We start from the raw sequence: 56324 nt of genomic DNA, 5'->3' as shown, positions 1-56324 counted from the left end.
GCGAATGCCTCCGCCGCGTGCCACACCACGCGCTCGGCGTGGCGGAAGGGAACGGAAAGCGCGGCGTGCGGCGGCGAGTCCAGCGACGCGTCCAATTGCGCCAAGCAACAGAGGGCACAGGCACCGGCATGTGCGACCGGCGTACCCGCCGGATCGTTCAGGCCGCCCTGCTCGCTCGCGCTGTGGCAGATGACGGCGGCGGAAAGCGGATCGGCCACGGCCTGGCCGGCCGCCAGACAGGCGGCAATCGGCGCCAGCACCTGCATCACCAAGGCGAGCAGGACCAGGGGTAGGAATCTTTGCAGCCGCGCGCGCATCCGCCGAACCATTCGTTCGTCTACTAACTAAACACCGCGCTATGGCCGAGTCGAGCCCGGTTCCGCCGCCTTCTTGGTCCAGCGCAAATTTCCCGGAAACCGTGCTCCGGCCGCCCGCGGGAGGGGACCTCCGGCATTTGAGGCAGTTCCGCACCCCCGCCCCATCCACAGATTTCTTATATTTGTCATACACTTACCGAGCCAAACGCCCGATCATTTCGTCAATTGCTCGAATTTTGAACATTCGTTGCCGAAAATGATGACAAGTGAGAAAAGTTGATCTAGCATCCTCTTGCTCAGGCTGGCCGCGAGGTCGAAGTCTGGTGGTCCAAGTCTCGGGAGGAGCCCCTGACGCGCAAAATGCAGCGTCGCCCCGCCAATCAAGATCAAATCTTAGAATCGGGGATAATAGGGTCGACACAATTTTTGAGCGGGGCTAGGGCCCCGCTCTTTTTTTGTCTGCGGGGCTGAAGCGCGGATGAATACCTCCTCCAATCCGATCGAACAGAGCTTCGAACTTGCAGCCTCGCGCTGCACGGATCTCACGCCACACGTTTATCAGCGGCTGTTCGAACAGCATCCCGAAACGCGGGCGATGTTCCGCACGCAAGGCAGCGAGCTCGTCATGGGCTCGATGCTGGCACTCACCATCGAGGCAATTCGCGACTTCGCCGGCGATCGTCGCGGGCATTTCCGGCTGATCGCATGCGAGGTCGTATCGCACGATGGCTACGGCACGCCGCGCGAGCTGTTCACCGCCTTCTTCGCCGTCATCAGGGATACGCTGCGCGATCTGCTGCGCGATGAATGGTCGCCGGACATCGCACAGGCCTGGGACCGACTGCTCGTCGAGATCGACGCGTTCGCGGGCGTCCCGGCCTGACGCACTTTGCGCTGCACCAACGCGGCTTGCGGCAATCTCGCGTTGATTGCAGATTGAGTGGCACCAACTCTTGTGAGACACTTTCGGACATCGGTCGCGCAATCAATGACGCGCCGAAGATAAATTTGTATGGGAGCGAGCGATGTCCGGGACGAAAGATTTCTCGACGACGAGGCGCGATCTTCTTCAGGCGGCAGCAACCGCCGGCGCCGCAACTGCCATCCTCGGCAGCATGGGCATAAACCCCGCCCTTGCAGCCGAAGTCGGACGAAGCGAGAAGCCGCTGAAGGCGGCGTTCTCCAACGCAGGCCTGCAGGCAACCTGGTGCGCGCAGGGCAAACAGGCCGCGGAATTCTGGGGCAAGCTGTTCAATGTCGAGGTCACCTGGTTCGACGGCCAGCTCGATGCCGTGAAGCAGCGCGCAGCGATCGACAACATGGCCTCGCAGAAATGGGACTTCGTCGCGATCCAGGCTTTTGGCATCGGCACCCTCACCCAGCCGGTGCAGAAAATGATCGACGCCGGCACGCCCGTGATCGACATGGACACGCTGATCGCGCCGCTCGACCAGATCAACGTCCACTCCTTCCTCGCCCCGGACAACGAGTTCATGGGCGCCTCGGTGACGCAGGCGCTGTGCAACGCCATGGGCGGCAAGGGCAAGATCATCATGACGCAAGGAGCCCTCGGCCACACCGGCGCGCAGGGCCGCGCCAAGGGCTTCAACAATGTCGTGAAGCAGTTCCCCGGGATCGAGGTGCTGGACACCCAGCCGGCGGACTGGGATGTGTCGAAGACCGCGCGTCTCTGGGAAACCTACCTGACGAAGTATCCGCAGATCGACGCGGCGTTCTTCCACAATGACGACATGGCGCTCGCCGCCGCCAATATCATGAAGGCGCGGGGCCGCACCAACATCCTGATCGGCGGCGTGGATGCGATGCCGCCGGCGATCCAGGCCGTCAGTGAAGGCCGCATGTTCGCCACCGTGCGCAATCCGTCCTGCCGGATTCATGGCGGCGCCGTCATCGCGGGCGTCTCCGCCGTCGTCGGCGGCGAAAAGAGCGGACAGGGCATTCCCAAGAATGTCGTCACCGACGGTCCGGTCGTGACCAAGGCCAACGCCGCCGGGATGCAATGGATGCAGGATCACTTCCTGATCTGAGCCTCCATGCGAGAGGAACGGTCGCCCATCCTGGAACTTCAGGGCATCACGAAGAGCTTCGGCGGCGTCGAAGCACTTCGTGGTGTCGACTTCGCTCTCTTACCTGGCGAGATCCATGGTCTCGTCGGCGAGAACGGCGCGGGAAAAAGCACGCTGATGAAGATCATCGCCGGCGTGCACACCGAATTCTCGGGCCGCTTCCTGATCGACGGACAGGAGAGGCATTTCCGCTCGGCCCGCGACGCGCACAGCGCCGGCATCGCCATGGTGCACCAGGAGCTTTCCGTCGCGCCCGACCTCACGGTCGCGGAGAACGTGTTCCTGGGCAACCAGCCGACTAACCGGCTCGGTCTCGTACAATGGCGGCGGATGGCGCGCGAGGCCGGCGAGCAGCTCGCCCGCTTCGGTATCGACGTCGATCCGATGTCGAGGCTCGGCGACCTCCCGATCGGACTTCAGCAGCTGATCGAGATCGCGCGCGTGCTGTTCTCCGGCGCGCGCATCGTCATCCTGGACGAGCCGACGTCCGCCCTCTCGCCGCCCGAAGTCGCGCGGCTGTTCGCGACGCTGCGGCGGCTGCGCGAGGAAGGCACGGCGATCGTCTTCATCTCGCATTTCATCGAGGACATCTTGCGCGTGTCCGACACGGTGACCGTGTTCCGCAACGGGCGGAAGGTCGCGGAGACGGCAAGTGCTGCGACTAGCAAGGGCGCGCTGATCGAGGCCATGATCGGCCGCGGCGGCGAAGCGCTCGAGCACAGCTACAGCGACGATCTGATGCTGCCGCGGCCAAGCGACAGCTCGGTGGTCCTGAAGGTCGACCAGCTGTCGCTAGCCCGCAGCCTGAAGGACATCTCCTTCGAGGCGCGCGCCGGCGAAGTGCTTGGCATCTACGGCTTCATGGGCTGCGGCCAGCAGGAATTGTCGCGCATCTTGTTCGGCAAGCTGAAGCCGGACGGCGGCACGCTCGCGGTCGAGGGCAAGCCCAAAAGCTTCGCCAGCACGGCTGCGGCGCGGCGCGCCGGCGTGGCGCTGGTTCCGGAGAGCCGGCGCGACATGCTGTTTCACCAGGAGCCGGTCTACAAGAACATCTCGATCAGCATTCTCGATCGCATCTCGGCGCTGCTGCTCAAGCCGGCGCAGGAGCGCGACATCGCGAAGCGCCAGGTCGAGCAGCTCCAGATCAGGCCGCCGGTCGTCGGCCTTGATCTCGGCATGCTCTCCGGCGGCAATCAGCAGAAAGTCGCGCTGGCGAAATGGCTGACCTATCCGCCAAAACTGCTGGTGCTGTGCGAGCCCACCCGCGGCATGGATGTCGGCGCCAAGAACGACGTCATCAACATCGTCCGCGATCTCCGCGCCAAAGGGCTCGCGATCATCGTGCTGTCGACCGAGCCGGAAACGGTGCTGTCGCTGGCCGACCGCATCCTCGTGCTCAAGCGCGGCGCATTGGTGCGGGAGTTCACGAACGAGCCGGTCAGCAAGGACCGCCTGCTGGAAGCGGCGTGACGGAGAAGCATCATGGCGAGCAGTGACACGGCTTTGGCGGCGGGGCAGCGGACGCGAGGGCTTGCGCCGTTCCTGCGCTCGCAGATGCGCAACATCGCTCCGTTTCTGACGCTGATCTTCCTGTCCGGCTTCTTTGCGCTGGCCAGCCCCTCCTTCGCGACGCTGGACAATCTCGGCAATATCCTGACGCAGGTGTCAGTCACAGGGATCATCGCCGTCGGCCTCACCTTCGTGATCCTCTGCGCGGAGATCGACCTCTCGATCGCCAGCATCGCCAACGTTACGGGCATCGCGGTCGCCTACTTCACGCTCCAGGAATCCTACGTTAACATTCCCAACATTCCCCTGCCCGGCGCCGCCGCGATCCTGCTGGCCATTTTGCTCTGCGCGTTTCTCGGCCTCGTCAATGCGCTCGGCCTGACCGTGATCGGCATCCCCTCCTTCATCATGACCCTGGCGATGATGCAGATCGCAGCCGGCATCTCGGCACTGCTGGTGCGCGGCCAGATCGCCTACAAGGTGCCCGGCGTGATCACCACGCTCGGCTCGGGCTCGCTCGGCGGCATCCCATGGATGGTCATCGTCGCCGCGATCATGCTGCTCGGCGGACATCTGGTGCTGACCTACACGCGTTTCGGCCGCTACGTCTACATGGTCGGCGGCAACCGCGAGGCGGCCGAATATTCCGGCCTCAACGTCAAGCTCATCCTCGGCGCGGTCATGGTGATCTCGGCGGTCTGCTCCGGTATCGGCGGCATGCTCGGCGTCGCCCATTTCGGCAGCGCGCAGCAGAACGAGTTCGATACCTATTTGCTCGACTCCATCGCCGCCGTCGTCGTCGGCGGCACCAGCCTGTTCGGCGGCCGCGGCGGCATCGGCAACACCATCGTCGGGTTGTTCGTTCTCGGCGTTCTCAATAACGGCCTCGACCACGTCAACATCGACAGCTTCCTGAAGATCCTGATCCGCGGCCTGATCCTGCTGGCGGCGCTGGTGATCAATGTCTATGCGCAGCGGCTGAGGGAAAAGGCGGTGGAATAGCCGCCCCTCAAAACAAAAAGCGCGAAAACAACCCCATGCACAGTAGATAGCGTGAGGGAATTCAACGAGTTACAAAAACCCGAACTCATGTAGACGTCACCGTGGCGGCGTTTGACTCGTCGGGCAAAACAGGCGCAGGATGTCATCGTGGCGGTCTACGCGGGTCGGCTCCGGACAGCGCCCCAACCTCCGTCATTGCGAGCGCAGCGAAGCAATCCAGACTGCCGCCGCGGAACGATTCTGGATTGCTTCGCTGCGCTCGCAATGACGATGTGGTAACAGTGGGCGATCCGATCGCAGAGCACGATCAGGCGGCTTACCTCTCCGCCTACTCATCCAGAGCAAGCCGCGAGAACCGGAAATTGCAATGGCTCGCACCGCCCGCGAGTGTTTGAGTCCTCTCCAGGCGGATGCCTCGCGCTGCGTAGGCGACGAAATCGAGCCCGCAGATGTTCGGCAGAATGTCCTTGTCGCCATGGCGCGCCGCGAGTTTGCAGAAGCCACAAGCCTTGTAGTTGATCCCGAACTCGAACTTGTCGTCCGTATCAGGCTCGACGAAACCGTAGACGAAGTCTTCCGGAAATTCGGTCTGATGGCTCTCGGTCGCGCTTCTTGCTGCCTGCTCCCGTAGCAAGGCCTGGTTCTCCGGCGACATGAACTGACGACCCGAGGCGAGACGTTCCGCTTCCGATACGGTGAGCAATTGCGCCTTGTAGGTTTCCCGCTCGATCTCGCCTATCACAGGCAGCGGCACGCCGTGACGCCGCAGCACCCGGCTGATCGCCGTGAAGCCCATGAGACGCATGAAGAAATCGCTCATGCGGCTCGCCGCGCCGCCAACATAGGGCATCTGGGTGAGCACGATTTCGAATTCGTCCATCACCTCCTGCCTGATCCCGTCGATCCCGGAAAGTTGCGCGCGCTCGCGCAACATCGCTTCGGCCAGGTCGAGCCGCTCGCGCATGGCGGCCTCCATTGCACCGCGATGCGCTTCGTAAAACGGATGGATGATTTCAGCCATGGGACACCTGATATGATTGGTTCATTGCAAAGTCGGCTGGTTTCACTCCGCGGCGACCGCCTCGATCTCCAGCAGCCATTTGCTGTCGACGGTCTCGACGATCACGACCGTCAGCGCGGGCTGGTGCTCGCCCAGCATCGCGCGACGAATGGAGCGGTTGGCGACGAGCTGATTGCGGTCGGTCAGGAACGTGGTGACCTTGACCAGATGCGCGACGCCAAGGCCGGCGGCGGCGAGCACCTCGATCAAATTGCGCCAGGCCTGTTCGCACTGCGCCTCAAAACCGTCAGGAACGGCGCCGTCGGACCTCTCGGGCACCTGGCCGCTGATGAACAACAGGCGGCGATGCTGCGTCAGTTCAAGTCCCATGCAGTAACCGCCGGCGGGAGCGTGGACCGTTGCGGGATTGTGGCTGACGATGTGAGCTGGGGGCATAGGGTTTCTCCGGATTGCGGATCGACCGTATCCGGCGCCATCACCGCTACGCAAAGCATCATTGCTGCGGCTCAGCGCAAGAAAATCTATTGCAAGGCCATGGCCCATCAGTGTCAAAAGGAGCGATGACCTACATCCTTCCACCACTCAACGCGCTCCGCGCGTTCGAAGCCGCCGCGCGGCATCTCAGCTTCAAGCTGGCCGCACACGAGCTGCACGTGACCCCCGCCGCCGTGGGGCAGCAGGTCAAGGCGCTGGAGGCGCGCCTCGGCGTGCAGCTGTTCGAGCGGCTGCATAAGCAGCTCATCCTCACCGTCGCCGGTCAGGCTTATTTGCCCGGCGTATCCGAAGGCTTTCGCCACATTGCGGAGGCGACCTCGCAATTGAAACCGGCAGGTGCGGTGCTGCTGCAATTGGGCGTCCATGGCAGCTTCGACCTCCGCCGCCTCGATCTGGCAGCGTTTCGCAGCACGCATGCGGAGATCGGCTTGCGGGTGTTGCATCCGGCCGGCCTGCACGAGCTGATCGAGGGCAAGGTCGACCTGCTGATCGCCCGCGGACTGGGCCACCATCCGGGCTATCGCTGCGACCGGATCGATGAAGGATCGGGTTTGGGCGATTGGCTCGTTGCGCCCGAAGGCACCGCGGATTGCCCGGAGGTCGAAGGCTTCCGCGACTGGCTGCGCGCCTTGCCGGCCGAGAACGCAAACCGCCGCCCTCGTCTGGTCGGTGTCAGACGACAGGCTTGACCGGCAATCCATAGCCTTGCCGGGGCCCCGTTTGATGGGTCGGGGAAACAGGAGCACGATGTCATCATCGCGGTTGTGGTGTCAGTGGCAGTTAGCTGCCGTGACACCTCCAGCCATAACGCTGCTGCTCTCCACCTCCTTCACGTCCGATGCAATTGCTAAATCGGGTGCGAGCGTGGTCCATCACCATGGCAACAACGACTGGGTAACGGCGGCGGCGATTGGCACCCCCAACGGCAAGGACGACAGAGGCCGCTAAACATTTTTCGGCGGCACGGCAGTTGAAGCAGCTCGCCGGTTACCAATTTTTCCGACGCTCATCCCCAAGTGGGTAATGCAGTCCAGTCGGGCCCCAGCTCTTCCCCATTGCCCCCGGAGCTGGGGCTCATTTTTGTTCGGCTAGGAACGACTTGCCGATTGCCGATTTCTCCCGCGCCTCTCCCCAATCGGGCAGTCTGCTTCGCCAAGGCAGCTCAACAGCCCCAGCTTCACCGGTCCTGAAGCTGGGGTCCCTTTTGCTGTCTCAATTGCCTCCGCACTTGGCCGTATCTTCCTGAGCGCGTCGCGAAACGCGCTGGCCGAAGCCGCAACCCTGAAGCAGTGAGCCTGACGTATTGAAATCCGATGTGTACCTATGGTAGATTTCTACTTTTTCCCGATAGTTCTTTGTGCCAGGGAGAACATCCATGCGAAGCTCTCGCGCAATCCTTTATGCCCAACGTCTTAGCGCACTCACTTCTCAGCTCTCCGAATTGGAATATCTTCGAGATGTAGTCGAAGAAGCAGAGCGAAGCGCCCGCGGTGTGCCTCCATTACGCTTGACACATCCTGCTTCGCGCCGCCTTCGAAGTCGTGAACCAGGCGCCCTGTCTGTCCGCCTCCGTCGCCGCACGCCACCGAGCTGGAATGCAGGAGCTATCGGCCCCCCTGACAACGACAACCAAGTCGATCGGACTTTGCTGGAGCCATTCCCCGACGGATGGTGGGCTTCCCCCTAAAGCCTCTCCAAGCGCTAGCTTGACAAACAAATCGGATCAATGCCCGAGAGACGCTCCCTCATTCGGAGATTCGAAGCGGCCACTCAGGGTAACGGTGATGGAGCGAAGCTCGCCGCAGCAATCTCCTCGCTTCGCCAACACCTCACCGCGTGCCCGTCCACCCGCGTCTCCAGCACCGGCCCCGGCTCGCTCCGACACACAGCTTCCGCGTAACGGCACCGCGGACTGAACGCGCATCCGTTCGGCGGATTGAGCGGATTGGGAAGGTCGCCGCCTGTCGTCGCCAGCGGTGCATGGCGCAAGGGATCGGGGATGGCGGCGATCAGGGCTTGCGTGTAGGGGTGCGCGGGCCGCTCGAAGATCTCGCGCCAGTGGCCGTTCTCCACGATGCGGCCGAGATACATCACGGCGACCTTGTCGCTCATGTGCTCGACGACGCCGAGATCGTGGCTGATCATGATGTAGGAGAGACCGAGCGTTTCCTTCAATTCCAGCAGCAGATTGATGATCTGGGCGCGGATCGAGACATCGAGCGCCGAGACCGGTTCGTCGCAGATGACGATCCTGGGATTGAGGATCAGCGCACGCGCAATGCCGATGCGCTGGCGCTGGCCGCCGGAGAATTCATGCGGGTAGCGGTCGGCCTGCTCCGGCCGCAGGCCCACATGCCGCAGCATCTTCGCGACGCGGTCCTCGATCTCGCTTTTCGCTGTGACGCCATGCACGCGCAGGGGATCTTCCAGCGTGCGGCGGACCGTCTGGCGTGGATTGAGCGAGGCGTAGGGATCCTGAAACACGATTTGCACGATGCGGGCCAGCGCCTTCCGATCGCCGGATGGCCTGTTCGTCACGACCTGTCCGTCCAGCACGATGCGGCCGCGCGTCGGCGTCAAGAGGCCAAGGATCGACAATGCGACAGTCGACTTGCCGGAGCCGGACTCGCCGACGAGGCCGAGGCATTCGCCGCGCTTCAGGGTGAGATCGACGCCGTCGACGGCACGGAGCAGCCGACGGCCGCGCCCCAGCAGGCCACCTCCGAGCGGAAAATGGACCGCGAGATCCCTCACGCTGAGAATGACATCGTCGTCCGGCCGTGTCCCACCCAACCTGTCTTGCGGCTCATGCATGGTGATGACACCTGACCAGACCGCCGGCCTCCAGCAAATCCGCTCCCGGCGCGGTGGTCCGGCAAATCTCGGTTGCCTGAGCGCAACGCGGATTGAACCGGCAACCATCGGGAAAATTCGTGATGGCCGGGACCACCCCTGCGATCTCCGTCAGCCGGGTGCGGCCAAGCGCAGCGCGACTGCCGAGCCGCGGCAACGAGGCGACCAGGCCTCGCGTATAGGGGTGCGAGGGTGCCCGGAAAATATCGGCCGAGCCGCGCTCCTCGACGATGCGGCCGGCATACATCACGGCCACGCGGCGACAGACATTGGCGACCAGCCCGAGATCGTGGCTGATCATCAGGATTGCGGTTCCACGCTCGGCGCACAAATTCCGCATCAGCTCGATGATTTCGGCTTGCACGGTGACGTCGAGTGCCGTTGTCGGCTCGTCGGCGATCAGGAGATCCGGACCGCAGGCGAGCGCGATGGCAATCATCACGCGCTGGCGCATGCCGCCGGACAGCTGGTGCGGGTAGTCCTTCACGCGCCGCTCCGGCGCGGGAACGCGGACGCTCGCCAGCGCCTCGACCGCCAGTCTGTCGGCTTCCCGCCAGCTCTTGCCCTTGTGCAGCACGAACATTTCTGCGATCTGCCGGCCCACCGGCGAGACCGGGTTCAGCGCCGTCATCGGCTCCTGGAAGATCATAGCGATGCGATTGCCGCGCAGATCGCGTTGCCTGGCGGCTGAAAGGTGCTGGATCTCCCGCCCTTCAAACCGGATGACGCCGCCGCCGATCGACAAGGGCTGCCGCAACAGGCCAATCAAGGCGAGCGCCGTGATGCTCTTGCCGCAGCCGGATTCGCCGACCAAGCCGAAAGTCTCGCCGCGATCGATGCGGAATGAAATACCCTCGGCCGCCGCAACGCGCCTCGATCCATCGTCGAGATCGATGCGCAAATCCTCGACTTCGATCAGCGGCGCGCCCGTCATGTGCGCCGGCTCCGCGATTGCGGATCGAGAATGTCGCGCAGGCCGTCGCCGAGCAGATTGAGGCCGAGCACCGTCAGGAAGATCGCAAGGCCGGGAAACACCGAGAGCCACGGGGCCGTCGTGATCTGGTCGCGGGCATCCGACAACATGCTGCCCCAGCTCGGAAACGGCGGGCGGACGCCGAGGCCGAGGAACGACAATGCGGCTTCCGACAGCACCGCGCTGCCCATGCCGAGCGTGCCGATGACGACGATCGGCCCTAGCATGTTCGGCAGCAGTTGGGTGATCATGATGCGCAGATCGCCGTAGCCGAGCACGGTCGCGGCCTGCACATAGCCCTGGCTCCTCAGCGACAGCGCCGAGGCCCGCGCGATCCGGCACGTGAAGGACCAGTTGGTCAAGCCGAGTGCGATCAGCAGGCTGGTCAGGCCGGGGCCGAGCACCGCCATGATGGCCAGCGCGAAGATCAGCGACGGAATCGCGAGCATGAGATTGGTCAGGCCGTTGACGACATCGTCCCACCAGCCGCCCCAATAACCGGCGCTCAGGCCCAACGCGACGCCGATGACGCTGTTGATGAGCTGCGAGACGATGCCGACCGTCAGCGAAACGCGCGCGCCATAGACGACGCGGGAATAGATGTCGCGGCCCTGGTCGTCGGTGCCGAACCACCAGGTCCAGCTCGGCGGCTCTTCCGCGTTGAGCAGATTGGCGTCCAGGACAGGATCGGTATGCGCCAGCCAGGGCGCGAGGAGGCCGACCAGGATCGCAAGCGCGAACAGCGCGCCACCGATGATGAGATTGGCGCGGAGCTTCATGCGTATCTGATCCTGGGATCGATCACGCCGTAGAGCACGTCGATCAGCAGATTGATCGCGAGAAAGGACAGCACCACGACAAGGATGGAGCCCTGGACGGCCGGAATGTCGCGCTGCAGGACACTGTCGACCAGCAGCGAGCCGATGCCCGGCCAGGAGTACAGTTTCTCGACCACGACCGCCTGCCCCATCAGCGCGCCGAACTGCAAGCCGACCGTGGTGAGGATAATGACAAGCGCGTTGCGCATCACATGCCACTTCACGACTCGGGTCTCGCTCATGCCCTTGGAGCGCGCGGTGCGGACGAAATCCGCGGTCATGATCTCGAGGACAGCGGCGCGCGTCGTCCGGGCGAACAGCGCCATCGGCGAGACGCCGAGCGTCACGGCCGGAAGGATCAGATATTTCAGTCCGCCATCGCCATAGCCGAAACTCGGCAGCCAGCCGAGCTTCAACGCAAACAAGTACATCAGCAGTAGTCCCAGCCAAAATTTGGCGATCGAAAGTCCCGATACCGCCACAACCATGGCCAGCGTGTCGACGATGCCCCCCGGCTTCAGCGCGGCTATGAAACCCAGGGGAACACCGATCACGACGGAAAACGCCATGGCTGCGAAGATGAGCTGGAGCGTCGGCCATATCCGCTTGGCGATCATGAACGTCACCGGCTCGCGCGTCCGGAACGAGGTTCCGAAATCACCGGTCGCAAGCTTGGCAATGTAGATGCCGAAGCGGACATAGACGGGATCGTCGAGCCCGAGCTGCTTCTTCATGCGCAGCTCGACCTGCGGATCGGCATCGTCGCTCATGGACGAGACGATGCTGCCGGGAACGACGCTGAACAGCACGAACACCAGAGCCACCACGGCGAGCACGGTCGGAATGGTCTGCAGGAGGCGGCGGAACAGGAAGGAGAGCATCGGCACTTTTCCTCTCTCCCTCCGTCGTTCATGGCGACGGAGGGAGCGCGAGAGCGCGTGTCACTTCGCGGGCGAGGTCTCGTCGACCCAGAGGTCTTCGACGTTCTGATGGGTCAGCTCCGTCGCGTTCAGCTGAACTCCCTTGAGCCACGGCTGCACCGCCATGACCGCCTTGTTGTAGTTGAAGAACCAGACCGGCGCCTCTTCGTAGAGAACAGCATTGGCCTTCTGCAGCAGCTGGGTACGCTTTGCAGCGTCATCGGACTGCCCGGCCTCGTCGATCAGCTTGTCGAACTCGGGATTCTTGAAGTTCATATAGTTGCAGGCTGATTGCGGCGTCGCCGAGTGGAAGCATTTGAGGGCGGCTTGGGGATCGGGTCCGGTCGCCTGCGAATAGATGAACGCCTGGTAGTCGCCGCTGCGAACCACCTCCGCCAACACCGCGGTCTCGACCTGCTTCACCTTGGCCTTGATGCCCACCCTGTCCAGCATGGGGATCACGGCCGAGACGATCGGCAAGCCCCAGCTCTCGTTCTGGCTGGTGGTCCATTCGAATTCGAAGCCCGTGGGATAGCCGGCCTCAGCGAGCAGCTGCTTGGCCTTGGCGGGATCGAAGGCGTAGGGCTTCATGGCCTTGTCGTAGGCGGGAGAGGTCAGTGGCAGCCAGCTGGTGGCCCGGTAGGCCTTGCCCTTGACCAGCTTGTTGATGATCAGGTCGGTGTCGATCGCGTAGTTGATCGCCTGCCGGACCCGCTTGTCGGCGAACGGCTTGAACGCGGGATTCATCCCCATGTAGCGGGTGAAGACCTCGGCGACTTCGACCACGGTGCCCTTGAGGTCGGCGTCGTTCTGATAGGCGACATATTGCGCCGGTCCCAGTACCGAGGTGTCGATCTCCTTGTTGCGGAAGGCGACATCGCGTGCCGCGGCCTCACCCATGACCGACACGATGATCTTGTCGGCGTAGGGCTTGCCGGGCTTGTAGAACCGGTCCCACCGCTCCAGAACGATGCGCGATCCCGGCACGTGCTCGACGAATTTGAAGGGCCCAAGACCGATCGGCTTCTGGAGAAAGCTCTCCTTGGCGGCTTCGTCGGCGGGATAGATCGAGGTGATCGCGTTCCAGAAGTAGAAACCCGGATCGACTTTCTCGGTCAGCTTCATCTCGATCGTGAAGTCGTCGATTTTCTTCAGGCCGGAGATCTCCTTGGCCTGGCCCTTCTCGACCGCCGCCGCGCCCTCGATCACGCGGACATAGCGCGCGCCGGGATAAGCCTTGGTGCCGTCCATGATGCGGTTGTAGGTCCAGATGATGTCGTCGGCCGTCATCTTGCGGCCATTGTGGAAATAGGCGTCGTCGCGCAGCTTGAAGGTGTGAACGAGACCGCCGCCCGAGACGACGTCCTCCTTGGCGAGCTCCAGAACCGGCTTGCCTCCCGCGGAATTCCAGATGTAGAGCGACCGGTGCAGGGCCTTGGCGTAGATCTCGTCCTGGGCGCGCTGCGTCGTATGGATGTCCAGGCTTGTGAAGCTCGACCCATAAGGCGCGGTCATGCGGATGGTTCCGCCCTTGCGCGGGGTCTGGGCCTCCGCCGTGGCGGCCAGTGCCAGCCCCAGACCCGCGACGACCGCCACTATCCTGAACATCATGGTCCCTCCGACAACGCAAGCCGTGCTCCGGTCCGGGAGTTGACCATCCACGGCAGGTCGAGCGCAAGCGCCTTGAAGGGGTTGACGTATGCGAGCGTCGCGCGCGGGCACCGCCGATTTGTGCGGAAGCCGGCTAGAACTCCGGCTGCCAATCGCGCAATTTTCGCGCTGCAGCGGTGACGTCCGCCATGGTCGGAAACGCCCCCGTCTCCAGCATCATCGTCCTTGCCAGCCTCACGGCGCGTGCTTCGCTGATCGCGCGCCGGCGCGGATCCTCGATCAGCTCGAAATCGATGTTGTGAGCGAGGCCGAAGATGCGGCGGATGGTTTTTGCCGCGGCGAAGCCGACCGTGTCCGCGAACAGCCGTTGCATGTAGGCCTGCCGCTCGGCTTCCAGCCGTGCCGCGCCTGTCTCGCCGGCAAAGAGTGAGGCAGGATAGGCATCGCCTGCGGCGTCGGCGCGCCAGAGGTCGAGGAACTTGCGGGCGAACGCGTTCCAGACCTGCTCGACCGTCTCCAGCACCCAGCCCTCGAACGCACGCCGTTCGCCCGGCGAGCGATCGTGGCCGGCGGAGGCAAAATAGGCCATCAGGAGGTTGGCCAGCACAGCGCCGACATCGAAACCCATCGGGCCGTAGAACGCGAATTCGGGATCGATCACCCGCGTCTGGCCGTCCGTCACCATGATCGAGCCGGTGTGAAGGTCGCCGTGGAGCAGTGCCTCGGGGCTCGCCATGAATTTCAGCTTCAGCCGTGAGATCGCGACATGCAAATCCATGTCGTCGCGCAGGTCTGCGGCGAGCGCATCGAGATAGGGCGCGGTCCAGCGGTTCTGCTCGGCGATGCGGTAGGGATCGGTGAAGATCAGATCCTCGGTGATCTTGCACAGCGCATGGTTTCCGGCGAAGGCCGCGATGCCTTGCTTCTTCTCGGCCGCCGACAGCGCGAGGTCGGAGGTGAAGAACAAGGTCCGCGCCATGAAGGTGGTGATGTCATCAACAAAGCGCGGATATCGAGTGCCCGCGACCATCCCCTTGCGCATGATGATGTGGGGCTCGAGCAGCTCCATCACCGTCAGCGCCAAGGCCTCATTGTGATGCAGCAGCGCCGGCACGAGGCCGGGCGCGAGTTCGGCCTGCCGCGACAAAGCGAGATATTCGTAATGAGCCCGGGACAGCGGCAGCGGCCAGCTCTCGCCGACGAGGCGGACATAGGGCAGCGCCTGCTTCACGGCGACGCCGCCCTGGCCGCCTTTTACGATGAAGACGAGATTGAGATTGCCGTCGCCGACTTCGGTGATCGACCAGGAGGCCGGCTCGCTCCCGAGAAGCGCCTTGAGGTCTGCAACGCTTGCGAGATAATCCCGCAACGCCGCCTCATGCAGAATCCGGTAGTCCCCCTGCCCCTGCGCCATGACGATCCCATCCCATGCTTGGCATGGCCGGATCGTTACTCCCGCTCCAGGAAGCTCGAGCCGATCTCGGCCTTTCTTTTGATCGGATCGTAATCACAATAGACGCTGTCCGCCACCAGCGTGTAGCTGGCGGTGACGGTGTATTTGTCCGTTTTGACCGAGTTCAGGCCGATCACCGAGGTGCTCTTGCCGCCGTTCCACTTGAACGGCGTCGAGCTCTTGGCCTGCTCGCAGGCGATCACGGCCTCGTTGAAGACGTAGCCCTCGACGAACGCCTTCAGGGTGCGCACCTGCACGGCCATCTTCCACTCGAAATAGCCGATGGCACCGAGGCCGGCGACGATCAGCACCAGAAGCGCGACGACGATCCTCTGAAAAGTCATTGGTCCCCCAACAAAGCCAATCAAAAATTCTTAAAACGGCATGCCCATCAATTTCGACAGGCGCTCGATCGACAAATAGCCGGCGTGATAGGCGACCATGGCGATCCCATAGATGATCGCGGAGATGATGGTGGTCCAGATCAGCTTGCCCCTTATCCGTGTCAGGATCGGCGCGCCGGGGTCGCTGCCCGGCACTCCGACGCCGTCCTCGTGCTGGCTGCGCACCCCGAACGGCAGCGTCAGGAACAGCGCGACCCACCAGATGACGAAGTAGATCGCGATTGCGGTTGATATCTGGATGGCCATGGCTTCGGCCTATGCCTGCTCGATTTCGACCAGCGCGCCCGAAAAGTCCTTCGGGTGCAGGAATAGCACCGGCTTGCCGTGGGCGCCGATTTTCGGCACGCCGTCGCCGAGCACCCTTGCGCCCTCCTTCACCAGCGTATCGCGCGAGGCGATGATGTCGACCACCTCATAGCAGACGTGGTGGATGCCACCGTCGGCGTTGCGGTCGAGGAACTTCGCGATCGGCGAGGTCTCGCCGAGCGGCTCGATGAACTCGATCTTGGTGTTGGGCAGCGTCGCGAAGACGGTGGTGACGCCATGCTCGGGCAGCGCGACGGCCTCCGAGATCTCGGCGCCGAATGCGGCGCCATAGATTCTGGCGGCCTTGACGGCGTCCTTGGTCGCAATCGCGACATGGTTGAGCCGGCCCAGCATGTTTCTTCTCCCCTAGGGCATGATCCGGAAAAGTGTGAAGCGGTTCTCCGATCATGCCCAATTAGACTGTCAGTACGTGTACCAGACAGGGGGGCTTTTTGCCCCAATGTTCGTTGATCACGGCACGGACAGCGCGTCGCACCGACTCCGCCAGCGCATCCGCGTCGCGACGGCGCGCCTTCGGCAGGCCTTCGATGGTGGAGACCACGGCGTCGAAGACGATGTCGTCGAAGGGCTCGCCCGCCTTGTTCTTCTCGGGGATGCCGATCAGATCGACCTCGGGATCGTCGACGAGTTCGCCTTGCTGCGTCATGGCGATGGCGACGAAGGCGCAGCCGGAGAAGGCCATGCGGCGCCGCTCGACCACTGCGCGGGACTTGGAGTCCTCCAGAATCGTGCCGTCCTTGTAGAGGCGGCCCGCAGGCACCTGCCCAATGATGCCGGGATCGCCGGGGCCGAGCTTGATCAGGTCACCGTTGCGGCAGACCAGCACGCGCGGCACGCCGGCGGCACGCGCGAGCTTGGCGTGCTCATTGAGGTGCAGGGCCTCGCCATGGACCGGGATCAGGAGCTGCGGCCTGGTCCAGGCGATCATGTCGCGCAATTCGTCGCGGCGGGGATGGCCGGAGACATGGACCAGCTGGTCGCGGTCGGTGATGACCTCCACGCCCTGTAAAACCAGGCCATTAATGATCGCGCCGACCGCCTTCTCGTTGCCGGGAATGGTGCGCGAGGAAAAGATCACGCTGTCGCCGCGGTTGAGCGTGATCTCGGGATGATCGTCATTGGCGATGCGCGCCAGCGCGGCACGCGGCTCGCCCTGGCTGCCGGTGCAGAGCGCCAGCACCTTGTCCTGCGGCAGATGACCGTAGACGTCCGGGGAGCGGAAACTCTGCACGCCGTCGAGATAGCCGGTCTCGCGCGCGACCTGCACCACGCGTTCCATGGCGCGGCCGACCACGACGACCTCACGGTCGGCGGCCTTCGCAGCGATCGCGACGGCCTTGAGGCGCGCGACGTTGGAGGCAAAGGTCGTGACCGCGACGCGGCCCTTGGCGGCCTTGACGAGCTCGGTGATGGATCTGGCAACCTCGGCTTCCGAGGGCGAGCGGCCGTCGCGCACGGCGTTGGTGGAATCGCCGATCAGGGCGAGCAGGCCCGCATCGCCGAGCTCCCGCAGCCGCTTTTCGTCGGTGGGGCGGCCGATGATCGGAGTCGGATCGATCTTCCAGTCGCCGGTGTGCAGCACCGTGCCGACTTCGGTGTGAATCGCCAGCGCATGCGACTCCGGAATCGAATGCGCGACCGGGATGAACTCGACATTGAACGGACCGATATCGACGCGCCCGCCCGACGGCACCACCGTCACCGGGATCTTCGGCGCATTGCGCTCGGCGGCGCACTTGGCCTCGAACAGCGCCGCGCTGAACTGCGTCGCGTAGATCGGGCATTTCAGCTTCGGCCACAGGTCGATGATCGCACCGAAATGATCCTCATGGGCGTGGGTCAGCACCAGGCCCATCAGGTTCTTGCGTTCCTTCTCCAGGAAGCTGACGTCGGGCATGATCAGGTCGATGCCCGGCAGATGCTCCTCGTCGCCGAAGGAGACGCCGAGATCGATCGCCAGCCAGGCCCGCTGCTGGCGGTTGCCGAGGCCGTAGATCGACAAATTCATGCCGATCTCGCCGACGCCGCCGAGCGGTGCAAATACCAGTTCTTCAGGCTTCGCCATCACGCAGCTCCCACGGAGGCGGCCGTGCCGAAGAACACCTCACCCGCGGCCACCGGCACGCGCCGGCCCTCCGCGGTGCGGACGATCAGGCAGCCGGTGTCGTCGATCGTGTCAAAAATGCCTTCCAGCGTCATCACTCCCGTGTGGATCGCGACCCGCTCGCCGAGGCCGGCGGCGCGCTCCAGCCACAATTTGCGAATTTCGGCAAAGCCGCGACCATTGTCCCATATGCCGCGGAATTCCACCCAGGCGTCCGAGAGCGCCGAGAACAGCTCCTCCGCACTGATCTGGACGCCGAGCGCGGCGAGCGACACCGCCGGGGTTGGCGTGCCCTCGGGCGCGGCGACGACGTTGGTGCCGATGCCGACGACGATGGCAAGACAGTCGCCGATGGCTTCGGCCTCCAGGCCGATACCGACCAGCTTCTTGCCGCAGGCCAGCACGTCGTTCGGCCATTTCAGGACGTAGCGGGGACGGCCCTCGCCGAGGCGCAGTGCCGCCTCCAGGCTGACCTTCTCCAGGGCGGCCTCCTCGGCCAGCCCGGCCGCAAAGCCGATCGTCGCGGCGACGGAAGGAGCGACATCAAGGACTTCGAGCACGCTGGCGGCAAGGTTGCCCCTTGGCGCGATCCAGGCGCGCTGGCGGCGGCCGCGGCCGGCGGTCTGCTCCGATGTCACGAACCACATCGGGCCGCGTTCGCCGCGCCTCGCGTGCTCGATCGCCTCGGTGTTGGTCGAGCCGGTCCGTTCGAAAGCTGCGAGCTTGTAGCCCGCCGACGCCGCACGAGGACCGAGCGCGAATGCCATCCTAGAACAGCGACTTTGCCGCGGCGGAGGCGACGCTCACCACCGGGCCCGCGAACAGGGCGAACAGAATGTTGAACAGGCCCGCGACCGCCAGCACCGTCTTGACTTCGACGCGCACCGGATCGACCTGCCCGGCCGGTTCGTCAAAATACATGGTCTTGACGATGCTGAGATAGTAGTAGGCGCCGACCACGCTGGTCAGCACGCCGATGACGGCGAGCGTGAACAGGTTCGCCTTGATGGCGGCGACGAAGACGTACCATTTGGCGAAGAAGCCGGCGAGCGGCGGAATGCCGGCGAGCGAGAACAGCAGCATCGCGAACATGAAGGCGAGCAGCGGATTGGTCCGCGAGAGACCCGCGAAATCGCTGATCTGCTCGACCGGCTGGCCGTTGCGCTTCATCGCAAGGATGATGGCGAAGGAGCCCAGCGTCATCGCGACATAGATCACGATGTACATCAAGACGCCCTGCGCGCCCTCGACCGTGCCCGCCGCGAGGCCGACCAGGGCAAAGCCCATATGGCCGATCGAGGAATAGGCCATCAGGCGCTTGATGTTGCTCTGGCCGATCGCGGCGAACGAACCCAGCGCCATCGAGGCGATCGACACGAACACAAGGATCTGCTGCCACTGCGAGACGATGCCGGGGAATGCGGTCAGCGTGACGCGGGTGAAGACCGCGAGCGCGGCCACTTTCGGCGCCGAGGCGAAGAAGGCTGTCACGGGCGTCGGTGCGCCCTCGTAGACGTCAGGCGTCCACATGTGGAACGGCACGGCCGAGACCTTGAAGCAGAGGCCGGCGAGCAGGAACACGAGACCGAACACCAGGCCGACATTCGAGATCGTCGCGGCCGCCGCGATGCCGGTGAAGCTGACCGTACCGGTGAAGCCGTAGATCAGCGAGGAGCCGTAGAGCAGCATGCCCGACGACAGCGCGCCGAGCACGAAGTACTTCAGGCCGGCTTCGGTCGACTTGGCGTTGTCACGGTTCGAGGCCGCCACGACGTAGAGCGCGAGCGACATCAATTCGAGGCCGAGATAGAGCGAGATCAGATCGCCGGCCGAGATCAGCACCATCATGCCGAGGGTCGAGAGCAGCACCAGGATCGCGTATTCGAAGATACGGCGCGACGGATCCGAGAGGAACTCGGTCGACAGCACCAGCGTCACCGCCGAACCGATCAGGGCCAGGATCTTCATAAAGCGGGCAAAATCATCGACGATGAAGCTGCCGCCGAAGGTCACGTGCTTGCCCGCCGGCAGCATGTATTCGAGCACGCCGACCACGATCAGGAGCAGCACCGCAAGCGTCGTGACCGTCTTGGTGGTCTCCTGCCCGCGATAGGCGCCGAGCATCAGGAGTGCCATGGCCCCCACCGCGAGCACGAGCTCGGGCAGCACCGGCGCCAGTTGATAACCTGCAGTCTCAAAGCTCATGGCGATATCCTGACCTGCCCGCTCACTGGAGCAGTGCGGCGGCCTTCACGGCCGTCACAGCGGTGTTGTAATTGTTGACGAGTTGCTGGACCGACGCCGCCGACATGTCGAGCACCGGCTTCGGATAGATGCCGAACAGGATCGTCAGCGCGATCAGCGGGAACAGCGTCAGACCCTCCCGGAAGGTGAGATCCTTCATGCTCGCCAGCGACGGCTTGACCAGCGCCCCAAACACGACCTTGCGGTAGAGCCACAGCGCATAGCAGGCCGACAGGATCACGCCGAAGGTGGCGAAGAACGCGGTCGGGATCGAGACCTTGAAGGTGCCGAGCAGCGTCATGAACTCGCCGACGAAGCCGGAGGTGCCGGGCAGACCGACATTGGCCATGGTGAAGACCATGAAGGTCAGCGCGTAGAGCGGCATCCGGTTGACGAGACCGCCATAGGCCGCGATCTCGCGGGTGTGCATGCGGTCGTAGACGATGCCGACGCAGAGGAAGAGCGCGCCGGAGACGATGCCGTGCGAGATCATCTGGAACACGCCGCCGGCGACGCCCTGCATGGTGCCGGCAAAGATGCCCATGGTGACGAAGCCCATATGCGCCACCGAGGAATACGCGATCAGCTTCTTCATGTCCTCCTGCATCAGCGCCACCAGCGAGGTGTAGATGATGGCAATGGCGGAGAGCGTGAACATCAGCGGCGCGAAGTCGTGCGAGGCCAGCGGGAACATCGGCAGCGAGAACCGCAGGAAGCCGTAGCCGCCCATCTTCAGCATGATCGCCGCCAGGACCACCGAGCCGGCGGTCGGCGCCTCGACGTGGGCGTCGGGGAGCCAGGTGTGCACCGGCCACATCGGCATCTTCACCGCGAACGAGGCGAAGAAGGCAAGCCACGCCCACGTCTGCAGCGAGCGCGGCACGGCGGTGTGCATCAGGGTCGGAATGTCCGTGGTGCCGCCGTTCCAGTACAGCGCCATGATGGCGAGCAGCATCAGCACCGAGCCGAGCAGCGTGTAGAGGAAGAACTTGAAGGACGCATAGACCCGGCGCGGACCGCCCCAGACGCCGATGATCAGGAACATCGGGATCAGGCCGCCTTCGAAGAACAGGTAGAACAGCACGAGATCGAGCGCCGAAAAGGTACCGATCATCAGCGTTTCCAGGATCAGGAACGCCATCATGTATTCGCGAACGCGGTTGGTGATCGCCTTCCAGCTCGCGATGATGCAGAACGGCATGATGGCGGTGGTCAGGATCACCAGCGGCAGCGAAATGCCGTCCACGCCCATGTGGTAGGTGATGCCGGTGGCGAGCCAGTTCGCCTTCTCGACGAACTGGAAGTCGGGGTTCGACGCATCGAACCGCATGACCAGGATCACCGACACTGCGAAGGTGATCAGCGTGGTCCACAGCGCGATCCAGCGCGAGTTGCGCCGGGCCGCCTCGTCATCGCCGCGGCTGAGATAGACGATCAGCGCGCCGACCAGCGGCAGGAACGTCGTGACGGATAGAATTGGCCAGGTCGTCATTTACTGGCCTCCAAAGCCGAACATGAACCAGGTGATCAGGCCGGCGGCACCGATCAGCATGGCGAACGCGTAGTGGTAGAGATAGCCGGTCTGGATCTTCACGACGTTGCGGGTGACGTCCAGCACCCGGGCCGAGACGCCGTCGGGGCCGAGACCGTCGATGATGAAGCCGTCGCCCTTCTTCCAGAGCTGGTAGCCGATCCACTTCGCCGGACGGACGAAGATGATGTCGTAGAGCTCGTCGAAGTACCATTTGTTGAGCAGGAACTTGTACAGCATCGGCTGCGTGTTCGCGAGCTCGACCGGCAGATAGGGCCGGCGGATGTAGAACAGGTACGACACCAGGAAGCCCAGCACCATCATCACCGTCGGCAGGAAGGCGATGGTCTCGGGGATGTGGTGCATCTCCTCGATGATGTGCGGGTTCATCTTCACGGATTCGCGGAAGAACTCCTCGATGCCGTGACCGGCGAACAGCTCCTTGAACGGGAAGCCGGCCAGGATGGAGCCGACCGCGAGCACACCGATCGGGATCAGCATCCAGATCGGCGCTTCATGCGCGGCCTCGTAGTGGTGATCGTCATGCGGCTCGCCATGGAAGGTCTTGAAGATCAGGCGCCACGAGTAGAACGAGGTCAGGCCGGCCGCGATGACCGTCATCAGGAAGCCGTACATCGCGAACGGATTGTGCGAGGCGTAAGCGGACTCGATGATCGCGTCCTTGGAGAAATAGCCGGCGGTCAGCGGGAAGCCGGTGAGCGCGAGCGTGCCGACCACCATCACCGCATAGGTGTAGGGGATCTTGCGCCAGAGGCCGCCCATGTTGCGGATGTCCTGTTCGTGATGCATCGCGTAGATCACCGAGCCGGAGCCCAGGAACAACAGCGCCTTGAAGAAGGCGTGCGTGAACAAATGGAACATGCCGACCGAATAGGCTCCTGCTCCCATCGCCACGAACATGTAGCCGAGCTGCGAACAGGTCGAGTAAGCGACGATGCGCTTGATGTCGTTCTGGACGAGGCCGATGGTCGCCGCGAAGAACGCCGTGGTGGCGCCGAAGAACATCACGACGGCCTGCGCGTTCGGCGCCAGCTCGAACAGCGGTGACAGGCGCGCCACCATGAAGACGCCGGCCGTGACCATGGTCGCGGCGTGGATCAGCGCCGACACCGGGGTCGGGCCTTCCATCGCGTCCGGCAACCAGGTGTGCAGCAGGAACTGCGCCGATTTGCCCATCGCGCCCATGAACAGCAACAGGCAGGTCAGGGTCAGCGCGTCGGCGTGCCAGCCGAGGAAGTCAATGGTCTTGCCGGTGAGGCCGGGTGCAGCGTGGAAGATGGTCTCGAAATCGGTCGAGCCGGCCAGCAGGAAGATCGCGAAGATGCCGAGCGCGAAGCCGAAATCGCCGACGCGATTGACCACGAAGGCCTTGATGGCGGCGGCGTTCGCCGACGGCTTCTGGTACCAGAAACCGATCAAGAGGTAGCTCGCCAGACCCACGCCTTCCCAGCCGAAGAATAGCTGCACGAGGTTGTCCGCGGTCACCAGCATCAGCATGGCGAAGGTGAACAGCGAGAGATAGCCGAAGAAGCGCGGCCGGTTCGGGTCCTCGTCCATGTAGCCGATGGAATAGAGGTGCACGAGCGAGGACACGGTGGTCACCACCACCAGCATCACGGCGGTGAGCGTGTCGACCCGCAGCGTCCAATAGACCTGGAGATCGCCGGAGAGGATCCACGGCAGCAGCGGAATGCGCATGTCGTGGTGCATGAAGCCGACATCGACCAGCGTCATCCAGGACAGCGCCGCCGACACGAACAGCAACGCCGTGGTGATCAGCTCGGCGCCGCGCGAGCCCGCCGCGGGCGGCTCGGAGACGTGGTGGTCGTCGTGGCCGTCGCCCGGCTCGTGATGGGTCTCGTGGATGACCGACGCATCATCGTTGATGGTGTCGGACGCATGGGCTTGCGCGCCATGGCCGTGATCATCGTGATGCTCGACCGTGTCGCCCGAGGGGTTGCGGGCATGCGCGCCGAACAGCGCGATCAAGCCGGCCAGAATTGCGCCCAGCAGAGGCAGAAAGACGATTGCCTGGACCATGATTTAATCTTTCCGCATGATCTGGTCGGAAAACCGGTATCCACTTTTCCGGATCATGCGATCAGCCCTTCATCAGATTGACGTCCTCAACCGCGATCGAGCCGCGGTTGCGGAAATAGACCACCAGGATGGCGAGACCGATCGCGGCTTCAGCGGCCGCGACGGTGAGCACCAGGAGCGCGAAGACCTGCCCGACGATGTCGCCGAGGAAGGTCGAGAACGCCACGAGGTTGATGTTGACCGCGAGCAAGATCAGCTCGATCGACATCAGGATGACGATGATGTTCTTGCGGTTCAGGAAGATGCCGAGGATCCCGAGCGTGAACAGGATCGCGCCGACCGCAAGATAGTGTCCGAGCCCGATCGTCATTTCACCCACTCCGCCGCGTCAGAGTCCTGGAGCCCCTGCCCCGGCGTCACCTTGCGGATCGCCATCGCTATTTCGGGCGTGCGCGCGTTCTGAACGTTGATGTCCTGCCGCTTGACGCTCGCCTTGTGCCGCAGCGTCAGCACGATGGCGCCGATCATGGCGACCAGCAGCACCATGCCCGAGAGCTGGAAGTAGTGGATGTACTTGGTATAGAGCACCAGGCCCAGCGCCTCGGTATTGGAGACGTTGGTCGGGATCGCCGCCGTGATCGTCTTGGCGACGCCGGGGTTGATGACCCAGAAGCCGACGGTGAGCAACAGCTCGAACAGGAAGATGCCGCCGATCACGAGGCCGACCGGGAGGTACTCGATAAAGCCCTCGCGCAGCTCGAGGAAGTCGACGTCGAGCATCATGATCACGAACAGGAACAGCACCGCGACGGCGCCGACATAGACGACGATCAGGATCATCGCCAGGAACTCGGCGCCCATCAGCACGAACAGGCCGGAGGCGTTGACGAAGGCCAGGATCAGGTACAGCACGGAGTGCACGGGATTGCGCGAGACAATCACCATCACCGCCGAGGCGACGCAGACGCCGGCGAACAGATAGAAGAACAGCGCGGGAAGGATCATGCTCTCATCTCACCGGTACGGCGCGTCGAGTTCGATCGCTTTCGCGATCTCGCGTTCCCAGCGATCGCCGTTGGCGAGCAGCTTGGCCTTGTCATAGAACAGTTCCTCGCGGGTCTCGGTCGCGAACTCGAAGTTCGGACCTTCGACGATGGCATCGACCGGACAGGCTTCCTGGCAGAGGCCGCAATAGATGCACTTCACCATGTCGATGTCGTAGCGCACAGTGCGGCGGGTGCCGTCGTTGCGGCGCGGGCCGGCCTCGATGGTGATGGCCTGCGCCGGGCAAACCGCTTCGCACAGCTTGCAGGCGATGCAGCGCTCTTCGCCGTTCGGATAGCGGCGTAGCGCATGCTCGCCTCGGAACCGCGGCGAGATCGGGCCCTTTTCGAAGGGATAGTTCAGCGTCGGCTTCGGCTGGAAGAAATAGCGCATGGCGAGGAAGAACGCCGAGACGAATTCCGACAGCAGAAGCGAGCGTGCAGTGGCGTTGATGTTGATACCCATGACGGCCCTCACTTCGGCGCGATGCCGGCAAAGTGCAGCACACCGGCCACCACGATCACCATCGCCAGCGACAACGGCAGGAAGACTTTCCAGCCGAGGCGCATCAGTTGATCGTAGCGGTAGCGCGGCACGATCGCCTTGGCCATCGCGAACAGGAAGAACATGAAGAACAGTTTTAGCGAGAACCAGATGATCCCCGGCACCCAGTTGAAGGGTGGCAGGTCCACCGGCGGCAGCCAGCCTCCGAGGAACAGGATCGTCGCCATCGCGCACATCGTGGCAATCGCGACATACTCGCCGAGCATGAACAGAAGATACGGCGTCGAGCCGTACTCGACCATGAAGCCGGCGACGAGCTCGGATTCCGCTTCGACCAGGTCGAACGGCGGACGGTTGGTTTCCGCCAGCGCCGAGACGTAGAAGATCACGAACATCGGGAACAGCGGCCAGACGTACCAGTTCAGGATGGTGAGCTGCGGCAACCCGATCAGGCTGGCGAGACCCCGGACGTGCTGCGCCTCGACTACGGCCGAGAGGTTCAGCGTGCCGGCGCAGAGCAGCACCGTGATGATGACGAAGCCGATCGAGACCTCGTAGGACACCATCTGCGCCGCCGAGCGCAGTGCCGCCAGGAACGGATATTTCGAGTTCGACGACCAGCCGGCCATGATGATGCCGTAGATCGACAGCGACGAGATCGCGAAGATGAAGAGAACGCCGACATTGATGTCGGAGATCACCCAGCCGAGATTGGTCGGGATCACCGCCCAGGCGGCGAGCGCGAGCACGCACGAGACCAAGGGAGCCAGGAGGAACACGCCCTTGTTGGCGCCGGACGGGATGATCGGCTCCTTCAGCACGAACTTCAGGAGGTCGGCGAAGGATTGCAGCAGGCCCCAGGGGCCGACCACGTTCGGGCCGCGGCGGATCTGCACCGCCGCCCAGATCTTGCGGTCGGCGAGCAGGATGTAGGCGATCGCCACCAGCAGGACGACCAGCACCAGGACGCTCTCCGCGATCATGATGATCAGCGGCCAGAGGAACCCGGTCCAGAATGCGCTTTCGAAGAATTCCATCAGCTCACTCCGCTGCGGTCAGCATCTGCCCGGAGGCAAGCCGCGAACACTCCGCCATCACGGCGGACGCACGCGCGATTGGGTTGGTCAAATAGAAGTCCTCGACGAGCGGCTTGAACGGAGCCTTCTCCGTCGTGCCGCCCTTCCCCGCGAGCTTCTTGACCTGGTCGGCCGAGCCGGCCTCGATCTGGTCAAGACGGATCAGATGCGGCACCGCCTTGAAGATCGCCTGGCGCAGGGCCGATAGCGAGTCATAGCCGAGCTTCTTGCCGAGCGCTTCCGACAGCGCGCGGACGATCGCCCAGTCCTCGCGGGCCTCGCCCGGCGGGAATGCGGCCCGTCCGGCCATCTGCACGCGGCCTTCGGTGTTGACGTAGATCGCGGACTTCTCGGTATAGGCGGCTGCCGGCAGGATCACGTCGGCGCGGTGAGCGCCGCGGTCGCCGTGGGTGCCGATATACACGACGAAGGTGCCGTCCGATGGCTTGATCTCATCCGCGCCGAGCAGGAACAGCAGATCGAGCGTCCCGAACGTCGTCATCTGCGCTGCGTTCAGCCCGCCCTGACCGGCGACAAAGCCGATGTCGAGCGCGCCGACGCGCGAGGCGCTCTCATGCAGCACGCCAAACCCGTTCCAGCCGTCCTTCACCGCGCCGACATCGAGCGCGAGCTTGGCGGCGGCTGCGAGAATCGCAGCGCCGTCGTGGCGCGAGGCCGCGCCCGCACCAACCAGGATGATGGGGTTCTTGGCGTTCTTCAGCACGTCCATGAAGGAGTGCTTGCCGGCCGCGAGCTCACCGAGCGTATCGGTGCCTGCGCCGAGATGGTCGTAATCGTAGGTCAGGTCGGGCTTGGCGCCGACCACGCCGACCTTGAAGCCGCCGCCGCGCCAGCGCTTGCGGATGCGGGCGTTGAACACGGCCGCCTCTTTCCGCGGATTGGCGCCGATGATGAGCAGCGCATCGGCCTGCTCGACGCCGGCGAGCGTCGGATTGAAGATGTAGGAGCCGCGGCCGAGCGCGGGATCGAAGGCATCGCCGCCCTGCACGGCCAGATTGGCGGAGCCGTATTTGGCCAGCAAATCCTTCAGCGCGAACATCTCTTCAACGCCGGCGAGGTCGCCTGCGATCGCGCCGATCCGCTTGCCGTCGGTGCGCGCCGCCTTGGAGGCGATCGCGGCAAAGGCCTCGGGCCAGCTCGCCGCGCGCAGCTTGCCGGCTTCGCGAATATAGGGCCGGTCGAGGCGCTGGGTGCGCAGGCCGTCGACGACGTGACGGGTCTTGTCGGAGATCCACTCCTCGTTCACGGCCTCGTTGATGCGCGGCAGGATACGCATCACTTCGCGGCCGCGGGTGTCGACGCGGATCGCAGATCCCACGCCGTCCATCACGTCGATCGACTGGGTCTTGCCGAGCTCCCACGGGCGCGCGGCGAAGGCATAAGGCTTCGAGGTCAGCGCGCCGACCGGGCAGATATCGACGAGATTGCCCTGGAGTTCCGACGTCAGCGCGTGCTCGAGATAGGTCGTGATCTCCATGTCCTCGCCGCGGCCGGTCGCGCCCATTTCGGGGGCGCCGGCCACTTCCGCCGAGAAGCGGACGCAGCGGGTGCACTGGATGCAGCGGTTCATCGAGGTCTTGACCAGCGCGCCGAGATATTTGTCCTCGACCGCGCGCTTGTTCTCGGCGAAGCGGCTGGTGTCGACACCATAGCCCATCGCCTGGTCCTGCAGGTCGCACTCGCCGCCCTGATCGCAGATCGGGCAATCCAGCGGATGGTTGATGAGAAGGAATTCCATCACGCCTTCGCGCGCCTTCTTCACCATCGGCGAACGGGTGGAGATTTCCGGCGGCTCGCCCTTGGGACCCGGACGGCAATCGCGCACGCCCCAGGCGCAGCTCGCGACCGGCTTCGGGCCGCCCTTCACCTCGACGAGACACATCCGGCAATTGCCGGCGATCGACAGCCGCTCGTGATAGCAGAAGCGCGGAATCTCGGCGCCGGCCGCCTCGCACGCCTGGAGCAGCGTGTATTCGGCGGGGACATCGATCTCTTTACCGTCGATGATGAGCTTGGTCATTGTCTCTACTCCGCCGCGACCATGTTCACGGGATCGCGGACGCCGATATCGTCGATGTCGGACTTGTGCGAATATTGGTCGATGCGCGCTTCGATCTCATGACGGAAATGCGCGATCAGGCCCTGGATCGGCCACGCCGCGGCGTCGCCCAGCGCGCAGATGGTGTGGCCTTCGACCTGCTTGGTGACTTCCAGCAGCATGTCGATCTCGCGCTTGTGGGCGCGGCCTTCGGCCATGCGGGTCAAGACGCGCCACATCCAGCCGGTGCCTTCGCGGCACGGCGTGCACTGGCCGCAGCTCTCGTGCTTGTAGAAATAGGAGATGCGGGCGATGGCGCGGATCAAATCGGTCGATTTGTCCATCACGATCACGGCCGCAGTGCCGAGACCCGAACGCAGCTTGCTTAAGCTGTCGAAGTCCATCGGCGTGTCGATGATCTGCTCGGCCGGCACCATGCGCACGGAGGAGCCGCCGGGAATCACTGCCTTGAGATTGTCCCAGCCGCCGCGGATACCGCCGCAATGCTTCTCGATCAGCTCACGGAACGGAATGCCCATGGCTTCTTCGACGTTGCAGGGCCGCTCGACATGGCCGGAAATGCAGAACAGCTTGGTGCCGACATTGTTGGGACGGCCGATGCCGGCGAACCACGCCGCGCCACGGCGCAGAATGTCCGGCGCAACCGCGATCGACTCGACGTTGTTGACGGTGGTCGGGCAGCCGTACAGGCCGACGTTGGCCGGGAACGGCGGCTTCAGACGGGGCTGGCCCTTCTTGCCTTCGAGGCTCTCGAGCAGCGCGGTTTCCTCGCCGCAGATATAAGCGCCGGCGCCGTGGGCGACGTAGATGTCGAACGGCCAACCGTTGACGTTGTCCTTGCCGACCAGCTTGGCCTCGTAGGCCTGGTCGATCGCCGCCTGGAGATGCTCGCGCTCGCGGATGAACTCGCCGCGGACATAGATGTAGCAGGCATGCGCGTTCATCGCGCAGCTCGCGATCAGGCAGCCCTCGATCAGGAGATGCGGATCGTGCCGCATGATCTCGCGATCCTTGCAGGTCCCGGGCTCGGACTCGTCGGCGTTGACGACGAGATAGCTCGGCCGGCCGTCGGTCGATTCCTTCGGCATGAACGACCATTTCAGACCGGTCGGGAAGCCGGCGCCACCGCGGCCGCGCAGCCCCGAGGCCTTCATCTCGTTGATGATCCAGTCACGGCCCTTGTCGATGATGTTCTTCGTACCATCCCAGGCGCCGCGGCGCCGCGCGCCCTCGAGCCCCCAATCGTGGAGGCCGTAGAGGTTCTTGAAGATGCGGTCCTTGTCCTCGAGCATGTCAGTGCTTTCCGATCAACGGTTGGCTTGCTTGTAGGCAAGCCCGGCGGCGCAGACGGCGAAGGTCAGCGCCCAGAGCAGACTGGATTCCAGCGACGCGTTCAGGGCGAAGCGCTGAAGCAGGAAAATGAACGTGGCCGCCACGGCGGAATGCATTGCGACGAAGCCCCACTTCTTCACAACACTGCTCCCTTCAGCTGGCGGCGACGAGAGATCACGCATCAGGTGATCTCCTTCAGTGTGGTCGGCCCACCGGTCGGCGCCGAGAACTGGCGGCCGTTCTGCGGACCGGGCTTGGGCGGATTGCCAGACGCAAAGCCGTCTAGCACCTTGCCGAAGCTTTCCTTGGTCAAATCCTCATAGGTGTCCTTGCCGATCAGCACCATCGGCGCATTCACGCAGGCACCGAGGCACTCCACCTCTTCCCAGCTGAAATTGCCGTCCTTGGAGAGATGGAAGGGCTCGTGATGGATGCGGTGCTCGCAGACGTGGATCAGATCCTCGGCGCCGCGCAGGCGGCACGGCGTGGTGCCGCAGACCTGGACGTGGGCCTTCTTGCCGACCGGGGCCAGCTGGAACATCGTGTAGAAGGTCGCGACCTCGAGCACGCGGATATAGGGCATGTCGAGCATGTCGGCGACAGCGCGGATCGCGGCCTCCGAGACCCAACCGTCGTGCTGTTCCTGAACGCGCCAGAGGATGGCGATGACGGCCGAAGCCTGGCGCCCGGCCGGATATTTCGCGATCTGCTGCTTGGCGAACGCGAGGTTCTCCTCCGTGAACGCAAAGCTCGCGGGCTGGACTTCCTTCGGTGCTAATCGGCGAACGGACATCTCTTCAATCTCTCACTGCATGCGGCGCGCGGTTTTCGCATTCAGGGCATTGATCCTGTCCTGCCAGAATGCGCTTGCGGTGCCGAAAACATTGTAGCCGACGTGGGTCGAGACCTTGATGCGGTCGAGGATCGACAGCTCGGTCACCGTTTCCATACGCCGGGTGCTGGGATCGTAGACGATCAGCTTCAGCGGGGTGTGTTCGAGGATGTAGCGCGAGACCGCGTGCGAGCGGTCGCTGCCGTGCTCCTCGCACATGATGACGCTGTCGGCCTGGAGCAGCCGGGCGCCGCCCTTGATCGCCTCGATCTCGACGCCCTCGACGTCGAGCTTGATCAGGTACTTGCCGCTCGCGGCGATCTTGCCGTCGTCGATGAGATTATCGAGCGCGATGACCGGCACGTCCTCGCCGCCCGCCGACGCATCGCCGGCGATGCTGAAGGCCTCGTGCTTGGTGCCAGACAGACGCGCGGTGCCACGGGCCGCGCCGATCGCGCATTTCATGGTCTCGAAGCGGCTGCCGTTGATCCGGGCGTTGTTGGCGAGCTTCGGATAGTTCTGCCCCGACGGCTCGATCGCGACCGCCTTGTGCGAACCGAACGGCTTGCTCGACACCAGCACCGACCAATAGCCGTAATTCGCGCCGCAATCGAGCAGCGTGTAGTCGACATCGATGGAGTCGGCGAACAGCAGCTCCAGCTCGTCCTCGTAATTGTAGGAACGGTTGAGCAGCTTGCTCCAATAGCCGTCGCCGTAGGGAAATTCGAACACGGCATCGGGGTTGAGCTTGATCGCGATGTTGCGCTCGGGCAGCGTCTTGCGCAGCAGATTGGCGCAGGCGATGTAGCCCATATGCGAGAAGTGCGAGGAGATCTTCGATCCCGTCACCAGCGCCAAGGCAGCCGTCCGCTCCCACAGATTGGCCCCTTCAAGGGCCCCCGAGGCACGGTCAAACTGGATCGGCGCCTGCGCCATCACCGATCGACCTCTCCGAACACGATGTCGAGCGAGCCGAGGATCGCGGAAACGTCGGCGAGCAGATGACCGCGGCAGATGTGATCCATCGCCTGGAGATGCGCAAAGCCGGGCGCGCGGATCTTGCACTTGTAGGGCTTGTTGGTGCCGTCCGAGATGAGGAAGACGCCGAACTCGCCCTTCGGCGCCTCGACCGCGGCGTAGACCTCGCCGGCCGGCACGTGAACGCCTTCGGTGTAGAGCTTGAAGTGATGGATCAGCGCTTCCATCGAGCGCTTCATCTCGCCACGGCGCGGCGGCGCGACCTTGTTGTCCTCGACGACGACAGGGCCCTTCCCGTCCGGTGCGTTCAGCTTCTGGATGCACTGCTTCATGATGCGCACGGACTGGCGCATCTCTTCCATGCGGATCAGATAGCGGTCGTAGCAATCGCCGTTCTTGCCGATCGGGATGTCGAAATCCATCTCGGCGTAGCATTCATAGGGCTGCGACTTGCGCAGATCCCAGGCCGCGCCCGAACCGCGCACCATCACGCCGGAGAAGCCCCACTCCCAGGCCTCCTTCAGCGACACCACGCCGATGTCGACGTTGCGCTGCTTGAAGATGCGGTTCGCGGTGAGCAGCCGGTCGAGATCTTCGACCACTTTCAGGAACGGATCGCACCAGGCGTCGATGTCGTCGACCAACTTCTGCGGCAGGTCCTGATGCACGCCGCCGACGCGGAAGTAGGCTGCGTGCATGCGGCTGCCGGAGGCGCGCTCGTAGAACACCATCAGCTTTTCGCGCTCTTCAAAACCCCACAGCGGCGGGGTCAGCGCGCCGACGTCCATCGCCTGCGTGGTGACGTTGAGCAAATGCGACAGGATGCGGCCGATCTCGCAATAGAGCACGCGGATCAGCTGCGCGCGGCGCGGCACCTCGATGCCGAGCAGCTTTTCTGCAGCCATGCAGAAGGCGTGCTCCTGGTTCATCGGCGCGACGTAGTCGAGGCGGTCGAAATAAGGGATCGCCTGCAGATAGGTCTTCTGCTCGATCAGCTTTTCGGTGCCGCGATGGAGCAGACCGATATGCGGGTCGACGCGGGCGACGACTTCGCCGTCAAGCTCCAGCACCAGGCGCAGCACGCCGTGCGCGGCCGGATGCTGCGGACCGAAGTTGATGGTGAAATTGCGGAGTTCTTGCGGTTGCTCGTTCATGTTCAGACCTTCGGCCCCGCTTTTTCATCACCCGGAAGGACCGGATAGTCGGCGCCCTCCCACGGAGACAAAAAGTCGAACTTGCGGAATTCCTGGTTGAGCCTGACCGGCTCGTACACCACCCGCTTCTCCTGGTCGTCGTAGCGGACCTCGAGGAAGCCGGTGGTCGGGAAATCCTTGCGCAGCGGATGACCCTCGAAGCCGTAATCGGTCAGGAGGCGACGCATGTCGGGATGACCGACAAAGATCACGCCGTAGAGGTCGTAGGCCTCGCGCTCGAACCAGTCGGCGCCGGGGAACACTTCGATCAGCGACGGCACCTGCGTGGTCTCATCGGCCTGGGCCTTGAGCCGGATCCGGGCGTTCAGGGTCGGTGACAGGAAGTGATAGATCACGTCGAAGCGCTTCTCGCGCGAGGGATAGTCCGCCGCCGTGATGTCGGTGAAGTTGACGAAGCGGCAGTTCGGGTCGTCGCGGAGGTACTTGACCACCTCGACGATCTTGCTGGCCTCGACATCGACCGTGAGCTGGTTGAAGGCCACCGAATGACCCGTTGCGGCGCCCGGAAGCGCGCTAACGATCGTCTGCCCCAGGGCCTCGAGCTTGGCGTCGTCCATGACGTAAAACCTTAGCGTTCGATGGTGCCGGTGCGGCGGATCTTCTTCTGCAGCAGCAGCACGCCGTAGAGCAGCGCTTCCGCCGTGGGCGGGCAGCCCGGCACGTAGATGTCGATCGGCACGATACGATCGCAACCGCGCACGACCGAGTAGGAATAGTGATAATAGCCGCCGCCGTTGGCGCAGGAGCCCATCGAGATGACGTAGCGCGGCTCGGGCATCTGGTCGTAGACCTTGCGCAGCGCAGGCGCCATCTTGTTGGTCAGGGTCCCCGCGACGATCATCACATCCGACTGGCGCGGCGAGGCGCGCGGCGCGAAGCCGAAGCGTTCGACGTCGTAGCGCGGCATCGACACCTGCATCATCTCGACCGCGCAGCAGGCGAGACCGAAGGTCATCCACATCAGCGAGCCGGTGCGCGCCCAGGTGATGAGGTCGTCGGTCGCGGCGACGAAGAAGCCCTTGTCGGACAGTTCCGAATTGACCTCGAGGAAGAACGGATCATTGGCCCCGACCGGCTTGCCGGTCGACGGGTCCAGGATGCCCTTGGGGGCCGGCGCGAGAACCGGACCGGCGGATGACACAGGGTTCAATCCCATTCCAGTGCGCCTTTCTTCCATTCATAGGCGAACCCGACCGTCAGCACGCCAAGGAACACCACCATGGACCAGAAGCCGGTCGCGCCAAGCTTGCCGAACGCCACCGCCCAGGGAAACAGGAACGCCACCTCGAGATCGAAGATGATGAAGAGGATGGCGACCAGATAGAAGCGAACGTCGAACTTCATGCGGGCGTCGTCGAAGGCGTTGAAACCGCACTCATACGCCGACAGCTTTTCCGGGTCCGGCTGCTGGAACGCAACGATGAACGGCGCGATCAGCAGCACAAGGCCAATGAGGCCCGCGACCCCTATGAAGACGACGAGTGGAAGATAGTTCTGCAGAATGCCGCTCATTGACGAGCCCTTTTTCCCGCAGCCTCGGGACAGCCACGGATTCGTCCAGTTTGGAATTGTTCTGAGCCTTAGCGCAGTGCACCAATGGGCGCAAGACACGCTCTTTTTAGGCCCTTTGTCGCCCTCAGAACGGTGGAAATCCCGGAATCACCCCGCGGCTGGTATGGAGCAGATCGACAGCCCCAGCAAGGGCGCCCCGATCAGTCCACACCCGCTGGGCCGTGACGTCCGTGGTTGGGAAGGCTCACTTTATCTAGGCCGCGACGCAGCAAAGTCCAGATTACAACGAGGACAGACGCGCCCATTATCCGGGCGAGCGATCCGGGAGCCATGCATCACGATCGGACCCGGGCCTATTTGGCGAATGCGTCGGGCGGGCGGCGCCCGCTTCCGCCGCCGCGGAAATCGGTGGCGAGCGCGGCGACGACGTGGCTTGGTCGTCGCGCGCCGCGCTCGCATGAGCTTCGGGCCGGGGGGGCATCGCCCGCGAGCTCATCGATCTCGTGGTGGAAAGCCGGGTGACGAGCCGGTCAGGCTCTCACGATGGCCTTCCCTCGCCTGTTCTCGTCATTTGCCTCACCATTTGTAGGAGACGCTGGCGGTCACGCGCCGGCGGTCGCCGTAGAAGCAGGATGACACCGCCGCGCAGCTGGCGACGTAGATCTTGTCGGTCAGGTTGACCACGTTCAGCGCGGTGCGCCAGTTCTGCCATTCATAGTGGAGCGCGAGATCGCCGAGCACGACCGCGGGAACCTCGAGGGTATTGGCGGTATCCGCCCACGACGAACCGATATAGCGGACACCGCCGCCGAAACCGAACCCTGCGAACGGCCCGTCCTTGAAGGTGTAGTCCGCCCAGCCGGACACCAGGAGCTCAGGCGTGTTGGTCGGGGTCTTGCCGACCAACGACGGGTCCAGATCCCTGCTGTTGAACAAATGGTAGGCCGTGAACGAGCCGATCAGCTTCAGCTCACGCGTGGCGTTCGCCACCGCTTCGAGCTCGATACCGCGCGAGGTCACCTCGCCGGTCTGGTTCTGCAACGTCGTGACGACCGGATCAGTCGTTGCCACGTTCTGGCGCTTCAGGTCGAACACTGAGGCGGTGAAGTAGCCGTCAAATCCCCGCGGCGCGACCTTCACGCCGATTTCCGTCTGCTGGCCGGTCTCCGGCAGGAACAGCTGGTTTTGCGCGTTGAGGCCGATGATCGGATTGTAGCTCGTGGCGTAAGACACATAGGGCGCGATACCGTTGTCGAAATTGTAGATCAGCCCGGCGCGTCCGCTGAACCTGCTGTCGTCGCGGCTGGCAAGCGTGGCGCCGCTATCACGGGCAGCCTGCGTCGTCTCGACCCAATCATTGCGGCCGCTCAGCACCAGCGTGAAGTTGCCGAGCTTCATCTGGTCCTGCAGATAGGTGCCGGCCTGCTTCTGCGTGATCTGGAAGTTGCGGAACGGTGCGCCCGTCAATGGAATGTCCAATCCATAGGCGGGATTGAAGACGTTGACCGGAGGAACCGTGCCGAAGTTGAACGCCTGATAGTCGTCGATCTCGTAGCCCTTCAAATCGACCCCGAACAGCATCGTATGCCGCACCGCGCCGGTGTTGAAGCGGTACTCCAGCTGATTGTCGAGATTGGCCTGGTTGGCAGTGTTCTTCGCATACCAATTATAGCGACCGAGACTGGCTGTGTTGATGTCAGCCCAATTATTGCCGACGTAGCCGCGATAGGTCACGTCGACATGGGCAAACCGCGCATTCTGCCGGAACGTCAGGTCGTCGGTGAGATTGCGCTCGAACTGATAGCCCAGCATCTCCTGCTCGCGCGTGAACTTGTCGACACTGGGATCGCCAGCGAAAAAGCTGGTCGGGATCTTGCCGAAGGGAGCGTTGGTCACCGTGCCCTCATAGGGCAGGAAGTTGATGCCACGGGTTTCCTGCCGGGAAGCTGAAGCGAGCACCGTGAACGTCGTGTCGGCGTCCGGCTTCCAGGTCACCGACGGCGCGATGAAGTAGTTGTTGTCCGGCGTGAAATTGACCTGCGTGGGGCCGTTCTGGACCTGGCCGACGACACGGTAGAACAGCTTGCCGTTATCAGGGTTCGTCGCGACGGGACCGCCGACATCGAAGCCTACATAGGCGTTGCCGAAACTGTTGACGCCGGTCTCGATGAAGCGGACGGGCTCCGCGGGTGGCATCTTGCTGATGACGTTGACGATGCCGCTCGGGCTCGATCCGCCATAGAGCACGGCCGATGGACCGCGCAGCACCTCGACGCGCTCCATGTTGGGCGTCTGAAGCTTCCAGCTCGCATAGGACGTGTAGAACAGCTGCATGCCGTCGAGGAACAGTCCGATATCGTCGGACTTGAAGCCGCGGATCAGCCACCAGTCGTTGCGCGTGTCCGCGCCGAAAGTCCCGGCGCGGACACCGGCAGTATAGCGCAGGACCTCGTCGAGCTTGTTCGCCTTCTGGTCGCGGATCTGCTCCGCGCCAATCACCGACACCGCCTGCGGCGTCTCCATGATCGGCGTGTTGGTCTTGGTGCCGGACGAGCTGCGGCCGGCGACGTAGCCGTGCACCGGGCCGAGCGGGGTTTCGACGAAACCGACATTGCGCGGCGGCTGCGGCCTGCTTCGGTTGGCGGTCTGCTGGGATGATCGCGGCGCGCGGCGCTGGACGGAGGGCGCCGCCCGGCGGCGCGCTTCCGGCGCGGTGACGGTCACCGACGGAATGTTCTGCGCGCCACTCTGCGCAGCAGATTGTGCAAGCGACGCCTGCGGCACCAAGACCCAAGCGGATGCGGTCGCCAGTACGGCCGACCGCAGCATTCCCAGACTGTTCAACGCGCAACCCCAAAACTGCGTGTTTTGATTTGCACATACCGTCAGTCCCGTGACGGCATGCGCTTGCGGTGACGCTTAGGGGAGCGCGCGCGAATTCCCTAATTGAAAGCCTCTTAGAAAGAGTCTTAGAAAGAGTCTTAGAATGAGTTTTGGAAGGGTCTCGGAAGCCATCCAACATGTCCCGGAATTGCGGAAACGTCAGCGCGAAACCTTCTCGCTCTCGAGCATCTCGGCGGCGATCGCCGTCAGCTGATCGACCTGCTGCAGCAGCGCCTCGAACTCGGCTTCGCTCAGATGTTCGCGCAAGCGCCGATTGCGCTCCTGCGCGCCGGCGACGATCGCATCATGCGCCGCAAGGCCCGTTGCGGTCAGCGAGACCAGAACTTCGCGGCTGTCTTTCGGGTTGGCCGATTTCGCGATCAGCTTGCGCGATACGAGTTCCGCAAGCGCGCGGCTGATCTGCCCTTTGTCCTGGCCGACAGCTTCGGCAAGCCGCGCCACGCTCATCGGCGGCCGCCGCCCGAGCGAGGCGACCAGGCCGAACTCGACCGAGGACAATCCGGCGAGACGCTTGTAGCGCAGGATCGCACCGCGCTTGAGCAGATTGGCCAGCACCATCAGCCGCGACGAGAGCATCACGGTGATCGGCGCCGCCGGATCGCTCTCGTCCGTCTCGGGCGACGTCCCGCCCCTGCTCTCGGTCTGGCTCATGATCCACCTCTGCCAAGAAAGCCGGGGCCTGCCAAGCCCAGGCGGGGCCGGCGAAACCCTGGCCGCCTTCCGTTCGCCGGCCCGTCAAATGCGACTAAGAGGCACTTGGAGTATCGTTGACATTGTCATCGATCTACCCTTCACTGGGTACAAGGCATCAAAAAAAGCCCGGCCGGAGCGGCCGACTACGGGAGGACCGGTATGAGCATCACCCAGCGGGATCGCGATCTCGGGACGGCCTATGCGATGAAGCCGGCGCAGACGCGCACCGAGCTCACCTCGGTCATGCGTGGCACGCCGATGGGCGAACTGCTGCGACGTTACTGGCATCCGGTCGGGCTTGTCAGTGACGCCACCGACACGCCGAAAAAGGTCCGCGCGCTCGGCGAGGATCTGGTGCTGTTTCGCGACAAGCATGGGCGCCCCGGCCTGCTGCACGCCCGCTGCTGCCACCGCGGCACCACGCTCTATTATGGCAAGGTCGAGGAGGACGGCATCCGCTGCTGCTATCACGGCTGGAAGTTCGACACCGAGGGTCACTGCCTGGAGCAGCCCTGCGAGCCCGACGGCGGCAAGTTCAAGGACAAGGTGCGCCAGCCCTGGTATCCGGTCGAGGAACGCTACGGACTGATCTTCGCCTATATGGGCCCGGCCGAGAAACGCCCAGTGCTGCCGGCCTATCAATGCCTGGAGACCATGGACGACGGCGAGTTCGTCGACGCCGACGATTCCTCGATTGGCGGCGGCGGGCCGGCGATCATCCCCTGCAACTGGCTCCAGCATTACGAGAACGTGGTCGATCCCTACCACGTGCCGGTCCTGCACGGCTCGTTCTCCGGTCCGCAATTCACCAACATGATGGCGTCGATGCCGGAGGTGACGTTCGACAAGACGCCGCGCGGGATCGCCGTGCGCTCGATCCGCAAGCAGGATGACGGCCGTGTGTTTTACCGCGTCACCGAGGCGGCGCTCCCCACCTTGCGGGTCGTTCCAAACCCGCGCGTGGCGCAATTCGCCCGCGTCGAGTCGATCGGCTGGACGCTGCCGATCGACGACACCTCGTTCCGCATCTATGTCGCCGGCCGCGTCAAGAACGCCGGCGACATCGGCCGCATGCGCTCGAAATTCAACGGCAAATTTTGGTGGGAGATGACCGAGGAAGAGCACCAGCAATTTCCGGGGGATTATGAAGCCCAGGTCGGCCAGGGACCGCAGACCATCCATTCCGAGGAACATTTCGGCCAGAGCGACCGCGGCATCCTCATGATCCGGCGCATGCTGAGTGACCAGCTCGAAACAATCGAAGCAGGCCGCGATCCGATCGGCATCTCGTTCGATGTGAGCGCGCCTCCGGTCGAATTCGAAGCGGGGAACTACATCCGCGAGGGCTGACCTGCCAGCTCCAATCAGGGCTGGACCGACAACGATAACAAAGACTAATTGGGGGAAGCGATGGTCGATGTGACGTCACAGATGTCGGTGCAAACGGCCGCCGCGGCAAAGCCCTCGGCGCGGCGCTATTATGTGCTGGGCCTGCTCACGATCATCTACGCACTGAACTTCCTCGACCGCACGATCTTCAACGTCCTGATCGAGCCTATCAAGAAGGAGTTCCAGCTCAGCGATACCATGATGGGCCTGCTCGCGGGCTTCGGCTTTGCGCTGTTCTATTCCCTGCTCGGCATTCCCATCGCGCGGGTCGCCGACCGGCTCAACCGGCGCAACATCGTCGCCGTCGCCTTTGCGTTCTGGAGCGCGATGACGGCGTTGTGCGGCGCTGCTTCGAGCGTCACTTCGCTGGCGCTGGCGAGGATCGGCGTCGGCATCGGCGAATCCGCGGGCTCGCCCGCCTCGCAATCCATGGTCGCTGATCTCTTCGCCAAGAATGAGCGTCCGCGCGCGCTCGGCATCTACGCCGTCGGCACCTATCTCGGCGTCTTCCTCGGCTATTTCGTCGGTGGCTACGTCAACCAGCACTATGGCTGGCGGATGGCGTTCTACGTCGCGGGCCTGCCCGGCATCCTGCTCGCTATTGTCCTGTGGCTGACGATCTCCGAGCCGAAGCGCGGCGCCATGCAGGAGAATTTCGTGCCCGAGCCGCTCGGGCCGACGCTGCGCTTCCTGGCCTCGCAGCAGAGCTTCATCATCGTGCTGATCGGCTTCTGTCTCACCACTTACACGAACTACGCGACCGCGGCCTGGATTCCGCCGTTCCTGGCGCGCGTGCACCATCTGTCGAGCGCCGAGATCGGCACCTATGCCGGCACCTTCAAGGGCCTCGCCGGCATGGCCGGCACCCTGCTCGGCGGCTTCGTGGTGGCGCAGGTCAGCCGCCGCGACGACCGATGGAAGCTATGGGCTCCCGCCATCACCTCGGGCCTCGCCGGGCCGGTGTTCGCGCTCTGCATGCTGACTCAGGACTTTGCGATGATGGTCGCCATGCTGGCCCTGACCTCGTTTCTGGTCGGCTTCCATCTCGGACCGATCTTCGCGATCGCGCAGACCGTCGCCAAGCCGAGCATGCGCGCGCTGGCCTCCGCCCTCATCGCGCTCACCGCCACCTGCTTCGGCCAGGGCGTCGGTCCGCTCGCCGTGGGCGTGGTCAATGATGCCCTGAAGGGCGCTTACGGCGCCGACGCCGTGCGCTATTCCCTGCTCTCGGCGGCGGTCACGACCACGCTGGGGGCGCTCCTGTTCGTCTGGGCGGCGCAAACCATCCGCACCGACATCAAGCGAGCGAGCTAGGCGCCCATGAACGCCAGCATGTCCGCGATCAGGCGCTCGCTGTGCGTCAGCGGCAGCGGATGCGGGCCGCCTTCGTAGACGGTCAGCTTGCTGTCCTTGATTAGTTTTGCCGTCTTTGCACCGGTCAACGGCAGCGGCGCGCTGGCATCCTTGTCGCCCTGAACGATCAGCGTCGGGCGATCGATCTTGGCAGCTGCCGCTCGGAGATCGGCGAACGCGATGGCCTTGCGGCAGGCCAGCGCCACCGGCAACGGCACGCTCAGCATCATCTCGCGGATCCAGGTCCGCGTGATCTCGGGTGTCTCGGCAGTGAAGAACGGCGCTTCGTTCGCCGCAATCCATTTGGGGAAGTCGCGCGCGATGGCCGCGTTGTCTGCCTCGATCATTGCCTTCGGCACCGCATCCGGATTGTCTTCGGTCTTGATCAGGAATGGCGTCGTCGGCGCAACCAGCACCACCCTTGCGATCCGGTCCGATCCGTATCGTCCGAGATAGTTCACCGCCTCGGCCGTCCCCATCGAGAAGCCGACCAGTGTCACGTCGCGCAGGTCACGCGCCTCGATCAACGCGGCGACGTCGTCGGTCAGCGTGTTCAGGTCATAACCCGCGGAAGGCATCTCGGACCGGCCATGCCCGCGCCTGTCGGGCGCAACACAGCGGAAGCCATTTGCGTTGAGGGCGGCAATCTGGCTGCCCCACGTGCTAGCGTTGAACGTCCAGGCCGAAAGCAGCAACACCGGTCGGCCGCTGCCCCAATCCTGCACGAAGAGTTTTGTGCCGTCCCTGGCCGTCACAAAAGACGGCCATTCATTCTGCTGGGCCGCTGCTGCCACTGGCGCGCTCGCACCAGACGCTGCCGCGAAGGCGGTCCCGAACAAGGTGGCCTCGAGGACGGTTCGACGGTTCATGGTGCTTCTCCCTTGCCGATACCCTTGCGGATCTGTCGGCCCATCGGTCTCGGCCGATGAAAACGATCATGACCAGGCGGGATCACCTCCGCGATTACCCGCCAGGTAAGATCGCTTAGGGCGCTCCCGCCGCCCGCAGGCGAAACCAGACAAACGGCCGGATGAAACCGTTTTGCGGAACCCGCGAAACCATCCGGAAACAGACGGTCCTTACAAGAAGAGCCATAGACGGCGGCAAAGCCCGTCGGGAGGCTCACATGAACCACTCCATTCATTCTGCTGATCGTGCGACCCACCTGAAGATCGTGGTGGTGGCGCTGGTGGCCGGCATCACGGTGGCCGGCTTCGGGATCGCAGCTCGCACCAATGCCGATTACAGCCAGACCGCCCAGTCCGCCCACGTAATCAAGGCCGGCAAGCCCGTCGTCGTGACCAGCGCCGGGACGTCGGAGATCCGCTGACACCGCCCCGCTCCGGGCTGACAGAGGCCGCCGCCTGGCGGCCTTTTTTCGTTTTCCAGAGCAATGCTTAGCCGAGACCTGCCGGCGAAGCGCAACGTCCTTGACTTCACCAAGCCCCGCCTTTAAGTCCCCCCTCGTTCCGCGCGCTTTGAGCGAACCACGCGGGAGTAGCTCAGTTGGTTAGAGCGCCGGCCTGTCACGCCGGAGGTCGCGGGTTCGAGCCCCGTCTCTCGCGCCATTTTGGCAATTCCTTCATAGCCTTAGAATAAGCTTCTACACACCTTTCGCGGCTCTGACGGCGATTGCCGGCATCCGTCGAGAACTCGCGCCATAGTCAGCCCACGCCCGAATCGTCTAGGCCTTCCAGGACTTGGAGGGACCCCACGCTTTACCGGCTTTTCCGGGGCCCCCTTGTGATTGAGGTGCCCAGATATGGCTAAGAAGGACATGGCTAAGAAGGACTCGGCCAAGAAGGACTCGGCCAAGAAGGATTTGGGGAAAAAGGCTGCCGCTCCCGCCACCATCACGCTCAAGCACCTCGCCGCCGACATTGCGGAGAGCCAGGATCTGTCGAAGAAGCGCGCCGAGGCCGTCCTGACCGACATGATCGAGCTCGTCACCAAGCACCTGAAGAAAGGCGACCGGGTCCGCATCGTCGGGCTTGGAATCCTGCAGGTCCGCAAGCGCGCCGCCCGCACCGGCCGCAATCCTGCCACGGGCGAGCCCATCCACATCAAGGCCAGCAAGAAGGTCGCCTTCCGCCCGGTCAAGGAGCTGAAAGAGGCGATCTGACCACTCTCGTTTCGTTAAGCCTGATCCGCGTCCTCCGGCCGCAACGCGGCCCGGTTTTCTGGTATACCGCCTCTCTCCCCTGACCCGGCGGTTTGACCAGAAATGTCCTCCCTCACCTTTTCGCATACCGTGACCGAGCGCTTCCTGCGCTACGTCACCATCGACACCCAGTCCGATCCGGAATCCCCGAGCTCGCCCTCGACGGAGAAACAGAAGGACCTCGGCCGCGTGCTCGCCGCTGAACTGAAGGCCATGGGCGTTGCGGACGCGCATCTCGACGATTACGGCTACGTCTATGCAACGATCCCGGCGAACACGACCAAGAAGGTGCCGGTGATCTGCTTCTGCTCGCACATGGACACTTCGCCCGACGTCACCGGCAAGGACGTCAAGCCGCAAATGGTGAAGAACTATCGTGGCGGCGACATCACGTTGCCGGGCGACACCAGCCAGGTGATCCGCTTCGCCGAACACCCCGCGCTGAAAAACCAGATCGGCAACGACATCATCACCACCGACGGCACCACGCTGCTCGGCGCCGACAACAAGGCCGGCGTCGCCGAGATCATGGATGCCGCGCATTTCTTCATCAACAACCCGCAAGTGAAGCGCGGCACCATCAAGATCCTGTTCACGCCTGACGAGGAGATCGGCCGCGGCGTCGACAATGTCGACATCAAGAAGCTCGGCGCTGATTTCGGCTACACCATGGACGGCGAGAGCGCGGGCAGCGTCGAGGACGAGACCTTCTCGGCGGACGGCGCCACTATCACCATCAACGGCGTCAGCGCCCATCCCGGCTATGCCAAGGGCAAGATGGAGCACGCCATCAAGATCGCCGCCGCCATCGTCGAGCGCCTGCCCCGCGAAGGCTGCTCGCCCGAGACGACATCAGGCAAGCAGGGCTTTCTGCATCCGATCGGCATCGAGGGTGCGCTGGAGCAGGCGACGCTTTCCTTCATCGTGCGCGACTTCACGGAGGAAGGGCTGAAGGAAAAGGAGATCCTGCTCGAGAACATCGTCAAGGACGTGATGAAGGATTTTCCCCGCTCGACCTACACATTCGAGGTGCGGGAGCAGTACCGCAACATGAAGCAGGTGATCGATCGCCACCCGCACATCCTCGAATACGCCATCGAAGCGATCCGCCGCGCCGGCCTGCGCCCGATGCGCACCGCGATCCGCGGCGGCACCGACGGCTCGCGCCTGTCGTTCATGGGCCTGCCCTGCCCCAACATCTTCGCCGGTGAGCACGCGTTTCATTCCCGGCTCGAATGGGTCAGCCGGCAGGACATGGAGAAGGCGGTGCAGACGATCGTCCACCTCGCCATGATCTGGGAGGAGAAGGCGTAAGGGCTGACGGGATGCCGTCATCGCAAGCGGAGCGCGTTTCGCGAAAAGTCTCGAGGACCGACATCTTGAGCATGGCAAGCTTCAGTCGCTTAGACTTAGGCTGGCGCTTTCCTTACGCTCGCTGCCACTGCGATATTGCGTGGTCCGCCCGAAACCGCCTTGGAGTCGATCCGGTCCACCGGACAAAGGCGTTCGTAAAAGAACTGGCCTCCCGGTAACCGAGCAGCCACGCAATCTGGGAGATCGGTAGTTCCCGCTCCCGCAGGTATCGCTCGGCCAAAGCTGCTCGGATCCGGTCGAGAAGCTCGGAGAATGTTTCTTCCTCCGCCGCCAGCCCCCGCGCCAGCGTGCGGCGGCTCATGCCGAGACGACCGGCCACTTCCCCTACGTTCGCCGTGCCGTGGGGCAGCAGCTGGATGATCAACTGCTCCGCGCGGAATCGAAGGGTTGATCGGGAAAGCTTTCCCTTGCCAAGTGCCTCATTCGCGTAGTCGAGCAGCAGCCGATTGAGATAAGCGTCAGCACCGACGGAGGGCAAGCACGCGTCCGAGGCGGCAAACACGATCTCATCGGCGTCGGCTTCGAAGTCGATGGCACAGCCTAGAAGAGCACGAACGTCGAGAGGCACCGTCGTGCGATGGTGTCTCGTTCTGATTTGGCGCGGCGTCAATTGGCGATTGGTCAAGTGCCGACAGACGCGGATCAAGGCTGCGAACCAGAACTCGATCTGATGGCGGTCCGAACCACGCTCCACGTTGACGTACTCGAGCGTGACAACGACGGCGCGGCCGAAACCGACCCGGATGCGGACGCCCTCATTGTTGAGCGAGCAGTAACGCTCGGCGTGCCGAAGCGCTTCGGCAAGACTCTCCGATGACGCCATGACGTAGTACAGCAGCCCGATCTGGCGGAGATCGAAATCCCGCGCCAAATGAAACCCCAGATGATCGTCACGCAACTCCCGTGCGGCGGCTTCGAGCAACTTGATCTGGGTCTCCACCCCGAGACGATGACTTGGATCCTCGATCACCTCGAGCGTCAATCCGGCTCTCGACACGAATCGCGCCAGGTCCTTTCCGGCTTTGCGAATCCGCTCGCACGCAAGCCTCGCAATCCCGCCTGTCGAGTTGGGTACAGCACCGAGACGATCGGGTTTGACATAGCGCATGGCAGGGCGTGCCTTGGCACGTTGGCTCAAAAAGCCAATTTCTCGGCACTTGATCGCAAGACGGACCTCCCATCCTCCCGTACGAGAGGTCGATCGCCCCGCGCGCTGTTTCCACAGGATCGCGACGACGACAATCTTCGTTGATTTGGATCAACGAAACTGACCCCGGGCGAGAACGCAGTGCAAAGACCACTTCGACATCCTGAAGAACCGAAGCCCCGGGCCAGATAGACCATGGCGCTGGAGCGTGAAACGGTTGAGCTGCTGGTTCAAGCGGTGAAAATCTGCCATTTCGGAAACGATCGACGGGGATTGCACGATCGGGAATGGATGGTGCTGCGTTTTCTGTCGCGCGCCAACAGGTTTTCACGAACTCCCTCGGCGGTTGCCGCCCTCACTGGCACGGCCAGGGCAACCGCTTCGCAGATCGTGAAGATCCTTGAAGCAAAGTCTTACCTGGCGCGAAGACCTTCAAAACGAGACGGGCGCTCGACGACACTTGTCGTGACCTCTCAGGGTGAGAGGCTTCTGGCCCTGCACGATCCGCTCAACGGTCTGTTGGACGCAATCACTTCGCTGATTCCCGAAGAATGTCTCAGGCTAAGGGACTCGCTTGGCAAAATCTTGAATCGCATCGATACCGCGGATCGTCAGCCGGCGGTGGGCGCCTGCCGCGACTGCATGTTTCTCGCCGAATCTGGCATAAAGCGGCCGTCCCACGGCCGGGCGCGGACAAACACGGAGCTTCGGTGCCGCCTTCACCGCGCGCCGATCGCGGCCGGCGAGGTCGACCTTCTCTGCACGACTTTCGCGCGCGCTACCGCAACTGGCCCCAAGCCCGCGTGACGTCGTGATCCGATGTCCCACCTGATCTAGCAACAGAAGTATTAGCGTTCTCGTCAAGGCAACATGGCCGGGATCGCTCCCGGCCATCGTCCTGCATGTCAAGGCACCGGCATCGCACGCGGAGAGCGATGGAAGCGGTTCGAGCTTGCCATCCAGTTCGGCAGCGGCTCGCCGTCTCGATGGCGACCGCCGGCCACCGCCGCAGCCCAGGCCACCGCAGCGCCGATCAGGGCTGCTGCCGCAACGGAGAAGGCGACGATGATGGAGTTACGCCGCGCCCGGTTGATCGCCGTCCTCGAATCCGCAATCGCGGCGTCGACCCGTCGTTCCGAGTCGGGTGGCGCGAGTCCCGTCAGCGCGGCCACCTGCTGCACGAGGTAGGCCCGGTCATCGGTGCTGACGCCGCTGTGGCTCGATGACGTCATCAGGATGCGTCCGGCTTCGGCACGAGGTTCCCTGAGGTCGGTGTTGGGGGGCCGCCGCGCTACGCGAAACAGCTTGTCCAACTCGTAGCTCAACAGAGGCTCGGCCGCGGACGTATTGCTGGCCGAACTGCGCATCGGCGATCGGTCAACCGCAGCCGCGCCGAGCATCGCGAGCAGCGCGGCACCAAGCAGCACGGCAAGCGCCCAGGACATCAGCCCATGCAGCCCATCCCGCCGTTCGCCGTCGTCTTCGATCGTTGTGACCGCCGGGGCTGGTCGCGTCGTCCGGCCGGCGATATAGCCGCCAAAGCCGAAACTGACGATCGCCTGGATGATCAGATACAGCCCCGACAGCAAAGCCAGTGCCGCCGATGCATCGCGCCATGTCGGCGAGGCTGAACTGACGCCCAGGCCGACGGCGACTCCAAATCCGACCAGGATGAACGACATTGCGCCGGCAGCCAAAGCGCCTGCGATGACCGAGCTCCACTGGATGGTGCGCCGGTCGTCGGCAGCGACCCCGCCGCCTTCCATGATGTCTTCCCGTATGAGAGTTTCCATCGTCATCGCCGCTCTCTCAACGCAGGCCGAAGAACGACAAGATCGCCATGACCACCACGATCAAGCCGATGAGATAAATCAATCCGTCCATGGTCTGTCCTCCTCAGTTTCTCCTCGTCGCTAATCACAACGAACAAGGAACGTTCCAAATTGGACCGAACCTGCGGGAACGAACCGGCGCGTTGCGGATTATCTGTCCAAGTCCCAAGGATGAAGTTTGTGAGCACGAAAGCCCCAGCCGGTCAGTCCCGGCTGGGGCTTTCTTTTTGGGCGGCGGTTCCTGTCCTATGTTAACGACGCCGCCTCTCGGATCATCAAGGATGCGGTCGGGGCGGAACCTCCGGATCGGGAGAAGCCGCGTGGATCGCAGAACCGCGTGCCTTCATCAGGCAGATGCATTCCGGGAAAAGGCGATCGCCGATCCCGAGCACCACGACCAGTGGATCGATGAAGCCATCAAATGGCTGGAACGCGCCATGGAAGCCGGCTGTCGCGCCGTCGTCACGGTCGAAGCCGGCCACACCGGCGACATGCCGGACGCAGCACGCGGAGCGGCAGCCGATGCTCAGCTGAGTTTGATCACGCGCCAATGAGAAGAGCTGCCGTCTTCGCCATCGCTGCGGCAATTGTTCCAGGGACGTAACAATGTTGCGGGTCGACACTGTTCCGGCCCCCATGCTAGGCCGGGCGCAGACCGCAACCAGAGTGACGTCGTGCTCGCCAACCGCCAGCCCTCAGGATCTTGCCGGCCGCGCAACTGGCGCGGGCTGCTGTCTGTGCTGATCGCGGTTGTCTACCTGCTCGCGGGCGCGCTGCATGGTCTGCACGACATCGACGTCACCACGCCGGGTGGCGGCTCGGAGATCAGCGCGGTCCTTGACGGCTCCACAGATCACAACGATCACAAGGCCATGGGCGGCCATCATTGCCATGGCTGCTTCTCCGTGACGGTGACTCAGCCGGCGCCACCGGTCTCATCGATCGGGCTCGTCTCCGCATCGCGCCCGCAACGCGCCCCCCGGCTCACCGGCATCGTTCCCGATACCGACTCCCCGCCTCCCAAACGTATGGCCTGAACGGATTTGGTCGGGCGCCACGCGCGCCCATGAGGTTCATTCTTTACAGGTCGGTTTCATGTTTTGCAGGGGAATGGCCGCGCGCCTGGCGTGCGCGGCAGCGTGTCTGATTGCCGGATCGGCGCTTGCGCCGTCTCACGCCCAGACTCTGACGATGCGGAGTGCGCTCTCGCGCGCGCTGGCCACGAGCCCGCGGCTGACCGCGGCGGAGCGCGATGTCGGCATCGCCACGGGCCAGCGCATCCAGGCAGGTGCACTTCTTAATCCGGAGCTGACCTACGAACAGGACAATTCGTTCGGGTCCGGCATCTACCGCGGCACGCGATCGGCCGAGACCACGCTGCAGATCAGCCAGGCCTTCGAGCTGTTCGGCAAACGCGACGCGCGGATTGCAGCGGGCGTCGCCGGCATCGAGGTCGCCGCGATCCAGCGCAAGGCCGTCAGGCTGGAGGTGCTGTCGGAGACCGCGATCGCCTTCCTCAGCGTGCTCGGCGCACAGCGGCGCATCCAGATCCTCGACGAGCAGATCACTGCCATTGACCGGCTGACGCCGCTCTTGCGCCGCCGCGTCGAGGCCGGCGCCTCCTCGCCGGCCGAGACCGGCCGTGCGGAAGTGGCATCCGCCCTCGTGAAGGCCGACCGCGAGCGGTTCAAGGCGACGCTGGCCAGCGCCCGGCGCGAGCTTGCGGTCTTGATGGGCGACGCGGCCCCGAAATTCGGCGAGGTCTCCGGACGGCTCGACACCATGGGCCGGCCTCCAACATTCCAATCCGTCGTCGCCGCGATCGATGCCAATCCGCAGTTGGTGCGCTGGACCGCGATCTATGCCCAGCGCAACGCCGAGCTGCTGCTGGCGCGGCTGCGGCCCTACCCCGACGTCCGGATCGCCGCCGGCTGGCGCCATTTCAACGAGACCAATGACGACGCGGCGCGCCTCACCGTCTCGGTGCCGATCCCGGTGTTCGACCAGAACCAGGGCAATATCCTCTCAGCGCAGGAAAGCCTTGCCAAGACCAAGGCCGAGCGCGAGGCCAACCGCAACACGCTGATCGTGGTCGCAGGCCGCGCCTACGACTCGCTCCAGGGCTCGTTGCGCGAGCTCGCGGTGCTGCGCGAGAGCGCCATTCCCAAGGCCACTGAAGCCTCGGATGCCATCGCGCAAGGCTACGGCCAGGGCCGCTTCAGCCTGCTCGAAGTGCTCGACGCCCAGGCGAGCGTCACCCAGGCGCGGCTGCGCGAGCAGGAGGCGCTGCAGAATTTCCACGCGGGGGTGGCGACCATCGAAGGCCTCGTCGGCAATCCCTTCACGCTGGCGCGGGAGAGCGCACGATGAAGACGTCCTCCATCATCCTCGTCGCATTCGTTGCCGCCGCGCTGGGCGCTTACGGCTACTCCCTGCTCGGCCCGGCCAGGGTGGAGCACGCCCAACACGCCGCGGACAAGAAGCCGGAGAAGCCGAACGACCATGTCGAGCAGGACGAGCACGGCGCCGACCGGATCCGCATCTCCGACGTCAAGCTTGCCGCCGCGGGCGTGACGCTGGCGGAAGCCGCGAGCGTCACCCTGACCGACACGCTCGCCTTCAACGGCATCCTGCGCGCCAACCAGGAAGCCGTGGTGCAGGTGACGCCGCGCTTTCCAGGCGTCGCGAAATCGATCCAGAAGCGCATCGGCGACAAGGTCGGCAAGGACGATCTGCTCGCCACGATCGAAAGCAACCAGAGCCTCACCGTCTACGAGCTCAAGGCGCCGCTTGCCGGCACCATCATCGAGCGGCAGATCTCGCTCGGCGAATATGCCTCCGAGCAGAAGCCGGCCTTCGTCGTCGCCGACCTCACCACCATCTGGGTCGATCTGTCGATCTACCGACAGGACCTGCGGCGCGTTCGCCTCAACGACGAGGTGCTGATCGATCCCGACGACGGCCGTGGCGAGATCAAGGGCACGATCTCCTACATGGCCCCGATCGGCAGCAGCGAGACCCAGACCGCGCTGGCGCGCGTGGTGCTGCCAAATCCGGACGGACGCTTGCGTCCCGGCCTGTTCGTCACGGCACGGCTGATCCTCGCCGCGCGCAACGTCGCGGTCGCCGTGCGCCGAAGCGCGATCCAGACGCTGGAGAACAGGACCATCGTGTTCGTCCGCGAGGACGGCGACAAGATCGAAGCGCGCCCGGTGGAGCTTGGCGATTCCGATCCCCGCCACGTCGAGATCAGGGCCGGCCTATCGGCCGGCGAGCATTACGTCGCGGAAAACAGCTTCGTCGTGAAGGCGGAGATGGGCAAGGGCGAGGCCGAGCATGATTGAGCGCCTCATCGCGGTCTCGCTGCAGCAGCGCTGGCTGGTCCTGCTGCTTGCGCTCGGCGCTATCGCCTTCGGCGCCTGGAATTTCCAGCGCCTTCCGATCGACGCCGTGCCTGATATCACCAACGTCCAGGTCCAGATCAACACCCGCGCGCCCGGTTATTCGCCGCTGGAAACCGAGCAGCGCATCACTTTCCCGGTCGAGACCGCCATGGGCGGTCTGCCGAAACTCGACTACACCCGCTCGCTGTCGCGCTACGGGCTGAGCCAGGTGACGGTCGTCTTCAAGGACGGCACCGACATCTATTTTGCCCGCCAGCTCGTCGGCGAACGGATCCAGCAGGTGAAGGACCAGCTTCCGACCGGCGTCGAGGTCGCGATGGGACCGGTCTCGACCGGGCTCGGCGAAATCTTCATGTACACCGTCGAGGCGAAGGCGGGCGCGAAGACCCAAGGCGGCCACGACTATTCGCTGACCGATTTGCGCACCGTGCAGGACTGGATCATCAAGCCGCAGCTTCGCAACGTGCCGGGGGTGATCGAGGTCAACACCATCGGCGGCTTCGAGCGGCAATTCCACGTGCTCCCCGATCCCGGCAAGCTGATGGCCTACCGGCTCGGCTTTCGCGACGTCATGACGGCGCTCGCCGCCAACAACGCCAATGTCGGCGCCGGCTATATCGAGCGCAACGGCGAACAATATCTGGTTCGCTCGCCGGGCCAGGTCGGCAATGTCGGCGAAATCAGGGACATCGTCATCGGCTCGCGCGGCGGCAATCCGGTCAGGATCAGGGATATCGCGACCGTCACCGAAGGCCGCGACCTGCGCACGGGAGCCGCGACGCGCGATGGCGAGGAAACCGTGCTCGGCACCGCCATGCTGTTGATCGGCGAGAACAGCCGCACCGTGGCACGCCGTGTCGCGGCCCGGCTCGAGGAGATCGCCAAATCGCTGCCCGACGGTGTCGTGACGCGGACCGTCTACGACCGCACTGATCTGGTCGAAGCCACCATCCGCACGGTCGAGAACAATTTGCTGGAAGGCGCGGCGCTGGTCGTGGCGGTGCTGTTCCTGATCCTCGGCAACATCCGCGCCGCGCTCGTGGTAGCCTGCGTCATTCCGCTGTCCATGGCCATGACGGTCACCGGCATGGTCGAGACCAGGGTCAGTGCGAACCTGATGAGCCTGGGCGCGATCGATTTCGGCATCATCGTCGACGGCGCCGTGATCATCGTCGAGAACTGCCTGCGCATGCTGGCCGAGGCCCAGCGCGAGAAAGGCGGATTGCTCACGATCTCCGAACGGCTGCGCGCGATCCGGCGCGGTTCGAGCGAGGTCATCAAGCCGAGCCTGTTCGGAACGCTGATCATCGCGGTGGTCTACCTGCCGGTGCTGACGTTGACCGGCGTCGAAGGCAAGATGTTCACGCCCATGGCGCTGACGGTGCTGATGGCGCTGGGCGCCGCGGTGCTGTTCTCAATCACCTTCGTCCCGGCGGCAGTCGCCATCTTCGTCACCGGCAAGGTGTCCGAACACGAAAACCTGTTCATGCGGCTGGCGAAGCGCGCCTATCTCCCCCTGCTCCGGCTGGCGATCGACAATCGCCTCAGCGTCGCAATCATGGCCGCCATCATCGTGGTCGCAAGCTGCGTTGCGGCCGCGCGCATGGGCGGTGAGTTCATTCCGAGCCTGGACGAAGGCGACGTCGCGCTGGCCTCGATCCGGATTCCCGGCACCAGCCTGACCCAGTCGCTGGAGCTGCAAAAAGCGCTGGAGAAGCGCATCAAGCAGATTCCGGAGGTGAAGGAGTTCTTCACCCGCATCGGCACCGCGGAGATCGCAACCGATCCGATGTCGCCGGCACAGACCGACGGCTACATCATGCTGAAGCCGCGCGCCGAATGGCCCGACCCGGGCAGGCCCAAGTCGGACGTGATCGAGGCCATCGACCGTGCCGCCGACGACATCCCCGGCAGCGCCTATGAAATCTCCCAGCCGATCCAGTTCCGTGTCAACGAGCTGATCTCTGGTGTGCGCAGCGACGTTGGCGTCAAGGTCTTCGGCGACGATCTCGATATCCTGCAAGGCGCGGCAAAACAGGTGGAGGCGGCGATCCGCCGTATTCGTGGCGCCAGCGACGTCAAGATCGAGCAGGTCTCGGGCCTGCCGATCCTCACCGTCCGTCTCGACCGCCAGGCGCTCGCCCGGTACGGGCTCAGCATCAGCGAGGTGCAGGGCATTGTCGAAATCGCGGTGGGCGGCAAGTCGGCCGGCAAGCTGTTCGAGGGCGACCGCCGCTTCGACATCGTCGTGCGCCTGCCGGAACACCTGCGCGGCAATCTCGAGGCCATCCGGGCGATCCCGATCCCGCTGCCGCCGGGCGAGGAAGCAGCAATCGGTGCGCCAATCCGGACGGCATTGCCCGCCCCGCCCCTCGCCCAGATGCGCTATGTGCCACTGTCGTCGGTCGCAACCGTCGATGCGACGCCCGGCCCCAACCAGATCAGCCGCGAGAACGGCAAGCGGCGCATCGTCGTCACCGCCAATGTCCGCGCGCGCGATCTCGGCTCCTTCGTCACCGAGGCGGAGGCAGCCGTCGCAGAGAAGGTCAAGCTGCCACCGGGCTATTGGATCGGCTGGGGCGGACAGTTCGAGCAATTGGTCTCCGCCACCAAGCGGCTGACGCTGGTCGTGCCGGTGGCGCTACTGCTGGTGTTCCTGCTGCTGTTCATGGGCATGGGATCGGCGGCGGATGCGGCGCTCGTGTTCTCCGGCGTGCCGCTGGCGCTGACCGGCGGCGTCATGGCGCTGCTGCTGCGCGGCATCCCGCTGTCGATCAGCGCCGGCGTCGGCTTCATCGCGCTGTCGGGCGTGGCCGTGCTCAACGGGCTCGTCATCATCGCCTTCATCGAGCGGCTGCGCAGCGAGGGGCACCCCGTCGCCGACGCGGTGCGCGAGGGCGCGCTGACACGCCTGCGTCCGGTGCTGATGACGGCGCTGGTGGCGTCCCTCGGCTTCGTGCCAATGGCCCTTGCCACCGGGGCCGGCGCCGAGGTGCAGCGGCCGCTTGCAACCGTGGTGATCGGCGGCATCATCTCCTCGACCGTCCTGACGCTCCTGGTGCTGCCGGCGCTCTACGTGCTGTTCCGCCGTGACGGGGCTGCCGAAACGCCTACAATGGCGCCCGATTTGGCAGCTTCCGGGGAGCGCTAGAGGTGGGCAGCCACGACCATCACGGCCATCATCACCATGATCATAGCCACGGCCATGATCCCGATCATGGTGGCCACGCCCATGTCCATGCCCCCGCCAGTTTCGGCAAGGCGTTCGCGATCGGCATCTCGCTCAACGCCGCGCTGGTCGTGGCCGAGGCCGTCTACGGCTATATCGGCAACTCCACCGCCCTGCTTGCCGACGCCGGCCATAATCTTAGCGACGTACTCGGCCTGGTCGTTGCCTGGTGCGCATCGATCGCGGCGCGGCGCGCGCCGAGCGGACGCTTCACCTATGGCCTGCGCGCCTCCACCATCCTGGCGGCGCTGGCGAACGCGGTGTTCCTGCTGGTCGCAACCGGCGCGATCGGCTGGGAAGCGTTCTTGCGCCTGCGCGAACCGGAGCCGGTCGCCGGCATCACCGTGATGGTGGTCGCCGGCATCGGCATCCTCATCAACGGTTTTACCGCCATGTTGTTCGCGCGCGGACGCAAGGACGACATCAACATCGAAGGCGCCTATCTGCACATGTCGGCCGACGCCGCGGTCTCGCTCGGCGTCGTCATCTCGGCGGCGCTGATCATCTGGACCGGCTGGCTCTGGCTTGATCCCGTCACCAGCCTCGTCATCTGCGCCACCATCCTCTGGAGCACCACCAGCCTGCTCCGCGGCTCAATCGACATGTCGATGGCGGCGGCCCCCAAGGGCACCGACATTGCCGCGATCAAGATCCTTCTGCTGGGGAGGCCCGGCGTCACTGCGATCCACGATCTCCACGTCTGGCCGATCTCGACCACCGAGACGGCGCTGACCTGCCACCTCGTCATGCCCACCGGCGCCGGCGATGCATTCCTGATGGAGACCGCGCAGATGCTGAAGAGCTCCCACCGCATCGGCCACACCACCCTTCAGGTCGAGACCCATCCCGACAACGGCTGCGCGCTGGCGCCGGATGATGTGGTGTGAGGCGGCTGCGTGGCAGCTCCAATTTCAACTGTCGTCCCGGACAAGCGCAGCGAAGCGGAGCGCTGATCCGGGACCCATAGCCACAGGGAGTAGTTTAACGAAGACTCGTGGTTATCAGCCTCGCGCCGCAACTTCTCGCTGGGGTTATGGGTCCCGGCCCCCGTGCGCAATTGCGCACTAGGCCGGGACGACGCCGAGTGTTTGGCCACGGCGACGCCTAGACAGCGACGCCTACGCCGCCTTCGCCGTCACGATCCAGATCGCGCCCTGGAGCGCCACGCTCTGTCCCTTCAGGAACGGCGCCAGCATCTCGCGGATCGAGGCTTTTGCCGCGGCATACGTCTCCGGCGGATGGCCTTGCAGCGCGCGGCTGGCAGGGCCGATCTGGAGCGCGCCCTCGACCGCGGCATCGAGCCCGCCGCCGATCGCGACATCCATCGCGAGATTGTGCGGCTCCATCGCGACGTCGACAAAGCCCGCGCCTTTCAGGATGCGTGTCACGCGCTCTTCGGAGGCAAAGGCGAACGGGCCCGGCTCGTCCGGCCCGACCGGTGGCATCTTGGGCACATGTTTGTAGACCGCCATCAACGGCGCCATCATCCAGGGATTTTCCTTCGGCTCGCGCCAGCACGCAAACGCCAGCCGCCCCGTCGGCTTCAGTGCGCGGCGGAGATTAGTGAAAGACGCGATCGGATCGGCGAAGAACATCACGCCGAAGCGCGAGGCCAGCAGGTCAAAACTCGCCGGCTGGAACGAATGCACCGTCGCATCCGCCAGCACGAAATCGAGCGGCAGGCCTTTTGGCGCAAACGCGCGTGCCTGCGACAGCATCGGCTCGGAGACGTCGAGCCCGAGCGCGAAGCCATTCGGGGCCACCGCTTTTGCGAAGGCGAACGTCGTCGCACCGGAGCCGCAGCCGACGTCGAGGACGCGCTCACCCGGCTTCGGCCCGGCGCGGGCGATCAGCACGTCGGCAATGGGCCCGAGCAGGCTCTCCTGCGCCGCATGGCGATCGGCCCAGCGCTGGCCGCTGGGGCCGTTCCAGTAAGCGATCTGGTCGGCGTTCTGCTCGTGTCCGCTTGGCTGCTGCATCGGGCCTCCGCATGACGGCCCACTGGGCTGGCCCGCAACGCCACGCTCGCTTCGCGAGCGCATGATGGTGGGCGGTGAGAGATTCGAACTCCCGACCCTCTCGGTGTAAGCGAGATGCTCTAACCAGCTGAGCTAACCGCCCCTCGCCGCTTCTTTATCCCCACCGAGCCCGAACGGGCAAGCGCGGAACTGCACTTCCTCGGCCTCAATCCCCCGGCCGTCCCGGCAGCAGTGGCACCGCGTCGATCCAGACCGCCGCCGACTGGCACCAGATCTGCCTGACGGGCCGCAATGTGTCGCGCTGGCGGATGCTGCCCCAGCGGATGCCCCAGTCGTCCTCCTGGTCGCCCTCGCCGCTCGTGAATAGCGGGGAACCGCACTCGGCACAGAAGTGCTGGAAGCGCATCCGGCCGTTGTCGCCGCGCTTGCCGTAGATCCTGGGCGTGCCGGCCGTCAGCTTGACGTCGGCCTTGGTGCAGATCGCCGTCACCCTGAACGGCGATCCCGTCAGGGTCTGGCAGTCCCGGCAGTGGCAGACCGACACCGTCTCGGGATCG

54 protein-coding genes and 2 tRNA genes (2 of these 56 only partly in view) are annotated in these 56324 nt (G+C 64.2%); 18 read left to right on the top strand and 38 right to left on the bottom strand.

What is annotated here, in order from left to right:
* Positions 1-317, bottom strand: the 5' portion of a protein-coding gene (locus ABIC03_RS15870; protein ID WP_354058996.1) for a DUF2946 family protein. Its footprint begins 58 nt before the window's first position; 317 of the gene's 375 nt are visible here — the first part of the coding sequence; its start codon is at positions 315-317; its stop codon lies off the left edge, out of view.
* Positions 318-795: 478 nt separating this feature from the next.
* Here ABIC03_RS15870 and ABIC03_RS15865 point away from each other — a divergent pair, with 478 nt between their 5' ends.
* From ABIC03_RS15865 to ABIC03_RS15850, 4 genes are all read left to right on the top strand, one after another.
* A complete protein-coding gene (locus ABIC03_RS15865; protein ID WP_354058994.1) occupies positions 796-1200 on the top strand; it encodes a globin in 405 nt (134 codons plus the stop codon).
* 142 nt (positions 1201-1342) lie between these two features.
* Entirely contained in the window at positions 1343-2365 is a 1023-nt protein-coding gene (locus tag ABIC03_RS15860) for a sugar ABC transporter substrate-binding protein (RefSeq protein WP_199198585.1), read from the top strand.
* Between the two features lie 6 nt (positions 2366-2371).
* Positions 2372-3874 carry a sugar ABC transporter ATP-binding protein gene (locus ABIC03_RS15855; RefSeq protein WP_354058991.1) on the top strand — a complete coding sequence of 501 codons (1503 nt, stop codon included), beginning with the start codon at positions 2372-2374 and terminating at the stop codon, positions 3872-3874.
* Positions 3875-3886: 12 nt separating this feature from the next.
* Complete coding sequence (locus ABIC03_RS15850) at positions 3887-4915, top strand: ABC transporter permease (protein ID WP_354058989.1); 1029 nt, start codon at positions 3887-3889, stop codon at positions 4913-4915.
* Positions 4916-5243: 328 nt separating this feature from the next.
* Here ABIC03_RS15850 and ABIC03_RS15845 read toward each other — a convergent pair whose 3' ends face one another.
* Together ABIC03_RS15845 and ABIC03_RS15840 are read right to left on the bottom strand one after the other, a co-directional pair.
* Positions 5244-5936, bottom strand: a complete 693-nt coding sequence (locus ABIC03_RS15845; RefSeq protein WP_354058987.1) for an L-2-amino-thiazoline-4-carboxylic acid hydrolase — start codon at positions 5934-5936, stop codon at positions 5244-5246.
* A 42-nt stretch (positions 5937-5978) separates the two neighbouring features.
* Positions 5979-6371: a RidA family protein gene (locus ABIC03_RS15840; RefSeq protein ID WP_275171297.1), complete on the bottom strand. Its 393-nt coding sequence runs from the start codon at positions 6369-6371 to the stop codon at positions 5979-5981.
* A gap of 125 nt (positions 6372-6496) precedes the next feature.
* Here ABIC03_RS15840 and ABIC03_RS15835 point away from each other — a divergent pair, with 125 nt between their 5' ends.
* Complete coding sequence (locus tag ABIC03_RS15835) at positions 6497-7120, top strand: LysR family transcriptional regulator (RefSeq protein ID WP_354058985.1); 624 nt, start codon at positions 6497-6499, stop codon at positions 7118-7120.
* A gap of 1081 nt (positions 7121-8201) precedes the next feature.
* On the opposite strand, the gene ABIC03_RS15825 is transcribed toward ABIC03_RS15835, so the two are convergent.
* The 29 genes from ABIC03_RS15825 to ABIC03_RS15685 form a co-directional block, all read right to left on the bottom strand.
* A complete protein-coding gene (locus ABIC03_RS15825) occupies positions 8202-9245 on the bottom strand; it encodes an ABC transporter ATP-binding protein (RefSeq protein ID WP_354058983.1) in 1044 nt (347 codons plus the stop codon).
* Positions 9238-10218: an ABC transporter ATP-binding protein gene (locus ABIC03_RS15820; protein WP_354058981.1), complete on the bottom strand. Its 981-nt coding sequence runs from the start codon at positions 10216-10218 to the stop codon at positions 9238-9240. The genes ABIC03_RS15825 and ABIC03_RS15820 overlap by 8 nt, the downstream gene beginning before the upstream one ends.
* The gene (locus ABIC03_RS15815; RefSeq protein WP_007603580.1) at positions 10215-11036 is read right to left on the bottom strand and encodes an ABC transporter permease; all 822 of its coding nucleotides are present in this window, start codon (positions 11034-11036) and stop codon (positions 10215-10217) included. Before ABIC03_RS15815 ends, ABIC03_RS15820 begins: the two co-directional genes overlap by 4 nt.
* Positions 11033-11956 carry an ABC transporter permease gene (locus ABIC03_RS15810; RefSeq protein WP_354059664.1) on the bottom strand — a complete coding sequence of 308 codons (924 nt, stop codon included), beginning with the start codon at positions 11954-11956 and terminating at the stop codon, positions 11033-11035. Before ABIC03_RS15810 ends, ABIC03_RS15815 begins: the two co-directional genes overlap by 4 nt.
* 60 nt (positions 11957-12016) lie before the next feature.
* Entirely contained in the window at positions 12017-13606 is a 1590-nt protein-coding gene (locus ABIC03_RS15805) for an ABC transporter substrate-binding protein (RefSeq protein ID WP_354058979.1), read from the bottom strand.
* 133 nt (positions 13607-13739) lie between these two features.
* Positions 13740-15020, bottom strand: a complete 1281-nt coding sequence (mtnK, locus tag ABIC03_RS15800) for an S-methyl-5-thioribose kinase (protein WP_354058977.1) — start codon at positions 15018-15020, stop codon at positions 13740-13742.
* A 35-nt stretch (positions 15021-15055) separates the two neighbouring features.
* Positions 15056-15403 carry a hypothetical protein gene (locus ABIC03_RS15795; protein WP_354058975.1) on the bottom strand — a complete coding sequence of 116 codons (348 nt, stop codon included), beginning with the start codon at positions 15401-15403 and terminating at the stop codon, positions 15056-15058.
* Positions 15404-15433: 30 nt separating this feature from the next.
* Positions 15434-15709, bottom strand: coding sequence for a DUF1467 family protein (locus tag ABIC03_RS15790; RefSeq protein WP_354058973.1), 276 nt, complete (start codon positions 15707-15709; stop codon positions 15434-15436).
* A gap of 9 nt (positions 15710-15718) precedes the next feature.
* The gene (gene mce, locus ABIC03_RS15785; protein WP_354058971.1) at positions 15719-16123 is read right to left on the bottom strand and encodes a methylmalonyl-CoA epimerase; all 405 of its coding nucleotides are present in this window, start codon (positions 16121-16123) and stop codon (positions 15719-15721) included.
* Between the two features lie 61 nt (positions 16124-16184).
* A complete protein-coding gene (locus tag ABIC03_RS15780; RefSeq protein WP_354058969.1) occupies positions 16185-17855 on the bottom strand; it encodes a ribonuclease J in 1671 nt (556 codons plus the stop codon).
* Positions 17855-18661 carry a biotin--[acetyl-CoA-carboxylase] ligase gene (locus tag ABIC03_RS15775; RefSeq protein WP_354058967.1) on the bottom strand — a complete coding sequence of 269 codons (807 nt, stop codon included), beginning with the start codon at positions 18659-18661 and terminating at the stop codon, positions 17855-17857. The genes ABIC03_RS15780 and ABIC03_RS15775 overlap by 1 nt, the downstream gene beginning before the upstream one ends.
* 1 nt (position 18662) lies before the next feature.
* Positions 18663-20099 (bottom strand): NADH-quinone oxidoreductase subunit NuoN, encoded by a 1437-nt coding sequence (gene nuoN / locus ABIC03_RS15770; protein WP_275171309.1) that lies wholly within the window; start codon positions 20097-20099, stop codon positions 18663-18665.
* A 22-nt stretch (positions 20100-20121) separates the two neighbouring features.
* Positions 20122-21630 (bottom strand): NADH-quinone oxidoreductase subunit M, encoded by a 1509-nt coding sequence (locus ABIC03_RS15765; protein WP_354058965.1) that lies wholly within the window; start codon positions 21628-21630, stop codon positions 20122-20124.
* On the bottom strand, positions 21631-23730 hold the full coding sequence (gene nuoL, locus ABIC03_RS15760) for an NADH-quinone oxidoreductase subunit L (RefSeq protein WP_354058963.1): 2100 nt from the start codon (positions 23728-23730) through the stop codon (positions 21631-21633). It lies immediately after the preceding gene.
* 61 nt (positions 23731-23791) lie between these two features.
* Positions 23792-24100: an NADH-quinone oxidoreductase subunit NuoK gene (gene nuoK / locus ABIC03_RS15755; protein ID WP_015685769.1), complete on the bottom strand. Its 309-nt coding sequence runs from the start codon at positions 24098-24100 to the stop codon at positions 23792-23794.
* Positions 24097-24735, bottom strand: a complete 639-nt coding sequence (locus ABIC03_RS15750; RefSeq protein ID WP_007603557.1) for an NADH-quinone oxidoreductase subunit J — start codon at positions 24733-24735, stop codon at positions 24097-24099. Before ABIC03_RS15750 ends, nuoK begins: the two co-directional genes overlap by 4 nt.
* A gap of 9 nt (positions 24736-24744) precedes the next feature.
* On the bottom strand, positions 24745-25233 hold the full coding sequence (gene nuoI / locus ABIC03_RS15745; RefSeq protein ID WP_026232873.1) for an NADH-quinone oxidoreductase subunit NuoI: 489 nt from the start codon (positions 25231-25233) through the stop codon (positions 24745-24747).
* A gap of 14 nt (positions 25234-25247) precedes the next feature.
* Positions 25248-26315 (bottom strand): NADH-quinone oxidoreductase subunit NuoH, encoded by a 1068-nt coding sequence (gene nuoH, locus ABIC03_RS15740; protein ID WP_007603555.1) that lies wholly within the window; start codon positions 26313-26315, stop codon positions 25248-25250.
* Positions 26316-26319: 4 nt separating this feature from the next.
* Positions 26320-28395, bottom strand: coding sequence for an NADH-quinone oxidoreductase subunit NuoG (gene nuoG, locus ABIC03_RS15735; protein WP_354058962.1), 2076 nt, complete (start codon positions 28393-28395; stop codon positions 26320-26322).
* Positions 28396-28400: 5 nt separating this feature from the next.
* The gene (nuoF, locus tag ABIC03_RS15730; RefSeq protein ID WP_018455087.1) at positions 28401-29726 is read right to left on the bottom strand and encodes an NADH-quinone oxidoreductase subunit NuoF; all 1326 of its coding nucleotides are present in this window, start codon (positions 29724-29726) and stop codon (positions 28401-28403) included.
* A gap of 15 nt (positions 29727-29741) precedes the next feature.
* Positions 29742-29948, bottom strand: a complete 207-nt coding sequence (locus ABIC03_RS15725) for a hypothetical protein (RefSeq protein ID WP_275171313.1) — start codon at positions 29946-29948, stop codon at positions 29742-29744.
* The gene (nuoE, locus tag ABIC03_RS15720; protein WP_007610983.1) at positions 29948-30559 is read right to left on the bottom strand and encodes an NADH-quinone oxidoreductase subunit NuoE; all 612 of its coding nucleotides are present in this window, start codon (positions 30557-30559) and stop codon (positions 29948-29950) included. Before nuoE ends, ABIC03_RS15725 begins: the two co-directional genes overlap by 1 nt.
* A 12-nt stretch (positions 30560-30571) precedes the next feature.
* A complete protein-coding gene (locus tag ABIC03_RS15715; protein ID WP_275171314.1) occupies positions 30572-31534 on the bottom strand; it encodes an FkbM family methyltransferase in 963 nt (320 codons plus the stop codon).
* Entirely contained in the window at positions 31534-32730 is a 1197-nt protein-coding gene (locus tag ABIC03_RS15710; protein WP_354058961.1) for an NADH-quinone oxidoreductase subunit D, read from the bottom strand. The genes ABIC03_RS15715 and ABIC03_RS15710 overlap by 1 nt, the downstream gene beginning before the upstream one ends.
* Positions 32731-32732: 2 nt before the next feature.
* A complete protein-coding gene (locus ABIC03_RS15705; protein ID WP_354058960.1) occupies positions 32733-33347 on the bottom strand; it encodes an NADH-quinone oxidoreductase subunit C in 615 nt (204 codons plus the stop codon).
* Between the two features lie 11 nt (positions 33348-33358).
* Complete coding sequence (locus ABIC03_RS15700; protein WP_007603537.1) at positions 33359-33946, bottom strand: NuoB/complex I 20 kDa subunit family protein; 588 nt, start codon at positions 33944-33946, stop codon at positions 33359-33361.
* Entirely contained in the window at positions 33937-34302 is a 366-nt protein-coding gene (locus tag ABIC03_RS15695; RefSeq protein ID WP_007603535.1) for an NADH-quinone oxidoreductase subunit A, read from the bottom strand. Before ABIC03_RS15695 ends, ABIC03_RS15700 begins: the two co-directional genes overlap by 10 nt.
* Before the next feature lie 576 nt (positions 34303-34878).
* Positions 34879-37131, bottom strand: coding sequence for a TonB-dependent siderophore receptor (locus ABIC03_RS15690; protein WP_354059661.1), 2253 nt, complete (start codon positions 37129-37131; stop codon positions 34879-34881).
* A gap of 213 nt (positions 37132-37344) precedes the next feature.
* Positions 37345-37857, bottom strand: coding sequence for a MarR family winged helix-turn-helix transcriptional regulator (locus tag ABIC03_RS15685; protein WP_354058959.1), 513 nt, complete (start codon positions 37855-37857; stop codon positions 37345-37347).
* Positions 37858-38058: 201 nt separating this feature from the next.
* Between ABIC03_RS15685 and ABIC03_RS15680 the strand changes: the two genes are divergently transcribed.
* Positions 38059-39249: a Rieske 2Fe-2S domain-containing protein gene (locus tag ABIC03_RS15680; protein WP_354058958.1), complete on the top strand. Its 1191-nt coding sequence runs from the start codon at positions 38059-38061 to the stop codon at positions 39247-39249.
* 60 nt (positions 39250-39309) lie between these two features.
* Positions 39310-40602, top strand: a complete 1293-nt coding sequence (locus ABIC03_RS15675; RefSeq protein WP_354058957.1) for a spinster family MFS transporter — start codon at positions 39310-39312, stop codon at positions 40600-40602.
* Here the strand turns inward: ABIC03_RS15675 and ABIC03_RS15670 are convergent.
* Entirely contained in the window at positions 40599-41510 is a 912-nt protein-coding gene (locus ABIC03_RS15670; protein ID WP_354058956.1) for an alpha/beta fold hydrolase, read from the bottom strand. The genes ABIC03_RS15675 and ABIC03_RS15670 overlap by 4 nt on opposite strands.
* A 257-nt stretch (positions 41511-41767) precedes the next feature.
* Between ABIC03_RS15670 and ABIC03_RS15665 the strand changes: the two genes are divergently transcribed.
* From ABIC03_RS15665 to pepT, 4 genes are all read left to right on the top strand, one after another.
* On the top strand, positions 41768-41971 hold the full coding sequence (locus ABIC03_RS15665) for a hypothetical protein (RefSeq protein WP_026232877.1): 204 nt from the start codon (positions 41768-41770) through the stop codon (positions 41969-41971).
* Between the two features lie 161 nt (positions 41972-42132).
* Positions 42133-42209 (top strand) — tRNA-Asp (locus tag ABIC03_RS15660).
* 209 nt (positions 42210-42418) lie between these two features.
* Positions 42419-42763, top strand: a complete 345-nt coding sequence (locus tag ABIC03_RS15655; RefSeq protein ID WP_354059659.1) for an HU family DNA-binding protein — start codon at positions 42419-42421, stop codon at positions 42761-42763.
* A 102-nt stretch (positions 42764-42865) separates the two neighbouring features.
* Positions 42866-44116 carry a peptidase T gene (gene pepT / locus ABIC03_RS15650; protein WP_354058955.1) on the top strand — a complete coding sequence of 417 codons (1251 nt, stop codon included), beginning with the start codon at positions 42866-42868 and terminating at the stop codon, positions 44114-44116.
* Positions 44117-44228: 112 nt separating this feature from the next.
* Here pepT and ABIC03_RS15645 read toward each other — a convergent pair whose 3' ends face one another.
* Complete coding sequence (locus ABIC03_RS15645) at positions 44229-45284, bottom strand: AraC family transcriptional regulator (protein WP_354058954.1); 1056 nt, start codon at positions 45282-45284, stop codon at positions 44229-44231.
* Between the two features lie 234 nt (positions 45285-45518).
* Between ABIC03_RS15645 and ABIC03_RS15640 the strand changes: the two genes are divergently transcribed.
* On the top strand, positions 45519-46130 hold the full coding sequence (locus ABIC03_RS15640; protein ID WP_354058953.1) for a MarR family winged helix-turn-helix transcriptional regulator: 612 nt from the start codon (positions 45519-45521) through the stop codon (positions 46128-46130).
* A 98-nt stretch (positions 46131-46228) separates the two neighbouring features.
* Here the strand turns inward: ABIC03_RS15640 and ABIC03_RS15635 are convergent, their stop codons facing one another.
* Entirely contained in the window at positions 46229-47122 is an 894-nt protein-coding gene (locus tag ABIC03_RS15635) for a hypothetical protein (RefSeq protein WP_354058952.1), read from the bottom strand.
* 353 nt (positions 47123-47475) lie between these two features.
* Here ABIC03_RS15635 and ABIC03_RS15630 point away from each other — a divergent pair, with 353 nt between their 5' ends.
* From ABIC03_RS15630 to ABIC03_RS15605, 6 genes are all read left to right on the top strand, one after another.
* Entirely contained in the window at positions 47476-47709 is a 234-nt protein-coding gene (locus ABIC03_RS15630) for a protein-tyrosine phosphatase family protein (RefSeq protein ID WP_275171325.1), read from the top strand.
* Positions 47710-47829: 120 nt separating this feature from the next.
* Positions 47830-48192: a hypothetical protein gene (locus ABIC03_RS15625; RefSeq protein WP_354058951.1), complete on the top strand. Its 363-nt coding sequence runs from the start codon at positions 47830-47832 to the stop codon at positions 48190-48192.
* A 58-nt stretch (positions 48193-48250) separates the two neighbouring features.
* Positions 48251-49525, top strand: a complete 1275-nt coding sequence (gene ihpA / locus ABIC03_RS15620) for a divalent metal ion exporter subunit IhpA (protein WP_354058950.1) — start codon at positions 48251-48253, stop codon at positions 49523-49525.
* Positions 49522-50499: a divalent metal ion exporter adaptor subunit IhpB gene (gene ihpB, locus ABIC03_RS15615; protein WP_354058949.1), complete on the top strand. Its 978-nt coding sequence runs from the start codon at positions 49522-49524 to the stop codon at positions 50497-50499. The genes ihpA and ihpB overlap by 4 nt, the downstream gene beginning before the upstream one ends.
* Complete coding sequence (locus ABIC03_RS15610) at positions 50492-53710, top strand: efflux RND transporter permease subunit (RefSeq protein ID WP_354058948.1); 3219 nt, start codon at positions 50492-50494, stop codon at positions 53708-53710. Before ihpB ends, ABIC03_RS15610 begins: the two co-directional genes overlap by 8 nt.
* Positions 53711-53712: 2 nt before the next feature.
* Positions 53713-54675 carry a cation diffusion facilitator family transporter gene (locus ABIC03_RS15605; RefSeq protein WP_354058947.1) on the top strand — a complete coding sequence of 321 codons (963 nt, stop codon included), beginning with the start codon at positions 53713-53715 and terminating at the stop codon, positions 54673-54675.
* Positions 54676-54906: 231 nt separating this feature from the next.
* Here the strand turns inward: ABIC03_RS15605 and ABIC03_RS15600 are convergent, their stop codons facing one another.
* The 3 genes from ABIC03_RS15600 to ABIC03_RS15590 form a co-directional block, all read right to left on the bottom strand.
* The gene (locus ABIC03_RS15600; RefSeq protein WP_354058946.1) at positions 54907-55767 is read right to left on the bottom strand and encodes a class I SAM-dependent methyltransferase; all 861 of its coding nucleotides are present in this window, start codon (positions 55765-55767) and stop codon (positions 54907-54909) included.
* A 65-nt stretch (positions 55768-55832) separates the two neighbouring features.
* Positions 55833-55909, bottom strand: a tRNA-Val gene (locus ABIC03_RS15595).
* Between the two features lie 63 nt (positions 55910-55972).
* On the bottom strand, positions 55973-56324 hold the 3' portion of the coding sequence (locus tag ABIC03_RS15590) for a GFA family protein (protein ID WP_354059657.1). It continues 53 nt past the right edge of the window; only the last 352 of its 405 coding nucleotides appear in the window; its start codon lies beyond the right edge, outside the window; its stop codon occupies positions 55973-55975.

It is taken from the genome of Bradyrhizobium sp. RT6a (assembly GCF_040547675.1).
In the GTDB taxonomy this organism is placed as follows: domain Bacteria; phylum Pseudomonadota; class Alphaproteobacteria; order Rhizobiales; family Xanthobacteraceae; genus Bradyrhizobium.
Note: the sequence above shows the minus strand (reverse complement) of the source record. Positions and strands in the feature narration are given on the sequence as shown.

Excerpts from the sequence above, each read along its gene's own strand:
- ABIC03_RS15865 (WP_354058994.1), top strand. The coding sequence starts at position 796 with ATGAATACCTCCTCCAATCCGATCGAACAGAGCTTCGAACTTGCAGCC.
- ABIC03_RS15860 (WP_199198585.1), top strand. The coding sequence starts at position 1,343 with ATGTCCGGGACGAAAGATTTCTCGACGACGAGGCGCGATCTTCTTCAG.
- ABIC03_RS15855 (WP_354058991.1), top strand. The coding sequence starts at position 2,372 with ATGCGAGAGGAACGGTCGCCCATCCTGGAACTTCAGGGCATCACGAAG.
- ABIC03_RS15850 (WP_354058989.1), top strand. The coding sequence starts at position 3,887 with ATGGCGAGCAGTGACACGGCTTTGGCGGCGGGGCAGCGGACGCGAGGG.
- ABIC03_RS15845 (WP_354058987.1), bottom strand. The coding sequence starts at position 5,936 with ATGGCTGAAATCATCCATCCGTTTTACGAAGCGCATCGCGGTGCAATG.
- ABIC03_RS15840 (WP_275171297.1), bottom strand. The coding sequence starts at position 6,371 with ATGCCCCCAGCTCACATCGTCAGCCACAATCCCGCAACGGTCCACGCT.
- ABIC03_RS15835 (WP_354058985.1), top strand. The coding sequence starts at position 6,497 with ATGACCTACATCCTTCCACCACTCAACGCGCTCCGCGCGTTCGAAGCC.
- ABIC03_RS15825 (WP_354058983.1), bottom strand. The coding sequence starts at position 9,245 with ATGCATGAGCCGCAAGACAGGTTGGGTGGGACACGGCCGGACGACGAT.
- ABIC03_RS15820 (WP_354058981.1), bottom strand. The coding sequence starts at position 10,218 with ATGACGGGCGCGCCGCTGATCGAAGTCGAGGATTTGCGCATCGATCTC.
- ABIC03_RS15815 (WP_007603580.1), bottom strand. The coding sequence starts at position 11,036 with ATGAAGCTCCGCGCCAATCTCATCATCGGTGGCGCGCTGTTCGCGCTT.
- ABIC03_RS15810 (WP_354059664.1), bottom strand. The coding sequence starts at position 11,956 with ATGCTCTCCTTCCTGTTCCGCCGCCTCCTGCAGACCATTCCGACCGTG.
- ABIC03_RS15805 (WP_354058979.1), bottom strand. The coding sequence starts at position 13,606 with ATGATGTTCAGGATAGTGGCGGTCGTCGCGGGTCTGGGGCTGGCACTG.
- mtnK (WP_354058977.1), bottom strand. The coding sequence starts at position 15,020 with ATGGCGCAGGGGCAGGGGGACTACCGGATTCTGCATGAGGCGGCGTTG.
- ABIC03_RS15795 (WP_354058975.1), bottom strand. The coding sequence starts at position 15,403 with ATGACTTTTCAGAGGATCGTCGTCGCGCTTCTGGTGCTGATCGTCGCC.
- ABIC03_RS15790 (WP_354058973.1), bottom strand. The coding sequence starts at position 15,709 with ATGGCCATCCAGATATCAACCGCAATCGCGATCTACTTCGTCATCTGG.
- mce (WP_354058971.1), bottom strand. The coding sequence starts at position 16,123 with ATGCTGGGCCGGCTCAACCATGTCGCGATTGCGACCAAGGACGCCGTC.
- ABIC03_RS15780 (WP_354058969.1), bottom strand. The coding sequence starts at position 17,855 with ATGGCGAAGCCTGAAGAACTGGTATTTGCACCGCTCGGCGGCGTCGGC.
- ABIC03_RS15775 (WP_354058967.1), bottom strand. The coding sequence starts at position 18,661 with ATGGCATTCGCGCTCGGTCCTCGTGCGGCGTCGGCGGGCTACAAGCTC.
- nuoN (WP_275171309.1), bottom strand. The coding sequence starts at position 20,099 with ATGAGCTTTGAGACTGCAGGTTATCAACTGGCGCCGGTGCTGCCCGAG.
- ABIC03_RS15765 (WP_354058965.1), bottom strand. The coding sequence starts at position 21,630 with ATGACGACCTGGCCAATTCTATCCGTCACGACGTTCCTGCCGCTGGTC.
- nuoL (WP_354058963.1), bottom strand. The coding sequence starts at position 23,730 with ATGGTCCAGGCAATCGTCTTTCTGCCTCTGCTGGGCGCAATTCTGGCC.
- nuoK (WP_015685769.1), bottom strand. The coding sequence starts at position 24,100 with ATGACGATCGGGCTCGGACACTATCTTGCGGTCGGCGCGATCCTGTTC.
- ABIC03_RS15750 (WP_007603557.1), bottom strand. The coding sequence starts at position 24,735 with ATGATCCTTCCCGCGCTGTTCTTCTATCTGTTCGCCGGCGTCTGCGTC.
- nuoH (WP_007603555.1), bottom strand. The coding sequence starts at position 26,315 with ATGGAATTCTTCGAAAGCGCATTCTGGACCGGGTTCCTCTGGCCGCTG.
- nuoG (WP_354058962.1), bottom strand. The coding sequence starts at position 28,395 with ATGACCAAGCTCATCATCGACGGTAAAGAGATCGATGTCCCCGCCGAA.
- nuoF (WP_018455087.1), bottom strand. The coding sequence starts at position 29,726 with ATGCTCGAGGACAAGGACCGCATCTTCAAGAACCTCTACGGCCTCCAC.
- ABIC03_RS15725 (WP_275171313.1), bottom strand. The coding sequence starts at position 29,948 with ATGCGTGATCTCTCGTCGCCGCCAGCTGAAGGGAGCAGTGTTGTGAAG.
- nuoE (WP_007610983.1), bottom strand. The coding sequence starts at position 30,559 with ATGTCCGTTCGCCGATTAGCACCGAAGGAAGTCCAGCCCGCGAGCTTT.
- ABIC03_RS15715 (WP_275171314.1), bottom strand. The coding sequence starts at position 31,534 with ATGGCGCAGGCGCCGATCCAGTTTGACCGTGCCTCGGGGGCCCTTGAA.
- ABIC03_RS15710 (WP_354058961.1), bottom strand. The coding sequence starts at position 32,730 with ATGAACGAGCAACCGCAAGAACTCCGCAATTTCACCATCAACTTCGGT.
- ABIC03_RS15705 (WP_354058960.1), bottom strand. The coding sequence starts at position 33,347 with ATGGACGACGCCAAGCTCGAGGCCCTGGGGCAGACGATCGTTAGCGCG.
- ABIC03_RS15700 (WP_007603537.1), bottom strand. The coding sequence starts at position 33,946 with ATGGGATTGAACCCTGTGTCATCCGCCGGTCCGGTTCTCGCGCCGGCC.
- ABIC03_RS15695 (WP_007603535.1), bottom strand. The coding sequence starts at position 34,302 with ATGAGCGGCATTCTGCAGAACTATCTTCCACTCGTCGTCTTCATAGGG.
- ABIC03_RS15690 (WP_354059661.1), bottom strand. The coding sequence starts at position 37,131 with ATGCTGCGGTCGGCCGTACTGGCGACCGCATCCGCTTGGGTCTTGGTG.
- ABIC03_RS15685 (WP_354058959.1), bottom strand. The coding sequence starts at position 37,857 with ATGAGCCAGACCGAGAGCAGGGGCGGGACGTCGCCCGAGACGGACGAG.
- ABIC03_RS15680 (WP_354058958.1), top strand. The coding sequence starts at position 38,059 with ATGAGCATCACCCAGCGGGATCGCGATCTCGGGACGGCCTATGCGATG.
- ABIC03_RS15675 (WP_354058957.1), top strand. The coding sequence starts at position 39,310 with ATGGTCGATGTGACGTCACAGATGTCGGTGCAAACGGCCGCCGCGGCA.
- ABIC03_RS15670 (WP_354058956.1), bottom strand. The coding sequence starts at position 41,510 with ATGAACCGTCGAACCGTCCTCGAGGCCACCTTGTTCGGGACCGCCTTC.
- ABIC03_RS15665 (WP_026232877.1), top strand. The coding sequence starts at position 41,768 with ATGAACCACTCCATTCATTCTGCTGATCGTGCGACCCACCTGAAGATC.
- ABIC03_RS15655 (WP_354059659.1), top strand. The coding sequence starts at position 42,419 with ATGGCTAAGAAGGACTCGGCCAAGAAGGACTCGGCCAAGAAGGATTTG.
- pepT (WP_354058955.1), top strand. The coding sequence starts at position 42,866 with ATGTCCTCCCTCACCTTTTCGCATACCGTGACCGAGCGCTTCCTGCGC.
- ABIC03_RS15645 (WP_354058954.1), bottom strand. The coding sequence starts at position 45,284 with ATGCGCTATGTCAAACCCGATCGTCTCGGTGCTGTACCCAACTCGACA.
- ABIC03_RS15640 (WP_354058953.1), top strand. The coding sequence starts at position 45,519 with ATGGCGCTGGAGCGTGAAACGGTTGAGCTGCTGGTTCAAGCGGTGAAA.
- ABIC03_RS15635 (WP_354058952.1), bottom strand. The coding sequence starts at position 47,122 with ATGACGATGGAAACTCTCATACGGGAAGACATCATGGAAGGCGGCGGG.
- ihpA (WP_354058950.1), top strand. The coding sequence starts at position 48,251 with ATGTTTTGCAGGGGAATGGCCGCGCGCCTGGCGTGCGCGGCAGCGTGT.
- ihpB (WP_354058949.1), top strand. The coding sequence starts at position 49,522 with ATGAAGACGTCCTCCATCATCCTCGTCGCATTCGTTGCCGCCGCGCTG.
- ABIC03_RS15610 (WP_354058948.1), top strand. The coding sequence starts at position 50,492 with ATGATTGAGCGCCTCATCGCGGTCTCGCTGCAGCAGCGCTGGCTGGTC.
- ABIC03_RS15600 (WP_354058946.1), bottom strand. The coding sequence starts at position 55,767 with ATGCAGCAGCCAAGCGGACACGAGCAGAACGCCGACCAGATCGCTTAC.